The organism is Amycolatopsis sp. NPDC114504, assembly GCF_055633595.1.
This window is the reverse complement of the sequence record NZ_JBVKDU010000001.1, coordinates 222,114-277,231: the sequence shown is the minus strand read 5'-3', so window position 1 is coordinate 277,231 and position 55,118 is coordinate 222,114. Positions and strand designations below refer to the sequence as shown.

Genomic DNA, 55,118 nt, shown 5'->3' with positions numbered 1-55,118 from the left:
GCGCGTGCCGATCGGCAACGCCTCCAGCGTGGACTGCGCGATGCCCGAGATCCGGAAGTGGCCGCGCTTGAGGTGGTCGGACGGGCCGAGCACGGTCGCCGAGTGCGAGCCCCAGCCCGCGAACTGCAGCTCCTCGCCAACCGAGGGGCGCTTCGAGGCCAGCTCCACCGGGGTGATGTCGTCCACCGGCGCGCTGAGCTTCGCGACGGCCAGGTCGTTGACGGGCGACTGGCGGACGTCGACGACCACCGCCGTGTGCCCGCCGGGGTCGCTGTCCTCGAGCCGCCCGATCGTCACGGTCATCGTGTACGGCGGCCGGCCGCCGATCCGCGCGTCCTTGAGGTCGTGGAAGCAGTGCCCGGCGGTGACGACCCACTGCGGCGCCACGAGCGAGCCGCTGCAGGCGCCGTCGCGCACGCCGCCGCCGGGGACCGGAATGTCGTCCGAGGTCAGTTTCGCGTTGAACGGGAGGATCGGGCTGGGCTTGGGCGTCGCCGTCGTCGCCGGAGGAGGCGGTGCGGGTGCCGGGTCGCGGCCCAGTGCGCTGGTGTCGGGCAGGCTGTGCCCGCCCAGTGCCGCGGCCAGCACGGGGCCCGCCGGGGTGCCGATGGCGGCGTTGGCGAACGCGATACCGGCCCCCACCAGCACCGCGACCGTCACGGCACGCGCGCGGAAGCGCCGCCGTCGATCCGAAGTCGTCCTCACACTCTTAATGCACGGATGAGAGGCCGAAATGGTTGTGCGAAAGCCCTATTTGCGCTTGCGCGACGCCGTCGCGATCGTCGGCCACAGCACCGAAACGACCGATTCGGGAATGTCGTCCCCGCGTTCACCGCGGTAGAAGGCGGCGAAGTAGCTGCCGAAGCACAGCGTCGCGATGGTGTGCTTGTCGATGTCGTCCCGGACCGCGCCGGCCTCCTGCAGCCGGGTCAGCACGTTCTCGACCAGCGTGACCCGCGGTTCGACGGCGTGCTCGCGCAGGATCCCGAGCAGCTCCGGCGTCCGGATCGCCTCGCCGGCGAAGTTGCCCATGAGGACCATGGCGTCCGGGTTGAAGTACGCGGGGTCCAGCCGGCGGACGGCTTCGACGAAGGCTTCCCGCGGCGCCAGGCCGGCCAGGTCGACGGCGTAGCTGTCCCGCTGCTTGCGGAAGCCGTAGTCGAGCGCGTCGACGACCAGATCGAACTTCGTGCTCCACCGCCGGTAGAGCGTCGGGCGGCTGACCTTCGCGTCCGAGGCGATGTCGCCGATGGTCATGAGCGAATAGCCGTCGCGCACGAGGCGTTCCCGGGTGGCCAGGATGATCGCCTCGTCGAGCGCGGCGTCGCGGGGACGGCCGCCGGGCCGCGGGGCGGCTTCGTCGGGTGTGGACACCATGGGGTCGAGCCTAGCGGATACGTTACGGCCAATCGCTGTTAAGTTACGTTGCTTGACTGTAACGAAATGTCGGCTTACCTTCGGAGCACCACCCCGGAAGGAGCCCCACGATGACCACCGCCCAGCAGCTGATCAACCGCAGCATCCCCTTCCTCGACGACGTCAAGAACCGGACCGCGGGCGGCGAACTGGAGGACTGGCTCAACGAGCACCACGGCCCCGGCAGCCCGCTGTACGACGACCTCGCGCGCATGATCACCGACGGCGTCCGGGCCGGCTGGGCGGCGAACATCGAGGTCGACGGCCCGAAGTACCGGCGCAGCCGGATCGCCGACCCCCAGGACGTGCTCAACTACTTCAGCGTCACCGCCGTGTACATGGACAGCGCCGAGCCCTACCGCGGGCAGTACCACCAGCACCCGTACGGCGAGCTCAACCTGGTGGTGCCGCTCGACGCGGGCGCGAAGCTGATGGGTCCGCGCGGCTGGAGCGGCCCAGGCTGGACCGCGCCGGGCCCGGGCAGCCACCACTACCCGGAGGTCAAGGGCGGTGCCCTGATCGCCCTCTTCTACCTGCCGGCGGGCCGGATCTCCTACGACATCACGCCGCCGGCCGAGTGAGCACCGTCGAGGAGGCGCTGCTGACGCGGCGCAGCTGCCGGGCGTTCCGGCCGGACCCGGTGCCCCGCGCGGAGCTCGAGCGGCTGCTGGATCTGGCGGCACGCTCGGCCAGCAACTCCAACTGCCAGCCGTGGCGGGTGCACGTGCTGACCGGCGCGGCGAAGCGGGCGCTGAGCGCGGACCTGCTGTGCGCGCACGACGAGGGCCGCCGCTCGACGGGGGAGTTCGCCTACCAGCCCGGCGCGGACCAGTGGCGGGAGCCGTTCCGCTCACGCCGGCGCCGCTTCGGCGAAGGTCTCTACCGGGACGCGCTCGGCATCGAGCCCGGCGACACGGCCGGCCGTCTCGGCCACCACCGGCGCAACTACGACTTCTTCGGCGCACCGGTCGGCATGGTCCTGACGGTCAGCCGGCTGCCGCTGGAGGGAGCGCTGGTCGACGCGGGCCTGTTCCTGCAGGCACTGATGCTGGCGGCGCGCGGAGCCGGGCTGCACACGTGCGCACAGGCGTCACTGATCGACTACCACCCGGTCCTGCGCCGGCACGTCGACATTCCGGACGACCACGTGATCGTCTGCGGAGTGGCGCTGGGGTACGCCGACGAAGGGCATCGGCTGAGCGAGCACCACACGACGCGCGAGCCGGTGTCGACGTTCGCGACCTTCCACGATGGCCTCCGGGACCCGGGCTGAGCTCAGGGGCGTTGCCCCACCTCGTCGACGTAGGTCTTCACCATCACGGCGCTGTCCTCGGTACCGAGGAACTGGTACGTCGTGGCGTCGAAAACCAGCACGATCGGCTGCGCCTTCGGCGAGGAGCCCGGGGGCACCGGAAACCTGATCCCGACGCCCGGGCGGCCGGCGCCGTCGGTGACGTGGTCCAGGGCCGTCAGGCCCGGTACCTTCGCCGCCGCCTCGAACAGCGCCGCGTAGGACGCCGGCTGGAGGACCTGCTCGTAGGCGAGGGTGTAGACGGCCTTGCCGATGTAGGTGGCCCGGCCGTCGCGATCGGCCTCCTTTCCGTAGAGGTAGGCCAGCATCGCGTCGGCCGTCGTCGGCAGGTCCGTCCGGTAGACCGACTCGGGTACGCAGTCTTCGAGCGTCCCTTCCGCGCGCGGGTCGTTCGTGCCGTACATCGGCGCCTTGCCGTTGCGGCAGCCACCTTCCTTGGCGCTGCCGATCAGGCTGTCCCGGGTGCCGTCGACCGAGAGCCAGACCTCGCGGTCGGGGGGAATGGCGTATCCGGTCTTCACGTACAGGAACTGATCCGGGCGCGGCGGCTTGGCCGGCTCCTTCAGGGCGCTGCTCGCCGCTTCGGCCAGCACCTTGACCGGGTCGGCGTGCGCGACGCCGGCGCCGATGCCCACCCGATCGGCCGGCGCGAGCGCGACGACCGCGGTGATCGCCGCGGCCAGGCCGATCGAGGCGCCGGCGGCCCAGAACAGGCGCCGGGACCGGTGCGGCCGTTCGCCGCGGGCCGTGGCCAGCAGCCGCTCCCGGGCCGGGGTGAGGTGCTCCGCCGGCGCGAAGCCGATGGTGTCCGCGCGGTCGCGGATCAGGTCGAGCTCATCCATGGCTGAAGGTCTCCTTCACGAGGTCGAGGGCGCCGAGCTCGGCGCGGACGCGGGTGCGGGCGCGGTTGAGCCGCGATTTCACGGTGCCGACGGGGATGCCCAGCGCTTCGGCGACCTCCTGGTAGCCCAGCCCTTCCGCGGCGACGAGCAGCAGGACGTCCCGCTCGCGCGGGCGCAAGGCGGCCAGCGCCCGGTCGAGGTCCGCGCCCAGCGCCTGGGCACTGACCCGGTCGGCGACCCGGTCGGCGTGGCCGTCGTCCACGGCGGGCGGCCCGACGGCCAGGCGGAGCTTCAGCTCCCGCACTTCGGCCCGCCACCGGCGCGAGACGAGGTTGGTGGCGATGCCGTAGAGCCAGGGCCGGGCGTCCGGCCGCGTGAGGTCGAACTTCGCGCGCTTGCCGAACGCGATGAGGAAGGTGTCCGCGAGGACGTCGTCCGCCGCGGTCGGGCCCAGCCGCCGGACCAGGTAGCGGTGGATGTGCCGGGCGTGGCGGTCGAAGATGACCGCGAACAGGCTCGGCTCCTGCCGCGACCGCGCGATCACGCTCGCGTCGTCGTCGGCTTCGGTGTCTTCCGGGGTCATCGCCCGCCTCTCGCTGCGCAGAGTGTCATCTGCTGTTCTCACCGGTGCGGGAACGGGTTCCGGGATCACGCCCGGTAAGTGACGCAGGTCACGTGCGGTTCCCTGAATGCGAGACGCTCGGTATTCGGAAGGTTACTTTACTAACTGGCGGCCGACTTGTATGGTCGGGTCACCGCCGCCTTCAAGCAGTCCTGGTGAAAACCAGTCAGCTACGGAGGATCCTTTGATAAGACAGGCGATCGCCTCGCGCGCCGAGTCCTTCCCCGCACAGCGCATCCCCGCATCGACGGCCGCCGCTCGGCCGTAACACCGCCGGACGGGTCACGCCGGCGGCCGGCCGCATCCGCGGGTCACCCTTCCCGGACGAGTCACGCACGCCCGATCCCGGCGTGCTCCCACGCGAGCCCGCGGGCTCGACATGTTCGGAGGTTCCCTTGTCACGCAAGAAAACCGTCGCGATCGTGGCCGTCGCCGCGTGCGCCGCGGCCGGTTTCGGCGGCCTGAGCCCGTCGGCCGCGGCACCCGGTCCCGGCGCCCTCACCGCGCTCGACACCTCGGCCGGCAACCGCGCCGCCCCGGTGCCCGGCCTCTACGACTGGAGCAAGGCCGGCTTCCGCGGCGGGCAGAACCTGCCCGGCCCCGACGCGGTCAACCCGAGCGCGAGCTGCACGATCACCGCTGCTCAGCTCGCCACCACCTACAAGGTCAAGCCGGACGACGGCGTCGACGACACCGCCGGCATCCAGACGGCCATCGACAAGATCCACTCGTCGTGCTCGCCCTCGGGCAGCTACACCAAGCTGAGCCTGATCACCTTCCCGGCCGGCACCCTGAACGTCACCCACGAGATCCACGTCGACGCGAACTACCTGATCCTGCGGGGCGCCGGCATGGACAGGACGAAGTTCCTCTTCAAGCCGGACAAGAACACCGAGTACGACGTCGTGACCCCGGACGGCGACCAGTGGGACCAGCACGAGATGACCTACGAGGACGGTTCCGGCGGCTGGCTGTGGCCGGGCCGCGGCCTGTTCCGCGTGCAGTCGCGCGGCGTCGATCCCGGCTACGCCAGTCAGTACAAGAGCGCCCCGGCCAACCGCAAGGACATCTTCGAGGGCACGATCAACGTGCACTGGAAGGCGGGCGCGAAGCTGCGGGAGAAGCCCGGTGACCAGGGCTTCGCGGCGCGGACCGGCGACAGGACCGTCTACCTGGCCACCAGCGCCAAGACCACGAACATGAAGGTCGGCGGCTACATCAACATCCGGGCCGCCAACACGATGAAGTTCTACCAGTCGATGAACGCGGTCCCCACGACCTGGCCGTTGCAGAACCTCCACATGCGCCAGCAGTGGTTCACCATCACCGCCCTCGACACCAAGAACCACACGGTGTCCATCGACAAGCCGCTCGAGTACGACGTGCCGGTCGACTCCACTTCGGACGGTTCGGCCCCGATCGACGGCGCGACCTACGCGTCCAAGGCGTCGCCGATCGTGGATCCGGTCGTCGGGGTCGGCTTCGAGGACTTCTCCTTCACCCAGGACGCCCCGCCCGGGGTCACCCAGGAGCAGGCGAAGGACAACTACGGCAACCTCGCGCCGTCGCTGGCCATGCAGGGCATCGTGTTCAAGTGGGCCGCGAACTCCTGGGTCCGCAACACGCACGCGATCATGACCGGCTCGCACCCGATCGTCACCGAGGAAGCAAAGAACCTCCAGATCGTGAACAACGAGATGGACGGCTCGTGGAACAAGGGCAAGGGCGGCAACGGCTACTTCCGCGGCTCCCGCGTCTGGGACTCGCTCTACGCCGGCAACACCACCCGCGACCTGCGGCACTTCACGTTCCAGTGGTCGGCGTCGGGCAACGTCGTGATCGGCAACGACATCGACTCGGACTTCAACATCCACGGCGGCTACGAACGCAACAACCTGTTCGAGCTGAACACCAACCGGGTGTCCTTCGCCCACCGTTCGGGCAACTGCACCGCCCACTGCGGTGACGAAGGCGGCGACGCCCCGGACGACTCGTCGTGGTTCCCGATCTACTGGTCCACGGGCCAGAAGGCGGTCAAGTGGTCCGGCTCTTCGGGCCCGCGCAACGTCTTCTTCGACAACACCATGACCAAGCAGCTCACCGCCGGCGCGGCGTACACGCCGTACTACCCGGACCACAACCGGATCTACCAGTTCGGCTGGGACGGCACCGCGTTCCACCACCTGGACGTCGGCGGTCGGCCGATCACGGACTGGGCGCACAACGAGCAGCGGGACTACACCGGCGGGCACGGCGTGGACGCGTCGAAGACCAGCACGGCGAAGTCGCTGTTCCTGAAGATCGTGAGCTGACCCGGCGCCTCGCCGTCCCGCACCGGGACGGCGAGGCGTTCAGCATGTGGAACGCGCGCGCGTCCGGGAATAGCTTCGCGAAGATCGGGCTTGACCAGGAACGGACAAGCGCGAGCACGGAGCCACCCCATGAGATTCCAGGTTCTGGACATCCTGCCCCACCTGACCAACCCGGTGACCGGCCGGCTGGTCCGCCCCGACGAGCGTTTCTCCCAGGCGTTGACGTCGGCGCGGTACGCGGAGGAGTTCGGCTTCGACGCCGTCGCGCTCGGTGAACGGCACGCGGGTCACTTCCTGAGCAGCGGCGTCACCGTGCTGCTGGGCGCGATCGCCGCGACGACGAGCCGGGTCCGGATCCAGACCGGCGTCTCTGTCCTGTCGGTGCACGACCCGCTGCGGGTGGCCGAGGACTACGCCACCGTCGACCAGCTCTCGCGCGGCCGGCTCGAGCTGGTGATCGGCAAGGGCAACGAGCTGCGCCAGCTGCCGATGTTCGGCATCACGAACGGCGACCAGTGGGACGCGCTCGCCGAGAAGTACGAGCTGCTGCGCCGGCTCTGGCGCGAAGAGGACGTCACCTGGGAGGGCCGGTTCCGCGGCCCGCTGGCCGAGGTGACCAGCCTGCCCCGCCCGTTCGCCGGCGCGCCGCGGATCTGGCACGGCTCGGCGACCACCGCGACCTCGGCCGAGCTCGCCGCGAAGTGGGGCGACCCGCTCTTCTCGGCCAACGCGATCCAGCCGCGCGACAACTACACCGTCCTGATCGAGCACTACCGCAAGCAGTACGCCGAGCACGGCCACGACCCGCGGTTCGCCTTCGTCGGCGCCGGGGCGGGCTTCCTCTACCTGGCCGACACGACGCAGGAGGCGCGGGAGGCGTCCGGCCCGACCTACGAGAAGATCGTCGCCTTCTTCAACCAGCCCGGGAACCACACGCCGGGCAACGCGATGGAGTTCCCGACCATCGACGACGCGATCGCGCGCGGGCCGGTGCTGGTCGGCAGCCCGCAGCAGATCGCCGAGAAGATCCTGTGGTGGCACGAGGCGTTCGGGCACGACCTGCAGTCCTTCAGCCTGCCGACCATGCTGCCGCACGAGCAGCAGCTCGCCATGCTCGAGCGCTTCGCCGCCGAAGTCGTCCCCGTGGTGCGCGCGGCCGCGCCCACGGCACTCTGGACGGACCAGGACCCGTACGGCGGCCGCCCCGCCGTCCACGGGCGCACCGCCGCCGACGCGGCCGCCACCATCGAAGGAGCCGCGCTGTGACCGGAGATTCCCTGCACTTCAACGCGTTCATCTGGCCGAACGGCTACCACGAGTCCGCGTGGCGGGTCGTCGAGGACGACGTCCGCGGGGTGCTCGGGCTGCCGTACTACGCGAACATCGCGAAGACGGCCGAGCGCGGCCTGATGGACTCGATCTTCCTGGCCGACAACATCGCCATCGCCGAGTACCGCGCCACCCACCTGCCGCAGACGCAGTTCGACCCGATCTCGGTGCTGTCGGCGCTGGCCGCGGTCACCGAGAAGATCGGCCTGATCGGGACGGGCTCGACGACCTACAACAAGCCGTGGGAGCTGGCCCGCCGGTTCGCCACGCTCGATCACCTCAGCGGCGGGCGCGCCGGCTGGAACATCGTCACCACCATCACCTCGCTCGCCGCCGCGAACTTCGGCGAGAAGGCCCACCCCGACCACGCCGACCGGTACGAGCGCGCGCACGAGTTCGTCGACGTCGTCACCCGGTCGTGGGACAGCTGGGACGACGACGCGATCGTCGGCGACCGCGAGAACGGCGTCTGGGCCGACCGCGCCAAGCTGCACGCGCCGCGCTTCCACGGCAAGTTCTACGACGTCGAAGGCGTCTTGCCGTTCCCGCGGTCGCCGCAGGGCCACCCGGTGCTCGTCCAGGCGGGACAGTCGGCCGCCGGGATCGGGCTCGCCGCCCGGTACGCGGAGCTGGTGTTCTCCGGGCCGCCGTCGCTGGAGGCGGCGGTGAAGTTCCGCGCCGAGCTGGATGCCCAGGTCGTCGCGGCGGGCCGGGACCCTCGGCGGGTGCGCGTCCTGCCCGCGCTGATGGTGACCCTCGGTGGCACCGAGGCCGAAGCGAAGGCCGGGGCGGAGCGGCTCGAGGAGCTGGCCAGCCCGGAGTTCCGCTGGCAGAACGCGCTGTACACCGCCGGTCTCGACCCGGACGCGTTCGACCCGGACGCCCCGCTGCCCGCCGAGCTGCGGGCCGAAGGCGGGTCTTCGCGCCTGCAGCAGCTCGCGGCGGCGGCCCGGGAGCGTCCGGACGCCCCGCTGCGCGAGATCGCGGCGGCGATCACCGGGGGAGCCGGGCAGGTCCACTTCGTCGGGACGCCCGAGCAGCTCGCCGACCACGTGCTCACCTGGCAGGACGCCGGCGCGGTCGACGGGTTCACCATCATGGGATCGACGCTGCCCTACGAGCTGACCGCGTTCGTCGACCACGTGGTGCCGATCCTGCAGCGCAAGGGCCGGTACCGCACCGAATACGCGGGCTCGACACTGCGTGAGCACCTCGCTTCGTGAATCCCAGTATGTGGTTTCTGTCGGTGGGTCTGGCTAGGGTCGGAGACCGTCCGATCTTGACTGAGGAGTGTGGGACGTGGGCTGGACCCGGAACATCCGAGTGGCCGCGCTGGTGGCGGTGGCCGCTCTGGGCCTGACGGCGTGCGGCGGTGGGGACGACAAGCCCGCCGCGGCGGGCAAGGGCGGGGCGCCGATCGTCGTCGCGTCCTTCAACTTCACCGACAGCCAGATCCTGGCCGAGATCTACGCGCAGGCCCTGGAAGCCAAGGGCTATCCGGTGACGCGCAAGCTGAACCTGGGCTCGAGGGAACTGATCTACCCGTCGCTGAAGTCAGGTGAGCTGCAGTTCATCCCGGAGTACCAGGGCTCGGCGATCGCCGCCGGGTTCGGCGCGGACCCGGTGAAGGACGCCAAGGGCGAGCACGAGCAGCTGGCGAAGCTGCTCGAGCCGAGCGGCGTCTCGCTGCTGGACTACGCCGCGGCCGAAGACAAGAACACCTACATCGTGAAGGCCGACCTCGCGCAGTCGAAGGGCCTCGCGACCATCGGCGACCTGAAGAAGCTCGACAAGGTCGTCCTGGCCGGTGGCCCGGAGTGCGAGAAGCGGCTGACGTGCTTCAAGGGCTTCACGGACGTCTACAAGCTGACGAACGCGACGTTCCAGACGGTCCAGGAGCTCGGCCCGCGGGCGCAGCAGCTCGACTCCGGCGCGGTCACGGTCATCCCGGTCGACTCGGTGAGCCCGCTGGCCGGCGACCCGAAGTACGTCGCGCTGAAGGACGACCTGGCGATGGTGCCGACCGAGAACGTGGTCCCGGCGGTGACCAAGAAGGTCCTCGACGAGCGCGGCGCGGACTTCACGGCCGCGGTCAACGCGGTGAGCGCGAAGCTCACGACGGAGGGGATGCGCGAGCTGAACAAGCGCGTCGACTCCGAAGGCGAGAAGGCCGCGGACGTGGCGAAGGACTGGCTGGCACAGCAGGGTCTGGCCTGATCCCGGCCTCGGCTCGTGCGGGTTCCGGCCCGCACGAGCCGGGGTGCTTCACCCGGGCGTCTGGCGGGGGTCGTGGCCGTCCGCGGCCGGCCGCCGCTGACCGGAAGTTACGCGGACGCCCTGCTCAAGGCGTTCCGCCCGAGCTGAAGCTGACCCGGCCCAGCAGCTCCTCCACCAGATCCGGCAGTGACCGCTCCGCCGAATCCTCCAGCCACAGCACACTCGCCGTCCGCACGGCCGCGAGGAACGTCGCCGTCATCAGACGCGCCAATGCCTCGTCGAGGTCGTGCCCCCGGGCGACCAGCACCGCGGCCAGGTCCCGTTCCAACGTGATCTGGTCGCCGGCCTGCTGCGCGAGCAGCGACGGGTGCCGCCGCAGCAACCGCAGCTGCGCCACCCACTCCCGATCCGGGACCTCCCGCCCGTGGTACAGCTCGCGGCTGGCCTTCCGCAGCGCCTGCCACGGCTGCTCCTCCGCCGGCCGGCCGGACACCAGGGACACCAGCATGCCCGTCCGCTCGCGGTCGGCGTGCAGGATCGCGTCTTCCTTGTTCGTGAAGTAGTTCGAGAACGTCCGGCGGGACACGCCGACCGCGTCGGCGATGTCCTCGACCGTCACGCCGTCCAGCCCGCGCTCCATCGCCAGGTGCAGCGCGGCCTCGTGCAACGACTGCCGCGTCGCCGCCTTCTTGCGGGTGCGGAGCGTGTCGAGGGTGTCCATGCGACCCAGCGTAGCGACCGGGGAATAGATTGCCCATTGTGCAAGTTTGCCCAGTGGGCAATGATGGTCCGGAACGTGCGAAGGGATCCCATGAAGTCCGAAACAACCGGCTCGTCCGGGTCGATGCGGCACCGCGAGGTGCTCGAGTCCCTGTCCGGGCTGCTGCTCGCGCTGTTCGTGGCCATGATCAGCTCGACCGTCGTGTCGACGTCGCTGCCGCTGATCATCGGCTCGCTGAACGGCAGCCAGACGCAGTACACCTGGGTCGTCACGGCCACCCTGCTGGCCGCCACGGCCACCACCCCGATCTGGGGCAAGCTCGCCGACCTGTTCAACAAGAAGACGCTGGTCCAGGTCGCGATCGTGATCTTCGTGGCCGGGTCGATGATCAGCGGGTTCAGCCAGGACACCGGGCAGCTGATCGCCGCGCGGGCGTTCCAGGGCATCGGCGTCGGCGGCCTGCAGGCGCTGGTCCAGGTCGTGATCGCCGCGATCATCCCGCCGCGGGAACGCGGCCGCTACAACGGCTACCTCGGCGCCGTCATGGCCGTCGCGACGGTCGGTGGCCCGCTGCTCGGCGGCCTCATCGTCGACGTGCCGTGGCTCGGCTGGCGCTGGTGCTTCTTCGTCGGCGTGCCGATCGCGGTGCTCGCGTTCGTCGTGCTGCAGCGCACGCTGAAGCTGGAGACCGTCCGCCGCGAGAACGTCCGCGTCGACTACGTCGGCGCCGGTCTCATCGCCGCCGGTGTGAGCGTCCTGCTCATCTGGGTGTCCTTCGTGGGCAACACCTTCGACTGGCTGTCGTGGCCGACCGCCGTCATGGTCGCGGCCGGGATCGTGCTGCTCGCGGTCGCCGTGGTGGTGGAGAAGAAGGTCCGCGAACCCGTGGTGCCGCTGCACATCGTCGTCCAGCGGACACCCGCGCTGGCGATCGTCGCGAGCCTCGCGGTGGGCATGGCGATGTTCGGCGGCGCGGTGTTCCTCGGCCAGTACTTCCAGATCGGCCGCGGGTACACGCCCACCGAAGCCGGCCTGCTGACCATGCCGCTGATGGCTGGCGTGCTCGTGTCCTCGACGGTGTCCGGACGCCTGATCAGCCGCACCGGGAAGATCAAGCCGTACATCGTCTCCGGCGCGGTGATCCTCGTGCTCGGCTTCCTCGGGCTGGGCACGGTCCACCACGCGACGCCACTGTGGATCGTCGGCATCGCGATGGCGGTCGTCGGCATCGGTGTCGGCATGACGATGCAGAACCTCGTGCTGGCCGTGCAGAACGACGTCCCGCTGCGCGACCTCGGCGCGGCGAGCGCGTCGGTGACGTTCTTCCGGTCGCTCGGCGGCACGATCGGCGTCTCGGTGCTCGGCGCGGTGCTGGCGAACCGCGTCTCCGCCGACCTCGCCGCGGCGCTGCACGTGCCGGCCGGGCAGGCGTCGACCGGCGGGGTCAGCGCGCTGAACCTCAAGGCGCTGCCGCCGCAGGTGCAGGCGGTGGTGCACACCGTCTACGGCGACGCGACCGCGCACATCTTCCTGATCTCCGCGGCGGTGGCCGTCGTCGGGGTGATCGCGGCCCTGTTCCTGAAGCCGATCACGTTGCGCACCACCATCGACGTGGCGGAGAAGACCGATGAGCCGGTTTCCGGCGCAGTAGCGCGCTAGGGGAGACGACGATGGGCGGCCCCGGAGCCTTCGAGTCCACTGTGGAGCGGTTCGGCCCGCGCCGCGAAGTCCCGGCGCGGGCCATCCTGGCCGGCATCGACGGCACGGACACGGCCATGCGGGCGGCGGCGTTCGCCTTCGGCATGGCACGCCGCCAGGGCAGCCGGCTCATCGTCGTCTTCGTGGCGTGCCCGGCACCGCTGGCCCCGCTCCGCCCGGCGGTGGCCACGGTGCTGGAACACGACACGGCGACGCACCTCTACGCCGAACTGCGTGACCAGATGCGTGACGCGGCCGAGGAACTCCGCGTGGCGGTGACGCTGGTCAAGACGTTCGGAGACCCGTACACGGCCTTGCGCGACACGGCCGACCGCTGCCAGGCCGACACCGTCGTGGTCGGCGCGTCCCAGAAGGCGGGCCACCGCTTCGCGGGTTCGGTCGCGACGAAACTCATCCGGGCGGGTCACTGGCCGGTGCTGGTGGTTCCCTAACCGTTCGAGTGACAGGGAAAAGCGCGCGACGGCGCTAGCCTCGAACGATGAAACGATCTTGGGGAGTTCTGGTCGTCGCCCTGCTCACCCTGGTGTCGCTGTCGGTCCCGGCCGCCGCGTCGACCCGCTCGGACGTCTTCTGCCGCGGCAACGCGGTGGGGTTCCCCGGGAAGTGGGGCGCGGTGTCCAAACCGTGCAGCTTCACCAGCCCGCCGCAGTGGCGCGGGTACATCGAGGTCACGTGGTTCGTGGAGGCGGGCACGCAGCAGCGCGGCTGCGTGGACGGCCGGATGGGCAGCGTCCGCCAGCCCCGCCCGTGGGAGTCCCTCGGCTGCGGCAAGGGAGCCACGGGACGGGTGAGCTGGCCCGCGAACACGTTGTCGCTGCTGGAGATCCGGGTCAAGAGCGTCAACGTCGGGCTCGCGATGGTCACCTACGAGATCTGAGCGTCCCGGTAGCGGCCGGCGAGTTCCGTGCGCTGGCCCGCGAAAGCGGCGAGGTCGGCCCGGAACACGGCGTCGAGGAGGCCCGTGTCCTCGACACCGGGGGCGCAGACGACCTCGCCGAGCTCCAGGCCGCGCAGCGAGGCGGACACGACGTCGGCCGCACTCATCCGCGGGATCGCGCTCAGGTCCAGGCCTTGGCGCTCGTGGAACTCCGTCGCGACGACGCCGGGGCACACCACCTGGACCTGGACACCGGTGCCTTCGAGCTCGGCGCTCAGCGTCTGCGACAGCGTGACCAGGTGGGCCAGGGAGCCGGCGTAGACGGCGCGCCGCGGCATCTGCGAGTGGGGCGCCGGACCGCTGAAGGCGATCATGCCCGCGACGTTGACGATGGCACCCCGGCCGCGTTCCTGCATGCCGGCGACGGCGGCGCGCGCGAGCATCGTGGGGGCGAGCACCTTGACCTTGACCAGTTCGCGGGCCTTGTCGGCGGGCAGGTCGGCCAGCGGCATGTAGTGCGCGACGCCGGCGTTGTTGACGAGCAGGTCGAGCGGCTCGGTGGCGGCGATCTCCGCGACGGCGTCGATGCCGTCATCGGTGGAGAGATCGGCGGCGACGGCACGGACCTTGACCTCGGGGTGGGCGGCGGCGAACTCGTCGAGGCGTTCCTGCCGCCGTCCGACGAGCACGAGGTCGTGACCATCGGCGGCCAGACGGTCGGCGAACGCCCGGCCGATCCCGGAGGTGGCGCCGGTGACGAGTGCGAGCTTGCTCATGCGTGGTTGTCCTGTTCGGTGGTCGTACGGGTGGTGGCGGCGGGCAGGCTCGCGGAGCCGAGGAGGGCCAGCTTGTCGGCGGCGTCGGTGCCGGGATCGGGGTGGTAGACGGCGAGCACGAGTCCCGGGGCCTCGCTGACGAGCAGCTTTTCCCGGTTCAGCACCAGTTCGCCGACGACGGGGTGGTCGAACCGCACGGTCGCACCCCGCCGGTTCGCGACGTCATGACGCGCCCAGAGTTCACGGAACCGGGGGCTGGCCAGGGAAAGCTCGCCGACGAGCTCGATGAACCGTGGGTCACTGGTTTCGGTGCCGACTGACTGCCGGAAGCCGGCGACGAGTCCTCGTGTGGCGAGCTCCCATTCGGGGAAGAGCGCTTGCTCGGCGGGATCGAGGAAGACATCCCGCAGCCGGTTGGCGCCGACGACAAGCCGGGGCGAGACGGCCGCGGCGAGCGGGTTGGCGGCCAGCACGTCGAGGTACCGGCCTTCGACGAACGCGGGAAGTGGGAGTGCCGCGAGGAACTTGACGATGCTCGGCGGGACGGTCTCCTTCCGCCGCCGCGGGCGCCGGGGTTTCGCCTCGGCGAGGCTGATGAGGTAGGCCGTGGTGTCGTCGTCGAGCTGCAGTACGCGGGCCAGGGATTCGAGGACCGACCTGGACGGGTTGCGGTCGCGGCCTTGTTCGAGACGGAGGTAGTAGTCGGCACTGATGCCGGCCAGCATGGCGACTTCTTCCCGCCGCAGCCCGGGAACCCGCCGCACACCGGCGACGGTGAGGCCGGCCTGCGCGGGGGTGAGCAGCTCCCGGCGGGCGCGGAGGTGGTCGCCCAGGAGGTTCGGCTCGGTGGTCATGCTTTCGACTGTAGGTCGGGTCGGGGGGTTGTGCCTGGTCCTGTCACTCCCAGGAGTGCGGGGGCTCTGTTTCCGGAGATGCGAGTTGTTCGGATACCCCGGAATCCCGCATCCGGCGGTTCGCCTCACCCAGCCCATCGGCCAGCACCCGCAGCTGCTCCGGAGTCAATACATCCACCAGCAGCTCACGAACCAACCCGACATACCCCGCCTCCGCCGCCGTGACCCGGGAGACGCCCTCCTCCGTCAGCACCGCGTAAACCGCCCGCACATCACCAGGGCAAGTCCGCCGCTGAACCAGCCCCGCCCGCTCCAGCTGCCCGACCTGATACGTCAACCCACTCTTGGACCCACCCACCGCGCACGCCAGCGAAGCCATCCGCAGCTCCCGCTCCGGGGCCGACGCCAACCGGGCCAGGATCTCGTACTGCAGGTGCGACAACCCCGACTCGCGCTTGAGGTGGTGGTCCATGCGCTGGTGCAGCAGGGCGTACGTCGTGCGCAACGCGGTCCATGCTCGCTGCTGCTCCGCACTCAACCCGCCCATGTTTCCCACCATAGTTCAAATTCGAACCTCCAAGGACCCGGGCTGTTAGTGTCGACACGTCGGTATTCGGCCGGAGCCCCACCGTGGAGTCGTGTGTCCGAGGCGTTGACCTTCGATCCCGGGGCCGCTGCCCGGGTGCGGCTGTGCAGCCGCCGGGACAACGGCTGGTCCGGTGTGCTCGTGCGGCTGCTGGACAACGCCGAGGAAGCCGAGCTCGACCTGCCGCCCGTCGGTGATCAGACGATCGTGCTGGTCACTCAGGGGACCACCACCATCGAGTCGTCGCACGGCTCGCGCTGGCGGCGGGCGGGCTACCGGCCCGGCTCGATCGGGATGACCGCGCCCGGGCATCCGACGCGGATCCGCTGGTGCGGAACGGATCGGCTGCAAACGACGCATGTGCACCTTCCCGGAGCGCTGATCGACCGCACCGCCCTCGAGCTCTGGGGCCGGGACGCCACCCGGCTCGGCCGGCCGGACACGCTCGCCGTCGAGGACCCCGTTCTCGCGTCCGTCATGGAAGGGCTCAAAGCCGCCGCCCTCGCCGGGGCCGACGAGCTCTACGCCGAGTCGGCCGCCACCTTCCTCGCCGTCCACCTGCTGACCCGCCACGGTGAAGCGCCCACACCGCGTGAACTCGGACGCGACGAGCTGCGGACGCGGCGAGCGGTGCAGTTCATCCGGGAGAACCACCACCTTCCGCTGAGCCTGGGGGACATGGCGGCCGCGGCGGAGCTGAGCCCGTTTCACTTCCTGCGCGTCTTCAAGACGGCGACCGGCCAGACGCCGTACCGGTTCCTGACCCGCGTGCGGGTCGAACGGGCCTGCCGGCACCTGGAACGCGGCGAGCTCTCCGTCACGGAAATCGCGCAGACGTGCGGATTCGCGACGCCGTCGCGGTTCGCTTCGGCGTTCCGGGCCCAAATCGGACTCTCGCCTTCCGGATACCGGGCGACCGTGCGGCACCAGCAATAAACGACCGCCCGGCAGCAACCACGGGAAAGCGCTCCCGCCCCGCGCGGGGCTAGCGTCGCCGGGTGTCCACTCCAGAAACCACCGTCGAAGCGACCGTGAACGGCGAGGCCGTCCGGCTCGAGCTCGACCCGCGGGAGTCGCTGCTCGACGTGCTGCGGGAACGGCTCGGCCTGACCGGCACCAAGAAGGGCTGCGACCAGGGCCACTGCGGCGCGTGCACCGTCCACCTCGACGGGCGGCGCGTGGTCTCCTGCCTGACCCCCGCCGTGCAGGCCGCCGGGCAGAACGTCACCACCATCGAAGGCGTAGCCGGCCCCGGCGGCGCGCTGCACCCCCTCCAGCAGGCCTTCGTCGACCACGACGCGCTGCAGTGCGGCTACTGCACGCCCGGCCAGATCATGTCCGGCCTCGCCTGCATCGCCGAAGGCCACACGGCCGACGACGACCAGATCCGTGAGTACCTGAGCGGCAACCTCTGCCGCTGCGGGGCCTACGTCGGCATCGTCGCCGCGGTCCGCCAAGCCGCCGAAGCAACCAGGGAGGGCTGATGCGTCCCTTCGCCTACGTCGCGCCCGGCAGCGTCGCCGACGCCGTCGACGCCCTCCGTGACGCCGCGCCCGGCACCAAGGTGCTCGCCGGCGGCACGACGCTCTACGACCTCATGAAGCTCGGCATCGAGACCCCGCCCGTCGTCGTCGACGTGCACCGGCTGCCCGAGCTGACCACCATCGAGACCGGCGCGGACGAGCTGGTCTTCGGCGCCGGGGCCCGGATGGCCGACGTCGCCGACCACCCGGTCGTCCGCGACGAGTACCCGGCCCTGTCCGAATCGCTCTGGCGGGCCGCGTCGCAGCAGCTGCGGAACATGGCCAGCGTCGGCGGGAACCTGTTGCAGCGCACCCGGTGCGGCTACTTCCGCGGCGGCCCGGAGTTCCCGTGCAACAAGCGCGAGCCCGGCTCCGGCTGCGCCGCGCTCGAGGGTCACGACCGCACCCACGCGCTGCTCGGCGCGAGCGACGCGTGCATCGCGACCTACCCCGGTGACTGGGCCATCGCGCTGCTCGCCTTCGACGCGGTCGTCGACGTCGTCGGCCCTCGCGGCGAGCGCACGGTTCCCCTGGCGGAACTGCACGTCGAGCCGGGCGACGACCCGACGCGCGAGCACACGCTCGACCCCGACGAGCTGATCCTGCGGATCCGCGTCCCGGCGACGCCCGCCGGCCGCGGCTCCACCTACCTGAAGATCCGCGACCGCGAGTCCTACGCCTTCGCGCTCGCCTCGGCCGCGGTCGCGCTGACCGTCGAGGACGGCGTCATCGGGGACTGCCGGATCGCGCTCGGTGGCGTCGCCACCCGCCCGTGGCGCGCCGAAGACGCCGAACGGACCCTGCGGGGAGCGCCGCTGACGCCCGAGGCCGCCCGCCACGCCGGGGAGGTCGCGTTCGCCGGCGCGCGGCCCGGCACCTCCAACGGATTCCGGGTCGAGCTGGGCATCCGCACCGTCGCCGACGCGGTGCGCATCGCCGCGGAAAGGGCCTCCCGATGACCGACACACGCCGGGTGGACGCCCACGAAAAGGTCACCGGCCAGGCCGTCTACGGGACCGACCGCGTTCCCGATGGCGTCGTCTACGCGACGCTCGCGGTGGCCCGGATCGGCCGCGGCCGGGTGTCCCGTGTGGACACCGCCGCGGCGGAAGCCGTGCCGGGCGTCCTGCTCACCGTCACCCGCTTCGACGCCGACGAGCTGCGCGGCGCCGGGTTCATCATGGGCGGCGGGTTCTCCTTCCAGAGCCTGCAGCCGCTGCTGGACGACCACATCGCCTACCGCGGCCAGCCGATCGCCCTGGTCGTCGCGGAGACCTTGGTCGCCGCGACCGAGGCGGCCGAGCTCGTCACCGCCGAGTACGACACCGAGCCCTTCGCCGTCCACCTCGGCGCCGAGGGCGCGACCACCCTCGTCCAGGAAGAAGCGATCCCGCTGCCGTTCCTGGCCGACATCAAGGTCGGCGACGCCGACGCGGCCGTCGACGCGAGCCCGGTCCGGATCGACAGCACCTACGAGTACGCGGCGCAGCACGCCGTGCCGATGGAGCTGAACGGCGCCGTCGTCGAGTGGCGGGGCGACACGCTCGTCGTGCACGAAGGCACCCAGAACGCGGCCGCCCTCCGGCACGGGCTCGCCGAGCAGCTCGGCATCGACGCGGCCGACATCGAGGTGCGCTCGCCGTACGTCGGCGGCGGCTTCGGCCAGAAGAACTCGCTCCAGCCGCACCTCGGCCCGCTGGCCCTGGTGGCGCGACGCCTCGGGCGGCCGGTCAAGCTCGTGCTGGCGCGCACCCAGACGTTCCACAACGGGAGCTTCCGCCCGGCCACCCGCCACCGCGTCCGCCTCGGCGCGGACGCGTCCGGCAAGATCCTCGCCGCCGTCCACGAGGTCGACCAGCAGACGTCCCGGCACGACCTGTTCCCGGCGATGCACACCGAGGTGACGTCGCGGCTCTACGGCTTCCCGGCGTTCCGCGGCCGGCACCGCCTCGTCCAGACCGACGTGCAGACGCCGGGCTACATGCGGGCGCCGTTCGAGAGCTCGGCGATGTTCGCCTTCGAGTCGGCCGTCGACGAGCTGGCGTACGCCACCGGGCAGGACCCGGTCGCGCTGCGGCTGGCCAACGACACGATGACCGACCCGGTGACCGGACGGCCGTTCTCCACCCGGTTCCTCGCCGAGTGCCTCCGCCGCGGCGCCGGAGAGTTCGGCTGGGCGGACCGGAACCCGGAGCCCGGCTCGATGCGGGCCGACGACGGCTCGCTGGTCGGCTGGGGCGTCGCCGCGGGCACCTACCCGGGCAGCATCGTGCCCGCGGTCGCGTATCTGACCGCCGGGGCCGACGGCCGCGTCACGGTCGGCGTCGACGGCCACGAAATGGGCCAGGGCATCCGGTCGGCGATCGCGCTGCTCGTGGCCCGCGATCTCGGCATCCCGCCGCACGACGTCGAAGTGCGGGTCGGCGACACCCGGTTCGCGGCGCAGCACCTCACCGCGGGTTCGTGGGGGACGGCGAGCGCGTTGCCGGCTGTCCACTCCGGACTGCGGGAGCTGCGCAAGCACCTCAACGCCGCCGACACGGGCGAGGTCGACGTCGCCGCGGCCGTCGAACGTGCCGGGCACCCGGTCGAGGTCGAGGCGAGCGCGCTCGGCCCCGGCCAGCCGCCCGAAGCGCTCGACCAGGCGAAGGCCGGGCACCTGGCCATCTCCGGACCGGTGTTCCCCGAGTTCAGCACGTTCAGCTGGGTCGCCCACTTCGTCGAGGTCCGCGTCGAGCCGACGACGTGCCGGATCCGCGTGCCGCGCGTGGTCAGCGTCGTCGACTGCGGCCGGGTGGCCAGCCCGGTGACCGCGGCGAGCCAGGTGCGCGGCGCCGTGGTGTGGGGCATCGGCGGGGCGCTGCGCGAGGAGAGCCTGGCCGACGACCGGTTCGGCGGCTTCCTCAACTCGACGCTCGAGGAGTACCCGATCATGGTCAACGCCGACGTCCACCGCATCGACGTCGCGTTCGTGGACGAGCCGGACCTGCTGTTCAACCCGGTCGGGGTGAAGGGGCTCGGCGAGGTCGCGATGGTCGGGGTCGCGGCGGCCGTGGCGAACGCCGTCCACCACGCGACCGGGAAGCGCCACCACCGGCTGCCGATCCGCCTCGATGACGTCCTCTGACCAGCTCGCGGACGATCGCCCGGCGGTCTGCAAGCCGGACGCGCTCACGCCCGAGGCCTTGGCCGATGCCCGGCGGAACCAGCCGCGCCGGGCGCTCATCGGGCTGGCGTTCGTTTTGCCGGTGGCCGCGCTGCTCGCGGTCGGCGCGGGCGGCCCGGCTCGCTCGCTGGAGGTGCTCGGGCCGCCGGTGACGTTCGCGCTGCCGATCGTCGCGATGATCGCGTTCTGGTGGGAGGACTGGCCGGGCAGCCTGCTGCGCGCCGGCTGGTCCGGCCTGTCCGACACGGCGCTCGTCGTGGCCGGGGGAGCGGCGCTGACGCTGCTCGGGCTGGCCGTCACCGGGACGGCGGCGGTGCCGCTGGCCGCGGGCATCTTCACGCTGATGCTGCAGCTGACCCTGGTCGGGGAAGGGTGGCCGCTGCGCGGGCGCGGCTCACGCTGGCCGGGTGTCGCGGCCCTGGCGGTGTGCTGGGTCGCGGGACTGGCCGCGTACCTGGGTCTCGTCCGCACCGGCCTGGTGCCGGGCGAGGACTACGGTGCCTTCTTCGCGGTGCTGGGCGCCTGGCAGATGGTCTGGTACGTGGCGCTGCGCGGCTGGCCGTTCGCCCGCATCAGGCGGCGCGCGGTCCGCCTGGCGACGGCACACGCGGTGGTCGTCGCCTGCGCCGGGATCACGTACGCGGTGGCGCCGCCGGATCGGCTCGCGCCGGTCTCGGGTGCGGCCATCGCGTCGGTGCTCGTGGTCGCGATGCTGTTCGAGGCGTGGCCCGCGATCCGGCTGACCCCGCTGCCAGGCCGCAGTCTGGTCTTGGTGCTGGTGGTGCTGCTGACCGCGGCGCTGGCGGCCGGACTACCGCTGGTCGCGCGCCGGGCCGGGGTACCGGAACCGATGGTCGCGGGGTGGACCACCCACACGACGTTGAACGCGCTCAGCCTCGCGGTGATCCTGCACGTGGCGGTCTGGCGGCGGTGGCCCGCTTCAGCGTCGTGACCCCACGGTGGCCAGCTGCTCGGTGATCTCCGCGAGCAGCTGGGAAGCCGCGTCGCCGAGCGCCTCCAGGTCGGCCAGGGTCGTCTCTTCGGTCTTCACGGTCGGTCCTCGAAGGCTTCGTGCCGGGCGATGAGGGCTTCGGCGAAGGCGGTGTGGACGCGGAGGTACTCGTCGAGGCCCACCGCGGTCTCCGCCCACGCGTGCCACCGGACGTGCGCCTCGGCGATGTCGATGTCGGCGGCGGCGGCCACCGTCGCGGCGCCGGTGCCGGCGAGGATCGCGTGGTGCATAAGAGACGGCGACGAGGTCCGGGCGAGCTCCGCCAGCGCGGCGAGCCGGGTCAGCTCGGCGAGCGCGTCCGGCACGACCGGTCGGCGGCGCGGAACGGGGACGGGGTGGGCGTTCTCGAGAACGCTGGTCATCAAACGACTCCTGCATCGAAGAAGCTGAAGATCCTGGACGGCGGTCGGTTACCCCGCCTCACCCTTGGTAAACGCGCGCGCTCGTGATCTCCATCTCGCCGATCGGGTGGCAGGATTGTGAGCCTGATGACAGACGACGCCCTCGCGGCCCACGCCGCCGCCCTGATCTCGGCGAACGCCTACCTCACCCTCGGCACGACCGACGAGGACGGCGCTCCCTGGACGTCCCCGGTGTACTTCGCCCCGGCCGATGATCACACGTTCGTGTGGGTCTCGGAGACCGGCGCCCGGCACTCGCGCAATCTCGCCGAGCGCCCGCGGGTCAGCCTGGTCGTCTTCGACTCCACGGTCGCGCCGTACCACGGGCGAGCCGTCTACGCGGTGGGCGAGGCGCGGGAGCTGTCGGGGGAGGCGCTCGACCGCGCCTTGGTGAGCTATCCCCGCGGCGACGGCGACGGTGCTTCGGAACTGACGCTCGAAGACGTGTCCGGGGCGTCGCCCTACCGGCTGTACTCGGTGACCGCGTCGCGGATGTGGGTCCTGTGCCCGCGAGATCCCGGGCAGCCGTGCGACCTCCACGGCGAAGCCCGGGACCACCGGGTTCAGCTGTAGCGAACCTTCCCACGGCACTGTGGAATGCGCTCCGGCCGCACGCTCTCCAGCGTCGGCGTGACCGGGACGATCGTGCCGTCGCGGCGGAAGGTCAGCTTGTCGATCGTCGTCTCGCGGTGGGTGCCGTCGCCGCCCGGGATGCCGAAGCGGTGGTAGGCCAGGTACCAGTCGTCGGTGCCCGGGACCTGGAGCATCGAGCTGTGGCCGGTGCCGAGGATGCCCAGGTGGGTGGCCTTGCCCAGGATCAGCCCGTGGTTGGTGAACGGCCCGGCCGGCGACGGCGCCGTCGCGTAGCCGACGCGGTAGTCCTCGCTGCGGGTGTCGTCGATCGACCAGCTCAGGTAGTACGTGCCTTTCCGCTCGGCCATGAACAGGCCTTCGCGGAAGCCGTCCAGCCCGGTCAGGCGGGTGATCTTCGCCGGGTCGAACGACACCATGTCCTCGTTCAGCGGCACCACGTACGCGTTGCCGTTGCCCCAGTACAGGTACGGCTGCCCGGAGGCGTCGACGAACACCGCCGGGTCGATGGCCTGGCCGCCGTCGGGGTTCGTCGCGATCAGCGGCTTGCCCGAGTCGACGAACGGGCCGGTCGGCGAGTCGCTCACCGCGACCCCGATCTTGGCCTCGGCGCAGAAGTAGAAGTAATATTTGCCGTTCCGCTGGGCGATCGTCGGCGCCCAGGCGTTCTTGTCGGCCCAGCTCACGTCCGGGCCGAGGTCGAGGATGACGCCGTCGTCCGTCCAGTTCACCAGGTCCTTCGACGACCACGCCGAGAACTTCGTGCCGCTCCAGCCGTCGAAGCCGTCCGTCGTCGGGTACAGGTAGTACGTGTCCCCGAAGGCGACGATGTTCGGGTCGGCGTTGTAGCCCGGTAGCACCGGACTGCGCGTCTCGTGCGCCTCGATCGTCCACACGCGACGGTCACCGCCGGCACCGGTCACCGTGAACTGCCGAGGCCGGCTCAGGTCCACCGTCCGGGCGTCGGGCTTGATCGTGGCTCCCGGCGCCAGCCCGAACCGCGGGGACAGCCGGCGCAGATCCGTCCCCGGCTGCACCGGCAGGACGACAGTCGACGCGCCGGAGTCGATGACGGCCGGTGTCTTGAGCGAGGCCAGCTCCACCGACCGGATCGTCGTGCTGTTCGACGGCAGCGTCGCGACCTGGAGCCCGGTGAGGGCCCGGTCGTAGAGCCGCACGTCCTTCATCTTGCCGCGGAAGTACTTGTCGCCCGCGTACATCGAGCGGCCGAGGTAGTTCGCCGCCGTGACGCCGCCGCCGAGGTCCGACGGCTTGATCGTCGCGTTCGCGTTGCGGGCCACCTCGACGCCGTCGAGGTACAGCACCGCCACCCCGTCGCCGACGGTCAGCGTCAGGTTCTTCCAGACCCCGCGCGGCAGCCCGCCGCTCGAAGCCACCTGCTGCTCGGTCGTCCAGTTGCCGGTCGCGATCGCGCCGCGCAGGCCGCCGCTCGCGGTGCCGCCGGTGGTGAACAGGTAGCCGTCGCCGGCCCCGTCCTTCGCGGTGTTGCCCAGGCCCCACAGGAAGTACGGCGTCTGCTGGGCCGGGTCGACCAGGACGTCGGCGGACACGGTGGCCGCGGCGGCGCCGGTCAGCAGGTTGTTCGGCAGCTGGACGTGCCCGTTCGTGCCGCCGAAGGCCAGCGAACCGTCGGCCCAGGACACGTCGCCGGCGAGGGCGCCGTCGTAACCGTGGCCGGTGGTGTCGGCCGCGACCGGGCCCGACTTCGCGTCCAGCGGCCAGTGCGCGACGAGGCCGTTCGCGTCGGCCCGCACCGGCGCCGGGGGCGCGCTCAGCCGGCTCATCTCCGCCTGCGTGACCGGCAGGACGGTGCCGTGCCGCGGGGACGCGGGCAGGTGCGCGCCCGCCGACATCGTCCACCGGCCGGAGTTCAGGTCGGTGGACTCGAACGGGACGTAGCCCCGGCCGCCGAACTCGTCGATGAACACGTACCACTTGTTCTCGGTGTTGGACTTGAACCCGGTCGGTCCTTCGCCGGCCGAGAGCCCGGGGCTGGTGGCCGTCGCCTTGCCGATGCAGTCGGCGACGAAGCCGTAGTGCGGGTCGAGCAGGTCGGTGGACTTCTCCTCGGTGATGAACTTGCTGCACGGCGTCGACGACGTGTTGTTGCGTTCGTCCTTGGTGAAGCGGTAGTAGGTGTCCTGGTCCTTGATGACCGTCGAGTCGATCACCGAGTAGCCCGGGTCGTTCCACACCTGCGGCGCGCTGAAGCTGACGAAGTCGCGCGTGGTCGCGTACATCATCCGGTTGTAGCTGTCACCGGTGTGGTTCGGATCGTTCTCCGCGTACAGCTTCGAGGCCCAGTACACGACGTAGGTCCCGCGCCGGGCATCCCAGGAGGCTTCCGGTGCCCACGTGTTGCCCGCGGTGGGCGGCGACACCTGGACGCTGCGCTGGCGCGACCAGTGCGCCAGGTCGGTGGACTCCCAGACCATGATCGACCGGCTGCCGGAGCGCTGGGCGGCGTCCCAGCCGCGGCCGGCGTAGATCCGCAGGTCGGTGGCGAGCAGGTAGAACTTGTCGCCCTCGGGCGAACGCAGGATGAACGGGTCGCGCACACCCAGCTCGCCGAGGCTCGACTTGAGCACCGGCCGCCCGTTGTTCAGCTCGGTCCAGTTCAGCGGGTCGTTGCCCTTGCTCAGCGCCGAGTAGATCTGCTCTCCGTCGGACGTGCCTTCGCCGGTGAAGTAGAAGAAGCTGTAGCCCGCCAAGGGTTCCTGGGCCGGCTTCGGGACGACGGTGGCGGTGAACCGCCGCGTGGTGCTCTCGCGGCCGAGGCTGACCTTCGCGGTCAGGACGACTTTCGCGGGCTGAGCGCCGGTCGGTGGCCGGGTGACCTCGCCGGTCGGGGTGATGACGGCGGGAGCGGACGACGTCCAGGCGACGCTCGTGCCGCCCGCGCCGCCGGTCGGCAGGGTGAGGTTGCCGCGGACGTCGTCGATGCCGGGCACGGACAGCGTGCTCGCGGCATCTCGTACGGACGGCGAGGTACTGGCCGGGGGAGCGGCACCGGCACCGGCGGTGCCCAGAGGGACGAGGGCGGCCACGACGGCCAGCACGACGCCGAAACGGCGCGGGGAGAACAACTTCATCGTTGTCGATCCTTCGGGGCGCATCGGGGACCAAGGTGATGTTAGCGTTAACATCAAGCGGGGCACGCTGACTGTAAAGTCCGCGTGCCCGCCGGTCAAGACTCCGGTCGGCGGCCGGCGCCGGTCAGCCGAGGCCGTCGAACGCCGGTGCGAGCCGTTCCAGCACCTCGACGTCGGCGGTGAAGTCGTCCGTCGTCGGCGGCATGAGCAGGACGTGGTCCGCGCCCGCGGCGAGGTGTTCGCGCACCTTGGCCGCGATGGCGTCGTGCCCGCCGTGGGCCACGACGGCGTCGGCGATGCTCGAGAGATCGTCCGGCGCGAAACCCAAGCGGCGCAACGCGTTCGCGAACGTCGGGAGGTTCAGCGTACCCGAGATCTTCTCGATCGCCGCCGCCTTCGCGCGATCGGCGTCGGCGTCGGGGACCACCGCCAGGCCGACGACGAGCAGCTTGTCCGGGCCGAGCACCGAGCGGGCCTCGGCGGTGAACGCCGGGGGAAGGTTGGCCGGCAGCGCGCCGTCCGCGATCTCCCCCGCGAGGGCGAGCATCTTCGGGCCGTTCGCGCCGAGGAGCCGCGGGTACTTCGCCCCGGGCGCCGGCGGCCAGGTCTCCGCGTCCATCCGCCCGACGTAGTCGCGCATCGTGGCCAGGGGGCTGCCGAAGTCGCGGCCGGTGCTCTCGGCCTGCTGCGGGTAGCCGACGCCCACGCCGAGCACCAGCCGGTCGGGGTACGCGTCGGCCAGGAACGCCGCGCCGGCGTGCAGGGTCTGCGGTTCGCGGGCCCAGATGTTCGCGATGCCGGTGCCGAGCGTCAGCCGTTCGGTCGCGGCCAGCAGCACGGCCAGCTGGACGAGGGCGTCCTTGCCGCCGACGACTTCGTTGGTCCAGGCGGTCCGGTACCCGGCGTGCTCCAGCCGTCGCACGGCCTCGCGCTGGCTCTCGGCGGGCGGGGTGCGGGTGAACGAAATCGGCAGGTAGACGCCGACGGGCCCCAAAGTCGTCATGGAACTCCTTCTCAGACGGTGTGGTCCTTCCACCGTGGCGCCGCCGGGGGCGCGGGGTCCAATGACTGTTTCGCGCAGCGTGACGCAGTTTGCGCATCACAGCAGTTCAGAGGGTTAGACTGACGGCGTGTCCGACCTCGATCTGCACCTGGTGCGCGGCTTCGTCGTCGTCGCGGAGCACCGCCACTTCGGCCGCGCCGCCGCCGAGCTGCACCTCACGCAGTCGTCGCTGAGCCGCCAGATCGTGCGGCTGGAACAGCAGGTCGGCGCGCGTCTGCTCGATCGCACCCCGCAGGGCACGCGGCTCACCGAAGCCGGCGAGGCGTTCCTCCCGCTCGCCGCGGACCTGCTGCGGGCCGCGGCGCACGCGGTGGCCCACGCGCGGGCGGTCGCGCGGCCCAGCCGGATCACCGTCGGCTACACCGGGAACCTGATCGTCACGCCGGCCGTGCGCGACCTGCGTCGCCGTCACCCCGACGCCGAGGTGCGCACCCAGCACCTCGCCTGGGACGACGCCCGCGCGGCGCTGCTGGAGCACCGCGTCGACGTGGCGGTCGTCCGGCTGCCGCTGCGCGCGGCGGGGCTGCACGTGACGGTCCTCTACGACGAGCCCCGCGTGCTCCTGCTGCCGAGCGACCATCGCCTGGCGGGCAAGGAGTCCGTGACGCTCGACGACATCGCCGACGAGCCGCTGCCGCGCGCCCTCGACCCGGAGTGGGACGCGTTCTGGCGCGTCGACCCGCGTCCCGACGGCCGCCCGGCCCCCGGCGGCCCGCTCATCGACGCGATCGAGGACAAGATCGAGCTCGTGGCGAGCGGGCAGGCGGTGGCGATCATCCCGGCGGCGCCGGGGAACACCACCGGCTTCCGCCCGGACCTGACGATCGTGCCGCTGACGGGCGTCGAGCCGAGCCAGGTGGCGGTGGCGACGCGCGCGGGCGAGCGCAACCGGCTCGTGGCGGCGTTCCGCAAGGGCGCGGAGGCGTTGCTCGTGCGGCCGGAATGACGAATGCCGCGGAGCCATGAGGTGGCCCCGCGGCATCCTTTGTGGACGGTCGGGTCAGCGGGGCGCGGCGGACGTCCCGGCCGGCGTTCGCGAGGCCTGCCGCGCCCGCTTCCGCTCGATGGCTTCCTGTTCGCGCTGCAGTTTGGCGTGCCAAGCTCCTGAGTCGTTGGTCATGGCGTTCTCCGGTGAACGGGCGAGGTGCGGACGGTGCCGTGGCCGCGAGCGGGCACGGGCGGAGGGTGCGGTGCGGCGCAGGAGGACCTGGGATCCGGGGTGCCGGTACCGTGTCGCAGAAGTACCCAGGCTTTCCGGCGGTCAATCGGATTTCTGTCGTCCGACCTGCGGATCTTCGTGCCGGGGAAGCGTATTCACACGTTCGGAGCAAGCGAGGCCGTCGAGGAACACCCGCACCATGCGCTCCGCCGGTTCCCGTGGTGCCAGTCCCGACCGCAGTGCCGCCTCGTGCATTTCGAACAGCAGCGCCAGATCCGCCGGCTCCAGGTCCGCGCGCACGCTGCCTTCCCGTTGCGCCCGCTCGAAAGCCGGGCGCAGCAGCGAAACCAGGGCGTGGGCGTACTGGCGCTGGCTGCGCTCCGGCAGCTCGCGGAACAGCCGGACGAGCGGGCGCCGCCGGGCCTGCATCGCCAGCACCGCCCGCAGCAGCTCGCGAAAGGACTCCCGGCCCCGCACCTGAAGCTTCAACGCGGCCAGGTGGTGGGCCGCGACGGCGAGCGCCAGCGCCGTGCGGTCGGGGAAGTGCCGGTAGACCGTCGCCCGGCCGAGGCCGGCGCGGCGGGCCACCTCGTCCAGCGCCACGTCGGCGTCTTCGCTGAAGGCTTCGTCGGCCGCGCGCAGGATCGCCTCGCGGTTGCGGCGGGCGTCGACGCGCCGGGGCCCGGCCGCGGACGGTCGCACAGCGCGCATGGCCGAGGACATTACTCGCGAGTAGTGAGACCGGCAATCCGTTCCATCTCTCGGTTCGGGTTCGTACTGTCACCGAACGTCACCAACGCCGTCGAAGGAGCTCTCCATGCCCTCCCTGAACCGCCGAACCGTCCTGCGGGGCGCGGCCGCCGTCGCCGGTGCCGCCGCGCTCGGTGCGGGCCGGGTCCCGAGCACGCGGGAGGAGCACCGGGTCGTGATCATCGGCTCCGGGTTCGGCGGCGGGGTCACGGCGCTGCGGCTCGCCCAGGCCGGCGTCCCGGTGCTGGTGCTCGAGCGCGGCCGCCGCTGGCCGACCGGGCCCGACGCCGAGACGTTCCCGCACCCGACGTCGGCGCCCGACAAGCGGATCTTCTGGCTCGGCTCCGCGCCGGCCCTGCCCGGCCTGCCGTCGCTGCCGCCGTTCGAGCGCTACACCGGGCTGCTCGAACAGGTCACCGGCGAGGGCATGAGCATGATGTGCGCGGCGGGCGTCGGCGGCGGTTCGCTGGTCTACCAGGGCATGACGCTGCAGCCGACGGCCGAGCTGTTCCACGCCTGCTTCCCCGAGCAGCTCGACTACGCGCGGCTGGACGCCGAGTACTACCCGCGCGTCGCCGCCATGCTCGGCATCGCCACCGCGCCGGACGCCATCGTCGAGAGCAAGACGTACCAGGCGTCCCGGGTCTTCGCCCGCAACGCGCGGAACGCGGGCTATGCCGTCGAGAAGATCCCGATGCCGATCGACTGGGACTTCGCCCGGCGCGAGCTGGCCGGCGAGATGAAACCGTCCTACACCAACGGAGACTGCGCGCTCGGCGTGAACAACGGCGGCAAGCACTCGGTCGACGTCACCTACCTCGCCGCCGCCGAGGCCACCGGCCGCTGCACCGTCGCCACCCTGCACCACGTCACCGACGTCGCGCTCGCGCCCGACGGCCGCTGGGAGATCCGCGTCGACCGCATCGACACGTCCGGGACGGTGCTGGAGAAGAAGGTCCTCACGGCGAAGGCCCTCGTCATGGCCGCCGGCACGGCGAACACGACGCGGCTGCTGATGCGCGCGGGCGCGAAGGGCGACATCCCCGACCTGCCCGACGCCCTCGGCGCCGGCTGGGGCAGCAACGGCGACCGCATCTACACCTGGACGAACCTCGCCGACGACTTCGGCGCACCGCAGGGCGGCCCGGTCGTCTACGGCAGCAAGGAGTGGGACGACTCGGCGACGGCCAACACCGTCATCCAGGCGTCCCTGCCGCCGCTGCCGGACCTGCGGACCACGATGCTCGTCGGGTACGGCATCAGTGCGGGCCGCGGCCGGTTCGTCTACGACGCCACGAAGGACGACGCCGTCCTGCACTGGCCCTCGAACGCCGACGCGAAGCTCAGTGCCCGCATCCACGAACGCATCTCCCGCATCGCCGGCCCGCTCGGCGTGCTGCTCGACACGACCGCTCTCGCGCCCAGCACCTGGCACCCGCTCGGCGGCGCCGCGATGGGCGCGGTCTGTGACCTCGAGGGCCGCGTCCTCGGCCACCGCGGCCTCTACGTGCTCGACGGCGCCCTGATGCCCGGGACGACCGCCGCCTGCAACCCGTCGATGACCATCGCCGCCGTCGCCGAGCGGGCGCTGGACCACCTGATCGCCGAAGACGTCGACCGCGTCTTCTGACCGAAGCCGGACTCAACGAGGAGTTCTCATGCGTCGCTTGTGGACGGTCCTGCTGGCCGTTCTCCTGGTATCCACCATGGCCGGCCCGGCGAACGCCGCGGAGCCACCGCGCGGCCCGGACGGCGACGCCTTCTACACGCCGCCGAGCCCGCTGCCGCCGGGCGCCGACGGTGACGTCGTCTGGTGGCGGCCACTGCCGGACTCCGCCGGCACGCAGGGGTATCTGGTGCTGTACCGGTCGAGGTCCGCGACGGACACGCCGATCGCGGTGTCGGGCCGCGTCCTGGTGCCGTCGAAACCGTGGACCGGCGCGGGTCCGCGCCCGATCGTGTCGGTGGCCAGCGGCACCCGCGGCATCGGCGACCGCTGCGCGCCGTCGAAGTTCCAGCCCGACTACGAGAAGCCGCTGTTCGTCGACGCGATGCTGAGCCGCGGCTGGGCGGTGGCGATCACCGACTACGAAGGTCTCGGGACCCCCGGCCTGCACACCTACATCGTCGGCCGGTCCGAGGGCCACACGGTGATCGACGCGGCCCGCGCGGCGACCCGGCTCCCGGCCGCGGGCCTGGCCGCCGGGGGACCGGTCGCGTTCTCCGGCTACTCGCAAGGCGGCGGGGGAGCGGCGTGGGCGGGCGAGCTGGCGCCGTCGTACGCGCCGGAGCTGAAGGTCGCCGGCATCACGGCCGGCGGGACGCCCGCGGACCTGAACGTCGTGGCCCAGGGCCTCGAGGGCAGCGTCGGCTTCGGGTTCCTCCTGCTGTCGGCGCTGGGCCTGGACGCGGCGTACCCCGAGCTGGACCTGCCCGCGTACCTCAACGAGCGCGGGCGCACGCTGTACGCGACGCAGCAGGACGCGTGCGTCGACGCCGTGTTCGGCTACGCCTTCGGGCACATCGCCGACTACACGACCTCGAACCCGCTGACGACCCCGAAGTGGCAGGCCCGGCTGGCCGAGAACGAGCTGGGCACCCGCCCGCCGGAGGCGCCGGTCTTCCTGTTCCACGGCAGCCTCGACGAGATCATCCCGCTGTCCCAGGCCCGGACACTGCGCCGCGAGTACTGCGCGGCCGGGGTGGACGTCACGTGGGGCACGTACCTCGGCGAGCACGTGACGACGCTGGCGGTGTCCGCCGGCGACGTCGTGAACTACCTGGGCGACCGGTTCGCGGGCAAGCCGGCGCGCTCCAACTGCTGAGCGATTTCGTCCTTGGGGTACGGCGTCCGCCGGTCTGCGGTGTGGAGAGCGAAGTAGAAGTCGTTGACGACCTCGGCCAGCGGGGCGTAGCCGCGCAGATCGGTGTCGTCGAGCTGGTGCCGCACGGCCCAGTTCAGCAGGCGGGTCAGCACGTAGGCCCGGTCGTGCGCGGAGTGCTCGGCGAGGAACTCCGCTTCGGCCTCGGAAAGCGTGAACTCCGGCATCACCGTGAGCCCGAAGTCCGTCAGGTAGAGCCGTTCCCCGTCGGTGAGGATGTTCGCGAAGTGCGCGTCGAAGTGCTGAACACCCTTCCCGGCCAGGAACTCGGTGATGCCGCGCAGGTCGCGGTGGGCCAGGGCCAGGCCGCCCGGGTTGCCGTCGAGCCACTGCGCGAGGTCCTGCGGCAGGTACTCGAGGAACAGCACGAGGTCGGTGGTGGCGCCGGCGAGCGCTTCGAGCCGTCGCCGCACCCCCGCGTCGCCGTGCCAGAACGCGACGTCCCGCTCGATGTCCGTGCCGGGGCGCGACACCCCGGGCAGGACGCGCCAGTGGTGCAGGAGCGGGAAGTTTTCGCACTGCCCGGTGCTTACCCAGCCGGTCGTCGCGAGGTGCGCTTCCAGTTCACGCCAGGCCCCGCCGCCCGCGGACCCGACCCCGTAGTGCGACCACGGCGGCAGCCCGTAGAGGTCGGCCGTCGACCCTTCGTGCCGCACCTCCACGTCGGTGAGGGCGACCCGCTTCACGAAGACGGGCTCGCCCGCCACGGTCAGCAGCCACGTCGAGCCGCCGATCCCGGTGCCGAGCGGGCGCGCGCCGGCCAGGAGGCTGTCCGGCGCCGAGGCCAGCGCGGCGGCGATCTTGTCGTGGCGGGCGAGTCGGGTCATCCTTCGAAGCTACTCAAGGACGGACCACCGTGAGGGCGAACCGCGTCCGGCCGCTCGCCGCGTGGTCGAGGGCGGCACCGATCTCGTCGAGACCGAACTCGGTGACGACGAACTGGCCGAGGTCCAGCAACCCGGCGCGGGCCAGGGCGATCAGGCTCGCGTTCGCCGTCCGCGGGGCCAGCCACTGCCCGCGCAGCGTGACGCCGTTGCGCATCAGCCACGGGTAGGGCAGCGCGAGGTCGTCGCCGCCGAGCATGCCGACGCCGCCCATCAGCACGACCCGGCCCCGCTCGCGGACCGCCATCGCCGCGGCTCGCACGGGCGCGGTGCTCGCCGACGGCGGCAGCAGGTCCAGGACGACGTCGATCGGGCCCGCTTCGCGCAGGCGGGCCGTGTCGTCGTCGCCGGTGAGCCGCACAGTCCGGACGCGGGCGCCGAACCGGCGTTCGAGGTCCGCCAGCGCCGTCTCGTTCCGGCCCGGAGCCACGACACGGGCCGCGCCCATGGCGAGCGCGACCGCCACTCCCGCGCTCCCGAAGTTCCCGGTGGCGCCGCTGACCAGCACGGTCTCGCCCGGCCGCAGGTCCGCGGCGAGCAGGCCGCCGTACGGGACGAGGCAGAGGCTGAGCGCGGTCCAGCGGCCGGCTTCGGCGGGGTCGATCGGGCCGAGCGGGATCGCGTTCTCGGTCGGGACCAGCACCTGCTGGGCGTACGAGCCGTGGCCGTAGTGGCGCTGCAGGAACAGGCCGCCGTCGCCGCGGGCACTCAGGCCCTGGAGCGTGATGTCGGGGGTGAGTGCGTCGTCGCGGGAGCGGATCGCCGGGTCGCACAGCACCCAGTCGCCGGGGGCGAGCCGGGTCGCGTCCGGGCCGGTCGCGCGGACCCGGCCGACCGCGCCCGCGCCGGGCACCACCGGCAGCGTCAGCAGGTAGTTCCGCTCCCCGCGGAACACCTCCGCGGCGTAAGGCAGCACTCCGGCCGCGACGACGTCGACCAGCACTTCGCCGGTTCCGAGCACCGGCGCGGGGATCTCGCGCACCGACAGGGGTTTGCCGAACTCTTCAAGGATCGCGGCTCTCATGTCCCGATCTTCGAAGAACCGGGCACGCTCAACCAGGCCTGGTATCATCCTAGGATTGTCGAGTCTTACGGAGGTTTTCGTGCCGGAGGCGAACCGGGCCGGGCTGGGGGAGTTCCTGCGGTCCCGGCGGGAGCGGCTGAGCCCGGCGGCGCTCGGGCTGCCCGACCGGCGCCGCCGCCGGACACCCGGGCTGCGCCGCGAAGAGGTCGCCGAGCTGGCCGGCATCGGGGTCGACTGGTACGTCCGGCTCGAGCAGGGCCGCACGGTCAGCCCGTCGTCCTCGACGATCGAGGCGCTCGCGGGCGCCCTGCGGCTCGACGACGCCGAACGCGCCCACCTGCGGGCGCTGGCCCGGAACCCGGCCCGGACCGCGTTCGCCCGCGAGAAGGTGCCCGAAGCCACGCGCCGGCTCGTCGAGGGCCTGACCGAGCCGGCGTACGTCACCGGCCGCCGCTGGGACGTGCTCGCGTGGAACCGCGCCGCGGCCGAGCTCGTCACCGACTTCGGCGCGGTGCCCGAAGCCGATCGGAACATCCTGGTCTTCCTGCTGCTCGACGAGCGGGCGCGGCGCCTGTTCGGCGCCGGCTGGGCCGCGCAGGGCGAGCACGTGGTGGCGCAGTTCCGCGCCGCGCACGACCTGTGGGCCGGCGATCCCGCCTTCACCGAGCTGGCCGAGCGGCTGCGTGCCGGCTGCCCGGAGTTCGCGGCGTGGTGGAACCGCCACGACGTCGTCCACAGTGGACCCGGCCGGAAGCGGGTGTTCCTACCGGGGCCGCAGGAGTTCGACTACGCGACCTTCCAGGCGGTCGAGGACCCGGAGCTGCGTCTGACGATCTACGCGCCCACCAGCGGCAGGTAGACCTCGTCGACGATCTCGACGAGCACGTCGTCGTCCACTGTGGTCAGTCCGCGGGTGAGGAACTCGTTGCGCAGCAGCACGAGTGCCACGGTGGCGACGCGCGGGTGCCGGGCTCCGGGACGGGCTTCGCCGCGCGCGACGGCCCTCTCGACGATCTCGAGCCACGCCTTCGCGCCGCCCTCGGCAGCCTGTTCGTACAGCTGTTCCCGGAGTTCCGGTTCGTCGCCGACGCCGGTCAGGAGACCGCGCAGGATCCGGGCGGCGGGGGAGGTCTGGCCGCAGTTGATCGCACGCAGCAGGGTCAGCGCGTCCTCGCGGAGGTCGCCAATGTCGGGCGGCTTGAGGGTGTCCTCGGCGACGTGGCGATAGGCGGCGACGCCGAGCGCGGCACGGTTCGGCCAGCGGCGGTAGATCGCGTTCTTGTTGGTGCCGGCCCGCAGCGCGACCCGTTCCATGGTCAGGCCGGGGTAGCCGGCCTCGGCGAGCTCGTCCGCGGCGGCGCGCAGGATCGCCTCTTCCAGCTCGGCACCGCGACGGCGGGTCTTCTCGGCCATGGACCGCAGTGTACAACTTTAGGGTACGGTACGGACCGTACCCTAAATTCTGGAGGGCAAGTGCGAGCCAAGGGCATCGGCTACGACACCGGCTTGGAGCGCGACGGCCGGTTCAACCGCCCGTTCGACCCGGACCTGGTCCGCCGCGAGCTGACGATCATCCGCGACGACCTGCACTGCACGGCGGTCCGGCTGATCGGCACCGACCTGGACCGGCTCGAGCACGCCGCTCGCGAAGCGGCCGCGCTGGGGCTGGAGGTGTGGTTCTCGCCGTTCCCCTGGGACCGCACCCAGGACGAGATCCTCGCGCTGCTGACCGACGGCGCCGCGCGGGCGGAACGGCTCCGGGCGGCGGGAGCCGAGATCGTGTTCGTCACCGGCGCCGAGCTGAGCCTGTTCAACCACGGCTTCCTGCCGGGCGGCGGCATCGAAGAACGCGTGGCCGGCCTGCTGGCGTCGCGGGAGCTCGTCGCCGGGCTTCCACCGCGCGTCAACGACTTCCTGGACCGCGCGGTGTCGGCGGTCCGGGCTCGCTTCGGCGGCCGCGTCACGTACGCGGCGGTACCGCTGGAAGGCGTCGACTGGGCGCCGTTCGACATCGTGTCGGTGGACGCGCACCGCTCGAAGGAGGTCGCGCACGTGTACCGGGACGGCATCCGCACGCTGGTGGCGGCGGGCAAGCCGGTGGCGATCACGGAGTTCGGCGTGACCCCGTACCGCGGTGCGGCCGACCTCGGCGCCCGCTGCGGCGAGATCCTGGAGTACGAGGACACGGTCCCGGTCCGGTTGAAGGGGGAGTACGTCCGCGACGAGGAGGAGCAGGCCCGGTACTTCCGCGAGCTGCTGGAGATCTTCACGACGGAGGGCGTCGACGCGGCTTTCGCCTGCACGTTCGTGTGTTACGGGCTGGTCCACCGGGCCGATCCCCGGGTGGACCTGGACATGGCGAGCTGGGGCGTGGTGAAGGTGCTGGAGGACGGGACGGGGGAGACGTACGACGGCGTCCCGTGGGAGCCGAAGGCGGCGTTCGGTGCCTTGGCGGCCTGCTACGCCTGAGCCAGGAACGCCACCATCGGTCCGGGAGGCTTAGCCATCGGATGAATCGTCGACCAAGTGTGGAGACACCTTGCCAATCGGTGCCGGAAAGCGCTAACTTCGGAGTGCTAGACATCGGATGTCCAGCCCGGTTTGCCGGGTCCGTCCGCCGACCGATGTGCACCCCTGCCGAACGCTCGTCAGGAAGGACACACCGACGATGCCGGAATTCCCCCGCAGGATGGCCCTCGCCCTGGTCGTCCCGATCATGCTGTGCACGGCGCTGCCCGCCCAGGCGGCCCCGCTGTGGCACCCCGACCCCGCCACCGACGGCCTCAAGGCCTACGAGGGCATCGAGGCCGACCGCGGCAACCACCACCCCGACCGCAAGTACGTCGTGGTCGAGGGCGACCACTACCGCTTCAACATCTGGAAGGACGACCGCGACACCACCGGCGGCGGCGACCGCCAGCGCACCGAGTCCAAGGGCATGGTCCAGAGCGGCACCACGCTGAAGATGCACGACGGCGAGACCTGGACGCTCTCCTACGAGATGTACATCCCGGGCACCCTGCACGGGACCAGCAAGTTCACCCACATCTTCCAGACCAAGACCCCGTCCACCAACGGCGGCCCGTGGGTGACGCTCGACCTGACTCGCAGCGGCAGCAAGGAGATGCTCAACGCTCGCGCGTACGCCAACTCGGGGTCGCCCAGCATCGCGGCCACCGATCTTTCGCCGCTGCGGAACAAGTGGATCACCATCGAATGGACGTTCACGCCGGGCTCGAAGGGCAAGGCGTCGTGCGTCATCCGCAACGGCACCGGGACCGGTGCGCCGGTCGCCGCGCAGGGCAGCATGTCGAGCGTGAACATCCCCGACCAGGGTGACTACGTGCGCCCGAAGTGGGGGATCTACCGCTCGGTCGAGAGCGCGTCGTCCGACATCCTGGACACCTACCTGCTGTTCCGGAACTACACGGCCTCGCGCAAGTAGGGTGCGCTCGCGCGCGACCAGGGTGACACTGGCGCCATGGAGGTCGTCGACGGGTACTACGGCACACGCCACCCGTCGACGACCGCGCGCTACCCCGCGCCACCCCCGCTGCGACGCGGTCCGGTGCTGGTCACGGCCGCTTTCGCCGCACTCGGCGGTGCCCTGATCCCGGCTGCCTCGCTCGCCGCGCTCTGGCGGGTCTGGCAGTTCTACGCGATGCTGTTCGGCCTGTTCGCCGCCGTCGAGCTCGTCGCTTTCTTCGCGGTCCTCGGGTGGCCGACCCGCAAGACCACCCGGGCCGGCGCGCTCGTCGCGGCCGCGAGTCTCGCGTTGTGGGTGGCGAGCCGGCCGCTCGGGCTGCTGACGCGGTTGGACCCCTGGCAGCCGGCGGACACCGTCGTCGGGTTCACCGACTACGCCGCGGCAGCGCTGCAGGTCATCGCGGTCTTCGGCTTCCTGATCGCGAGGCGGCGGCGGGCGCACCCGCGGCCGTCGACGGCGCGGCGCGTGTCGGCGTGGATCGTGCTGTTCCCGGTGCTGCTGCTGGTGCTCGCGACCGGCGCGGCGGGAACGGTCGCGGCGGGCGACAACGTCACCGGCAGGACGACGTCGACGCTGCTCGACGGCAGCACGGTCGAGTACTGCCGTCCGGACGGGATTCCGCTGGTCATGGACATCGCCCGCCCGCGCCCGGACGCCAGGGCCGCCCCGGTGGCGCTGGTCCTGCACGGCGGCGGGCTCGTCGTCGGCAACCGCAAGCCGTCCGGCCCGGGCGCGCTGCTCGCCGGGTCCCGGCTCGTCCCCCTGCGCGACGCCCTGACGGCGCGGGGGTTCGCGGTCGCGTCGATCGACTACCGCCTGGCACCCGCGGCGCGCTGGCCGGCGCCGCTGACGGACGCGAGGTGCGCGGTCCGGTTCCTCAAGACCAACGCGACGGCGCTGAACGTCGACCCGGCACGGATCACGGCGGTGGGCACGGGAACGGGCGGCACGCTGGCGTCGCTGCTGGGCGTGGCCAGGGATCCGGACAGCGCGGTCCGGGCGGTGGCGGCGCTGGACGCGCCGGCCGAGTTCGCCTTCACGGGACAGGACCCGCTCACCCGTGCCTCGATCCTGCTGGCCCTGGGCCGCAACCCGGCAACGCTGCGCGAGGCGAGCCCACTGGCGTACGCCGGCGCGGGCGCACCACCGTTCTTGATCGCGGGCGGCCGCAAGTCGGCGGAGTTCGCGGACCACCTGCGCGCGTCAGCGGTCCCGGTGACGACCGGCGCGGGCGAGCCGGCCGAGGTGGCCGACTTCCTGGCCGCCACACTGGGGTCATGACCACGAACGGCCCGGCCCGCGCCGAGATCCACTGGCTGCTGACCCCGGACATCGAGCCGGAGTCGTACGTCCCGGAAGACCCGGAGCGGTTCGTGTTCCTGGTCCAGATGCTCGCCGGGCCCGCGGGCGAGCAGGGCGAGGAGTCGTTCGAGTTCTTGGTCTGCAGCCCGGGCTGGCTGGGCGAGCGGGCGCGGAGCAAGCCGATCTCGGGCCGTCACCACGTGATCGTCGACCGCTTCGACTGGCCGGCGCTCCTGACCTACTTCGACGATCTCGTCGCGAGGTGCACCGGCAAGGACTGGTCCGAGGTCGCCGAGAAGCTGAGCCGCTCTCGGAGTTCGAGGACTACCGCGCCTGACGTGCGGTAGCTTGGAGGCATGAGCGGTCGGGAACTCGTGGCGCCGATCTTCGGCGACCACTCCTACCGCTGCGACTTCTACGGTTGACGGGCCCCGCTCCGGGTCCCTTTCTCTTCAACCGTAAGGACAGTCATGTCTTCATCCCCGCACGCCGGTACGAACTGGGCGCTCAAGCACATGCCGCTGACCGCGGCCGCCGTCGAGGAGAGTGCCGCGGTGCTCGCCGGGCGGCGCCTCGCGATGTGCCTGCACGTCGAGCCCAAGACGGCGGCCCTGGTCACCCTGCTCGCCGGGGCCGGCGTCGAAGTCACGCTGACCGGCTCGCCCGGCACCACCCACGACGACGTCGCCGACGCGCTGCGGCCGCTCGGCGTGCGGGTGCACACCCGCCGCGCCGACGATGACGCCGACCATGCCCGGAACGTCGCGAGGGTCCTCGAGTGCGAGCCGGACCTCACGCTCGACAACGGCGCCGACCTCACGCTCTCGCTACTGGCATCCGGTGCGCCCGCCGGGTACCTCGGCGGCACCGAGGAGACGACCACCGGCGGCCTGCGGCTGCGGGAGGCACGCGTCGGCCACCCGGTCGTCGTGATCAACGACTCGCGGCTGAAGCTGCTGGTGGAGAACGAGTTCGGCGTCGGCCAGAGCGTCGTGCAGGGATTCCTCAACGCCACCAACCTGATGCTGCCGGGAATGCGCGCGGCGGTGCTCGGCTACGGGCCGTGCGGCAAGGGCGTCGCGGACACCCTGGCGCGGCTCGGCGCACGGGTCGCGGTGTGCGACACCGACCCGATGCGCGCGCTCCAGGCCATTTTGGACGGTCACCGGGTCGGCTCATCGGTCGAGGTCGTGTCGGACGCGCAGGCGGTCTTCACCGCGACCGGCGCGCCCGGCGTCGTCGGCGAGGCGGAGCTGGCGGCCCTGCCCGACGGCGCGCTCCTCGCCGGCGTCGGGCACTTCGCCTGGGAGATCGACGCGGCCGCGCTGCGGGCGGCGACGGTCCGCACGGCCGAGTACGGCGCGCCGGGCCGCCGGGTCGGGCACATCCTGGCCGACGGCCGCGAGATCGTCGTCCTCGACCAGGGCCGGATGCTCAACCTGACCGCCGCGAACGGCAACTCGATCCAGGCGATGGATCTGGGCCTCACGCTGCAGGTCCGCAGCCTGGCGGCGGTGGCCGCGGGCGGGCTCGCCGCCGAGGTCCAGCCGGTCCCGGCACCGGTGGAGCACCGCATCGCCACGGACCTGGTGGCGCGGCTGAGCTGAAGCCGGGGCCTGAAATCAGGTGAGACGTCCGAGTACGTAGGTCCGGGTCTTGGTATCGGTCGCCCGGTCGGCTATCCGGCGGAAGTCGCGGCTCTGCTCGCCGCGGTCGAGCCGGGCAGCCTTGGCGACGGCCCGCTGAGTCCGCCCGGGGAGGTCGGGCAGGTCTTCGAGCAACTCGTCCAGCACGGCCGGGGAGACTCCTCGCAGCACCTGTCCGGATCGTTTCACCACCCGCTCCACGAGCTCGACGGCCTCGTCGAGGTGAGCGAGGGCCGGAGCGCGCACAGCGCGATGGATGAGCGGCCGCAGCGTGGTGTCGTCACAGCCGGGAACGAGTTGCACGAGGAGGAGGACGAGGGCGGCGCGGATCAGCTCACGCGCCGAAGACGTCGGAGAGGCCGGAGTTTCACCACGGGTGACGAGTCGGGCGATGAGGGCGGTCCCCCGCGCGGACAGCGGCCCGCCACGCCGGATGTCATTGGCGATGGCCGCGGTCAGTGCCCGGATCACCGGGCTCGCCGTCGCACCCTCGAGCGCGCTGGTCAAAGCGACCGCGAGGTCTTCGGTGAGGGGACCACGGGGGACCTCCGTGATCCAACGGCCGACGTTCTGAACTGCGCCGGGATGACCCGCGGCGAGGAGCCGACCGGCAACCCCCGCATCGAACCAGCCGAGCTCGATCGCAGTGGTCACCAGTCGGTGGACGGCGGCCTTCGCCGGAGTGCTCGCCCCGCCGAGGGCCAGGTCCTCGCACCGATCTCGCAAGCGTTCGTCGATCGGGGCGAACGTACCGGCGACGCGCCCGGCCAGTCCGTCGACTCCTTCGGCGACCGCGCGGAGGCCTGGCAACAGCGCGGCCAATTCCGCGGCCGGGCAGACGTCGAGGACCGCGCTGACGATCCGGGAGAAGTCCCCGTAGGGCAGGTGATCCGTTCGCGCGATGACGTCCGCCAGGAGATCCGAGTGCGCCGAAGCGGCGTGGACCATGGCCTGCCCGATCATGCGGGCGTCCACCGCGAGGACAGGTTCGAGCCAGGCGATGAGTCGGCCGGCCAGCTCCCGGTCGGTCGGCGGGGCCTTGACCAGCATCGTCCGTACGAGCGAGAGGGCTCGCCGCTCGGTTGGCGGAGGCTCTGCCAGCAGGAAGCCGAAGGTCGAGCGAGGCTCCCGGGCGGCGACCTTCTCGGCCACGTACACCGACCGCTGCGCGACGACCGCATCCGAGCTCAGGGCGCCGTCGAGGAGGTCCTGCAGGGAAACCGAGCGAGCACCGAGGATCAAGTCCGCGACGAGCTCGCACTGGAGATCGTCCCACCCGGTCGGGTAGCCGATCGCCAGCATCGACCGCCACTGGTCCCAATTCAGAGTTCTCCGCGCGGCCGCGTTGCTGAACACGGTCCTAGCCAGCGCGAGGACTTCTGATGTCGTGGCCGTGGGTTGTCGCATTTCCAGTGCCACTTCGAGCAGGTTCGCGGCTTCAGCCGCGGCGACGCCGGCGTGCATGCGGATGATCGCCACGCGGGCCAGCGGCCCGAGCCTGCCGTAGTTCCGCCGGAGTACTTCGCGATCGGTCGTGGTGAGCGCGGCTTCGCCGAACGCCTCCAGCATCCGCTCCGGCAGTTGGTCGCGTTGGTAGGGATCGCGCACGGTCGGACGTCGGCACGCGATCGCGTCCAGGGCCGTCGGCAGGAGCCGCCTTCGTTCCGTCGAGCGGGCGATCAAATCGCCCAGCACCCGGGTGGCGACGGGCAGGGCGATCCCGGCGATCCGGTCGAACCCGGCGAGAAGGAGGTCCGCCACGGTGGCCGCATCGCGCTCGGCTGTGGCGGAAAGCGCCTCGACCACGTGCCATTCGTGCTCGGGGGAGAGTCCGCGAGCGTGCTGAAACAGGTCGGCGACCAGGTCGAGATCGCCGCGAGTGACCGCCGAAAGCGCGACGGCCCGCAGGGAGAGCAAGTCGTCGAGGTCCAGCCGGGTGACAGCCTGCCGGTAATCGGCAGGCTCCTCGATCGTGTAGAGGAGCTGAACCAGGATGGGCCCGAGATGGCCACGCTGCACCGGGTCGGTGAGCCGGGCCAGGAAATCCGCCTGGCCGGCGTCGTCTTCCGCCAGGTATCGGGCGATCACCCACTCGGCGAACGTCTGATGGAAGAAGTGGAACCGTGTCGGTTCGGTTCCGGGAACGAGGATTCCCGCCGAGCACAGTTCGTCGAGCGCCTTCTCGTCCGGTGCCGGTTCGATCTTGGCGGCGCGGAAGTTCTCCGCGAACACCGTGGTCGAGCGGTTCAGGATCGCTTGGCCACCGGCGAGACAGATCCTGGCGCGTTCTTCCGCCTCGGCGTAGGTGAGGGTCCGTCGCGGGCTGCCGACCACCTGCCGCGTCCAGTGGGCCTGGAACAGCCGTGCGACGGTGAGGTCCTCGGGAATCTCACCGGTGGGCGCGTACAGGCTGCAGGCCAGCGCCAGCAACAGGGGGTTACCGCACACTTCGACTACGGCGCGCCGCCGTCCGCGCAGGTGCAGGAGGCGCTCCAGGAACGCGTCCCGTCGGTCGGCCGTCACCTCGGTGAGCGTCTCCACGTAGGACAAAGCGAAGTGTGCGGTCTCGGATTCGCTGAGCCGGTACACCTCTTTGCGGTCGATCCGGGACGCGAGCAGAAGCATCCGTTCGCTGAGTGGCTCGAGCTGGGTCCGGAACTCGAAGCTGCGGCAGGTGAAGACCGCGGGAACACCTTGCTCGAGCAGCCGGTGGAGCCATTGCGTCAGCACCGGGCGGAGTTCGTGGTCGAGGACGAGGTCGAGGGTGTCCAGGAGCACCACGGGACGTAGGCCCCACGATTGCTGGAGGGTGATCACGTCGCTCAGCGTCCCCGAACGGCCGATCGCCGCGCCGAGCTGGGTGTCGAGTTCGGCAGGCGTTCGAGGCCGGTCTGTCACCTTCTCGCTCAGGGACACGAGGACGACGCCCACATCCGGTCGCTTCGCGAGTTCGTCGTGGAGTTGTGCCAGCAGCACGCTTTTGCCCATACCGGCCTCGGCGTGGATCGCGACCACCGCCGGAACTGCCAGTGCCTGCTCCACCGCGGGGAGAAACACCGACTCCAGGTTGGCTCGGCGAAGCAGCGGCAAGATCAGCCGGGCGGGGTCGGTCAACGCCTCCCGGGTCGGGGACACGACGCGGTCGCGTAAGGGGAGCGCGTCGTCGCCCTTCGGCGGTGGTGGCTTCCACAGCTCGCCCAGGGGTGGCGGGGTCTCCGCGGCATGCCCGGTGAGGGAACGCAGGAGGTCGTCGGCTCCGCCAGGTGCGAACGAAAAGGGATAGTGCGTGGCCGCGTGCGGCTGGAGGAAATGCGGAATTTCTTGGATCTCGTGGCCGGGAAGGAGGACGGGGAGGATTCGGGCGCGCCACCGGGACCGCTCGGCAGTGAGCAGCTCGCGCAGCATCGCTGCTTCGTACCGCGAGCCCCATCCTTCGTCGTCCGGAACCTGCTCCAGCGCCCTGCGGTGGTATTCGGGTGACGCGATCACGAGCACGAAGTCCGCGGTCGGCATGGTCTGGTCGACCCACAACGCCCAGTCGATCCGCTCCTGGTCCGCCCATCGGTCGAGGAGGACCTCGATTCCGGATCGGCGTAGCAGCTTCGCGAGGCGCAAGACGGCTTGCACGTGGTCATCGTCATCGTGAGCGTAAGACACGAAGACGACGGGCGCGGTCGCTCGTGCCTCGGTCATGGCGGATTACTTTAACCGCCTCGCTGCTGAAGCCGGGGCTTGCCCTGGAGCGCGCTCCAGGTCCTAACGTGAGGGCCACGCCGACCGCACGTCAGGAGAACATTTCATGGAGCTCGGTTTCCACCTTCCCATCTTCGACATCGACGGCGGGCCCACCGCCATCGCCGGTGAGCTCGCCCGGGTGGGCAGCGCGGCGGAGGAGGCCGGGGCGACCTGGCTCTCCTTCATGGACCACTACTTCCAGATCGAGCCGACGGGCCTGCCCGCCGAGTCGAACATGCTGGAGGGCTACACCACCCTCGGCTTCCTCGCCGCGCACACCTCCCGGATCGACCTCGGCCTGCTCGTGACCGGCGTGACCTACCGGCACCCCGGCCTGCTCGCGAAGATCGTCACCACCCTCGACGTCCTCTCGGGCGGCCGGGCCGTGCTGGGCGCCGGTGCCGCCTGGTTCGAGCGCGAGCACCGGGGGATGGGCGTGCCGTTCCCGCCGATCGCCGAGCGGTTCGAACGGCTGGAGGAGACGCTGCGCATCTGCGGGCAGATGTGGGACCCGGAGAACAACGGCCCGTTCGAAGGCAAGCACTACCAGCTCGCCGAGACGCTCTGCTCGCCCCAGCCGATCAACCGCCCGCGGGTGCTCATCGGCGGCGGTGGAGAGCGCAAGACGTTGCGGCTGGTCGCGCAGTACGGCGACGCGTGCAACCTCTTCGCCTCCTCGCCCGAGGACGTCGCCCACAAGCTCGACGTGCTGCGCGGCCACTGCGACGACGTCGGCCGCGACTACGACGAGATCCGCAAGACGGTCCTGGCCAACAACCCGCGCCCGTCGCCGGCGAACCGCGACGACTTCGTCCGGTCCATGGCGGACTACGCGAAGCTCGGCGTGCACACGGCCATCATCACGCCGACGACGGGGTCGCCCGCCGCGTGGATCGAGGGCATGGCGCCGGCCGTGCCGCAGCTGGCCGACCTCGGCTGAGATATTCGGCTCGAGGAGCTGGTCGACGCCCGATCGTGTGTCCATAGTAGACGTTCCGGTAAATCCGTTTCGGTGATCGGTGAACCATTCACGACGGCGCCCCGTGTGCCTGGGTGAGGTGGCGACCCGAGAGGAGGGGCTGATGCCCCACGGACGCAGTACCGGACGACACCGCAAGCAGGCCACGATCGGGCTGGCGGCGCTGCTGGGAGTGGCGGGGGCGACGGCGACGGCGATCGCCCTCAGCAGCCCGGCGAGCAACGCGGCGACCGAGAGCTGCGGCGGACTGGACACCGCGCTGCAGAACAACCTCACGTTCATCGCGGGCCAGCAGGCGGCCCCGGACGCCCAGTCGGCGGCCCGGATCGCCAACCGCCAGGCGGTGGTCGACCAGATCCAGCAGCGCCGCGCGGCGGCCGGCTGCGGGGGAGCGGTGGCGGCGAACGCGGTCGCGACCCAGTGCGCGGCGATCGCCGGGGCGGCCGAGAAGGAAGGCGCCCAGGCCGACGAGAACGGCATGGCGAAGGGTGCTGGCAAGGCCAAGAACGGCAAGGCCGCCCAGCAGGGCGCGGCCGACGAGAACGGCATGGCAGCGCAGAACGGCATGGCTGCCGAGAACGGCATGGCCGACAGCAACGGCATGGCTGCCGAGAACGGCATGGCCGCCCAGCAGGAAGCCGCCGACCAGGGCGCGGCCGGCAACGGCAAGGCCAAGCAGAAGAGCGCCGACCAGGAGGGCAAGGCCGCGAAGAACGGCGCGGCCGACGAGAACGCGATGGCCGGAGACGCGGCCGCGCAGGCCGACGCGGCCGCTCAGGCCTGCGACGTGGTCGAGCAGTGCGTGGCCCAGGCCGCCGGAGCCGCCGACGCCAACGGCATGGCCGCCGAGAACGGCGCGGCCGCCGAGAACGGCATGGCCGACCAGAACGGTATGGCCAACGGCAACGGTATGGCCAAGCAGAACAGCGCGGCCAGGCAGAACGGTATGGCCAACGAGAACGGTATGGCCGCCCAGCAGGGCGCGGCTGCCGAGAACGGCATGGCCAACGAGAACGGTATGGCCAAGCAGAACGGCATGGCCAACGAGAACGGCATGGCCGCCCAGCAGGGCATGGCGGCCCAGAACGAAGCCGCAGCCCAGGACGAAGCCGCTGCGCAGAACGCGGTCTCCGAACAGGACTGTGCGGCCATCCTCGACTGCGTCACCCAGGCCACCGCCGCCTCCGGTGCGGCCGCGGATCAGCAAGGCATGGCCGCCGACCAGAAGGGCAACGGCCAGCAGAAAGCCAAGGGCAAGAACAAGAACGCCGACAAGGAGGCGGAGCAGGCAGCCGCCGCGGTAGCGGAGAAGTGCGTCGCCGACGCGGCAGCGGCGAGCGCGGGCACCGAAACCGGCACCGCAACCGCTACCGCCACCGAATCCGCCACTGAAGGCAAGTGAGACCAGGAGGGTGTGCACCGGCGGCGGGCCGGTGCACACCCTCCGCCGGCGGTGCCACACTGACCCGGTGGAACCCGCCGACTGCCCCGGCCCGGACCCGCGGCCTCGCGCCCCCGTCCGGGTCGACGTGCCGCCCGGGTCCGTCGACACGCACGCGCACGTCGTCGGCGACCGCGGCTTCGTCGAAAACCGCAGCTTCACCCCACCGCCCGCCACGGTCGCCGCCTACACGGCCATGCTCGACGCCACGCGCATGACCTACGGCGTCCTCGTGCAGGTCAGCGTGCACGGCACCGACAACACCCTGCTCCTCGACGCCCTCCGCGCCCACCCCGGCCGGCTCAAGGGCGTCGCGGTCGTCGACCCGCACATCACAGACCGCGAACTCGCCGAACTCCACGACGCCGGTGTCACCGGGCTGCGGATCAACACCCTGACCGGCGGCGGCGTCGGCTTCGGCGCGCTGGACCGGCTCGAAGCGATCTGCGTGGAACACAGCTGGCACCTGCAGCTGTTCACCAGGACCCTGGATCCGGCGAGACTGGCCAAGCTCCGCGTCCCGTACGTGCTCGACCACCTGGGCATGCCCGAGACCGACAACCGGCTGGTCCGCGACCTCGTCGCCGACGGCGCCTGGGTCAAGCTGTCGGGTGCCAACCGGCTCGCCGACCCGCCGTACGCCGAGATCGCCCCGTTCGCCCGGGAGCTCGTCGCCGCGGCGCCCGACCGGTGCGTCTACGGCTCCGACTGGCCGCACGTCGGCTGCCACGGCCCGATGCCGAACGACGGCGACCTCGTCGACCTGCTCGCCGACTGGGTCCCCGATCCCGCGACGCGCGAGGCCGTCCTGGGCGCCAACGCGCGGCGGCTCTACGGCTTCCCGTGACCCGATCCGGTGACCGGCGGGAACTCCGGCCCGCCGGTGCTCGTTGATCGGGTGGAGCGCAGTAACCTGGTGCGCGCAAACCGACCGACGACAGCACGAGGCTTCAGTGACCACCGATCCGGCGGCCGAGGACCTGCGAGAGGCGGCCGACGAGCTCGCCGTCGCCGGGCAGCTCCCGCGATTCCTGCTGATGTACAAGTTCGCCATCGAAGAGCTGATGACGAAACTGCGGATCCTCAGCGAGGAGTTCGACTTCGTCCACCGCCACGACCCGATCGAGCACATCACGAGCCGGGTGAAGCGGCCGGAGGCCATCAAGGAGAAGGTCCACCGCCGCGGCCTCGGCGACGACTGGATCGCCGCCGCGCACGTCCTCGACGACATCGCCGGCATCCGCGTGGTGTGCCCGTTCGTCTCCGACGTCCACCAGGTCGCCCGGATGCTCACCGCGCAGGACGACGTCGAACTGTTGCGCACCAAGGACTACATCGCCCGGCCGAAGGCCAACGGCTACCGCAGCCTGCACCTGATCGTCCGGATCCCGGTGTTCCTGTCCGACCGCGTCGAGAAGGTCAAGGTCGAGGTCCAGCTGCGCACCATCGCGATGGACTTCTGGGCCGCGGTCGAGCACAAGCTGTCCTACAAGTACGCCGACAGCGTCCCGGACGACTTCGCGGGCGAGCTCGCCGCCGCGGCCCGGACGGCGGCGGACCTCGACGCCCGCATGGCCGCCCTGCACGAACGCATCCGCTGAGTCACGGCGCCAGCGCGTCGAGCAGGATCCCCAGCCCGAACTCGAACTCCGCTTCGTGGTCGCACACCGCGAGGTACGGCGCCGCCGCGACGACCGCGGGCAGCCCGGACCCGGTCAGGTCCGCGAGCCGCTCCGGGTCGCCGGTACCGCTGAACGTCGGCGCCGCGTCGACCTCGCGCATCAGCGTGCCGATGAGGAACGCCAGTACCGCCCGCAGCCCGTGCACCGCGCGCTCCGGCGGGTAGCCCGCCGCGAGCAGCGGGCCGAGCACGGCCTCCACCGGGGCGAGCGCCGTCATCGACGCGAGCTGGCGGGTGAGCACGAGCGGCGCCGCGCGTGGGTGGCCGAGCATCGCGGCCCGGAACCCGTGCGCCAGCGCGGACATCGTCTCCCGCAGGCCCAAACCCGTCGCGGGCGCGGGAATCGCGGCCAGCAGCACCTCGGCGACCCCGTCCAGCAGGGCGTCCTTGCCGTCGACGTGGTTGTACAGGCTCATCGGGTCGACGCCGAGCCGACGCCCGAGCTTGCGCATGCTCACCGCATCCAGGCCTTCCTCGTCGACCAGCGCGAGGGCCTCCTTCAGGATCCGCGCGCGCGACAGGACGTCCGCGTCCCTGGGGGGACGGCCCCGCCGCGTCGTCACGGGGCCAGCACCGCGGGCAGGGTTTCGTAGCCGCGCAGGATCCGCGTCCGCCGGCGACGGCCGCCGGGCAGCACGCGCAGGCCGGGGAACCGGTCGAAGATCGTGCGCAGCCCGATTTCGCCCTCCATGCGCGCCAGCGACGCACCCAGGCAGTGGTGGCGCCCGGCGCCGAACGCCACGTGGTCGCGCGCGCCGTCCCGCGTGACGTCGAACGTGCCCGGCTCGGCGAACACCGAGGGGTCGCGGTTCGCGCCGGCCAGCACGGTGGTCACCAGCGCCCCGCGCGGCAGGGGAACCCCGGCGATCTCGGTCGCACGCGTCGCGAGCCGGCCGGTCAGCAGGACCGGCGGGTCGTACCGCAGGACCTCCTCGACGGCGTTGCCCCACAGCTCGGGCCGCTCGCGCAGCACGGCGAGCTGCCCGGGGTCGTTCGCGAGCAGGGCGATCCCGCTGCCGAGCAGGTTGACGGTCGTCTCGAAACCGGCCGCCAGCACCAGGCCCGCCGTCGACTTCAGCTCCGTCTCGGTGAGGCCGACGCCGTCGTCGCGGGCCGCGACGAGCTTGCTGAACAGGTCCTTGCCGGGGTGCCGGCGCAGGTGGTCGAGGTGCTCGCCGAGCCAGGCGTCGAACTCGCCCAGCGCGGTCTCGACGTCGCGGAACGTGCGCCAGCCCAGGCCGAGGTCGAGGCTGGGCGCGGCGGCCGCGCCCAGCGACAGCACCTTGTCCAGGTCGGCGGGCGGCACACCGAGGATCTCGCTGATGACCGTCACCGGCAGCAGGCCGCAGTAGGCCTCGACGAGGTCGAGCGGATGGCCGGGGTCGAGCGCGTCGAGCAGGCCGTCGGCGATCTCCTGGACGCGCCCACGCAGCTGCTCGACGGCGCGCACGGTGAACACGCCGGTGACCAGCTTGCGGTAGCGGGTGTGCTCGGGCGGGTTGACGGCGAGCAGCGACGGCGGCCGCACCGGGTGCAGGTGCCCGGCGGCCGACCACTCGACCAGCCGGCCGAGCGGCGAGCCGTCGGAGCCGATGACGCCGACGCGGAAGTCCTCGCTGGACAGCACTTCCCGGACCGCGGCGTGCGTGGTGGTCATCCAGCCGAACCGCGTGCGGGCGAGCGGGCCGGCGGCGCGGATCTCCTCGAACAGCCCGGTCAGGTCGTGCCCGTCGGCCGCGGCGACGACCATCCGTCCCTGGAGGTCGCCGCGCCGGGCTTCGCGGCGCAGGACGGTCCGGGGGAGCGCGTGGCCGAGCCCCCACCTGATCACCGGCTTGGCGTGGGCGAGGGTTCCTTCGAGCACGACGTCCCCTTCCTTCAGCGTGCCTACAGTGTAGGTTATCGTGAATTACCTACGTCGTAGATTTAAGGAGCGCCGATGACCGAGTTCGACATCCCCGCACCCGACGTCCTCGCGGCCCGGCAGAAGCTGGTGCTCGATCACTTCCACGACGAGGTGGCCCAGGACTGGGACGCCACGGCGACGGCGCCGTCCGCGGCTACTACCAGGACACCCGCACCGCGTTCCCCGACCAGCACCACGAGCTGATCGCGCTGCGGCACAGCGCCGACGCGGTCGTCGTCGAGTTCTGGCTGCTGGGCACGCACCTCGGCCCGTTCGGCGCCATCCCGGCGACCGGGTCCCGCTTCCGCGTCCGCATGACCGCCTACTTCGTGTTCGACGCCGACGAAAAGCTCGTGTGCGAGCGCATCTACTTCGACACGCTGTCGATGCTCAAGCAGCTGATCGGCGGGGTGGACAAGAAGAAGCCGAAGAACTGGCCGCTGCTGCTGCGGGTGGCTCGGGGCTTCCTGGCGATGTCGGGGGAGAAGCCGGACCCTCGGCTGACGGAGACGACGGAACCGGTGCTGCAGGTCTGACCACCGCGAAGACGTTCACCGCGACGATCACGCCGATCGCCGCCCACGCGAGGGCGTCGAGGCGTTGGCCGAGAACCACCCAGCCGACCAGCGCCGCCAGGACCGGGTTCACGCTCATCACCGTGCCGAACACCGGCGCCGGGACGCTGCGCAGCGTCAGCAGGTCCGCCAGCATCGGCACGGCCGACGACAGGACGCCGGCGGTCACCGCGGCCAGGACCGCCCCGAGCCCGGGCCGGTGCGCGATCATCGCCCAGACGCCGACCGGCACGTACGCCAGCCCGGACACGCCCGCGGCCGCCGCCGAGCCCGCGATGCCGGGGATGCGCGCGCCGACCTCGCGGTTGAGCAGGATGTAGGCCGCCCAGCACGCGGCGGCGAGCAGCGCCAGGCCGATGCCGAGGTAGTCGGTACTGGGCCGCGGCCGGACCAGGACCACGACCGCCCCCGCCGCGACCAGCGCGCACAGCAAGTCGCCTCGCCGCCGTGACCCGGCGAGGGCGACGGCCAGCGGGCCCAGGAACTCGAGGGTGACGGCCAGGCCGAGGCCGACGCGGTCGACCGCGCTGTACAGCGAGAGGTTCATCGTCCCGAACACCAGCGCGAGGGCCAGGACGAGCCGCCACTGGGCGGCGGTGAACCCGCGCAGCCGTGGCCGCGCGGTCGCCAGCAGCACCGCGGCCGCGACCCACTGGCGGACGGCCACGACACCGGCCGGCCCGAGTTGCGGGAAAGCCAGGGCCGCGACCGACGCCCCGACCTGGTTGGACAGCCCGCTGCCCGTCATCAGTGCCGCCCCGCGCAGGCGTCCTTCGCTCGTCATGCCCCGACTATCGAGGCCGGCGGGGCATACGCAAAATGCATCCGACACGCCGGCTATACGCTGAGCGCATGGATGCCTCGCTGGAGCTGCGCCACCTGCGGCACTTCGTCGCGGTGGTGGACGCCGGGAGCTTCACCGACGCCGCGCTCGAGCTCGGCGTCTCCCAGGCGACGGTGTCGCGGACGCTGCTCGCGCTCGAGCGGGTCCTGGGCGTGCGGCTGCTGCACCGCACGAGCCGGACCGTCGAACCCACCACGGCCGGGGTCACGGTCCTCGCCCGGGCGCGGGTCCTGCTGGCCGACGCCGAAACGCTGGTCCACGAGGTCACGACCGGCCACACCCGGCTGCGGCTGGGGCACGCGTGGTCGGCGGTGGGCCGGCACACCGCGGAGTTCCAGCGGCGCTGGCAGGACCGGTATCCCGACGTCGAGCTGCAGCTGGTGCGGACCAACACGGCGACCGGCGGCCTGGCCGAGGGGCGCTGCGACCTGGCCGTCGTCCGCACCGCCGTCGACACCCGCCGCTACGCCCACACGGTCGTCGGCCACGAAGGCCGGTGCGTCGCGCTCGCGTCGGACGACCCGTGGGCCCGGCGCCGCGTGATCCCGTTCGCCGAGCTGAGCGGCCGCACGCTCGTCGTCGACCGGCGCACCGGCACGACGACACCGGACCTGTGGCCCGAGGACGGCCAGCCGGCGGTGGAGTACACCCACGACATCGACGACTGGCTGGCGGCGATCGCGACCGGGCGCTGCGTCGGCGTCACCCCCGAAGCGACCGCGGCGCAGTACCGGCGCGACGGCATCCGCTACCGGCCGCTGCGCGACGCCGGCCGCATCCCGGTCCGGCTGATCTGGCGCCTCCGCGACGCGCACCCGGCGACGCACCTGGCCGCCGCCCTGCTGACCGAGCTCTACCGCTCCTGAGGACGCGCCGGAGCGAGCAGGACGCCCAGCGCGATCAGCTCGGTCAGCGCCATCCCGCGTTCGACGAGGCCGAGCGGGATGATCGTCCACCAGCGGCCGCCGTCGATCGCGGCCACCACCACGGCCCACAGGATCACCGCGAACCAGCCCAGCGACGCGATTGCCAGCACGCGGGCGAGCCACCGGCGGCCGGGGGAGCCCGGGAACGCCGTGCGCGCCGCGACCAGCACCGCCAGCGGGAGCGCCACGAAGGCCACGACGCTCGCGACCCGGTGCAGCGTGCCGCCGAAGTCCGAGCGCGCGACCGTGGCCCAGTCCGGCTTCGGGAAAGCCACGATGACCAGCAGTCCGACCGTCCACAATGTACCCAGGACGGCCGCGGGCACGGGCAGCCGCCGCTGGCTGTGCAGGACCGCGAGCCCGGCCGCCGAACCGAGCGCCACCAGGATCACCGCGAGGTCGAACACCCACTTGTGGTCCGAGAGGCCGTATTCGCTGATCGTGCGGCGGGTCGCGCTGATCCGGTCGGTCGGCGGGATGACCTGGAGCAGCAGGACCAGCGCGGCACCGATCACGAGGGCGGCGACCCCGCCGAGCGAGACCGCGAGCGATGTCCGTCGCGCAGGGACCGTGACCATGAACCGACAGTAGCCGACCGGTGGTTGAACTCCCGGTGAAGGTTCTTTCGGGCGAACCTTGGTGTGAAAACGGGGTCAAGGCTGTACGACTTACGGCGGTTACCGTAGCCGGTTTTCGTCCATTACGGTCACTCGCTACCGGTACGTCCGTGCTGTGCCGGCCTCGCTCAAGGAGGTCTTTGCCTGTGGGGAATTCACCAAGAAGACTGGTGCTGGCGGCTTCGGTCGTGGCGCTGGCGGCGGCGTTCGTCACGTTACCGGCCGGTACCGCCGGCGCGGCCCAGAACATCCTGCGTGCCGACAAGTCGGTACCACGCTCGTGCTTCGCGAAAGTGCTGCCCAAGGGCACCTCGGGCACCGATCGCCGCGAGCTGACGTCCACTGTGGACGGACTCGTCCAGGCCCGGCTGAAGCCGACCTCGGGCGCCGAAGGCGACTGGGACGTCGCCGTGTTCGACAAGGCGACGGGTGCGGTGGTCGCCGCCTCCACGGCGTTGCGCACCCACGAGCTCGCCGAAAGCTTCGTGAAGAAGGGCCAGGAGCTCGTCGTCCAGGGCTGCCGCTACGGCGGTTCGGCCGACCGGGCCCAGCTCGGCGTCGACTTCCTCGCGCTGACCCCGCAGGGCACGCCGACCACCGCGCAGAAGGCGGAGCTGGTCCGGGTCGAGACGCCGACGCGCGCCGACAAGAACAAGCTGACCGGTCTCGGCCTCGACGTCACCGAGAAGGGTGACGCGACCGGGATCGAGGTCGTCCTCGCCGACGACGCCGACCGCCAGCTGCTGAAGAACAGCGGCTTCAAGTCCAAGGTGATCGAAGCCGACCTCTCGGCCAAGTCGGTCCAGGACGCGAAGACCGACCGCCAGTACGCCGCGAAGACCGCCGCTTCGGCGCTGCCGTCCGGGCGCACCAGCTACCGGCACCTCTACGACTACAACTACGAGCTGAAGGAGCTGGCCCGCAAGAACCCCGGTCTCGTCTCGGCGTTCACCATGCCCGAGTCGACCTGGGAAGGCCGCGACGTCGTCGGCGTCGAGATCGCCACCGACGTCAAGAACATCACCGACGGCAAGCCGGTGAACTTCACCATGGGCGTGCACCACGCCCGGGAGTGGCCGGCCGCCGAGCACGTCATGGAGTGGGCGTACGAGCTGATCAACGGCTACGCGCACGACGCGTCGATCCGCAGCCTCGTCGGCAAGACCCGCAACATCGTCGTGCCGGTCATCAACCCGGACGGCTTCGAGATCTCCCGCGAGGCCGAGCCGAAGGGCGACTTCACCCGGTTCGACTACGAGATGAAGCGCAAGAACTGCAACGTCAACGACTCGCCGCCGCAGTACGCCACCGGCGTCTGCAAGGCCAACCCCGGCGGCCGCCTGCGCGGCACCGACCCGAACCGCAACTACGCGGGCTTCTGGGGCGGCGCCGGTGCCGAGATCGCCTGGAGCGGCGACACGTTCCGCGGGTCCGCGCCGTTCAGCGAGCCCGAGGTGCGCAACGTCCGCTCGATCGTGTCCTCGCGCCAGGTGACCAACCTGATGACGATGCACACCGTCGCCGCGCTGGTGCTGCGCCCGCCGGGCGTGGCCGACGTCCGCCCGCCGCTGGAGGAGCCGGCCTACAAGGCCCTCGGCGACAAGATGGCGTCGCGCAACGGCTACATCAGCCAGCCGAGCTGGGCGTTGTACGACACCACCGGCAGCACCGAAGACTGGTCGTACTGGGCCACCGGTGGCTGGGGCTTCACCATCGAGGTCGGCGGCAACGGCTTCCACGGGCCGTACGCCGACAGCGTCGTCGCGGAGTACGAGGGCCTCGCGCCGTCGTCCGGGGCGGGCAAGGGCGGCAACCGGCAGGCCCTGCTCGACCAGCTGGGCAGTGCGGCCGACCCGGCGCAGCACTCGACGCTGATCGGTTCGGCGCCGAAGGGCTACCAGCTCAAGCTGCACAAGACGTTCCAGACGCCGACGTCGCCGGTGATCCAGCCCGACGGCTCCACCAAGCCGCCGATCTACGTCACCGACAACCTCGACTCGAAGTTCACGACCACCGGCGGGCGGTTCGCCTGGTCGGTCAACCCGTCGACCAGGCCGTACGTGGCGGGCCGCTACGGGCGCGACCCGCAGGGCCCGGCGCAGCAGGGTCAAGCGGTGACCAACCCGGCCGGCGTGCCGCCGATCAACCAGAACTACCCGGTCGACCCGGCGGGTGACTCGTTCACCTTCCACGTCAACGGCCTGCCCCAGGTCGACAACGGGAAGTTCAGCGTGAACATCAACTGGGCCAGCACGGCCACCGACTGGGACCTGTTCATCTACGACGCGGCGGGCAACCAGGTCAGCTCGTCGGCGAACGGCGGCACGACGTCCGAGCACGCCGTGCTGTTCGACCCGCCGGCCGGCGACTACCGCGCCGTGGTGGTCAACTACGACCAGGCCGACCCGGCCACGGTCGACGACTGGACGGGAGACGTGTCGTTCGCGTCGCCGATCCCGCCGACGTACGGGCCGAAGGAGGCCTACCAGCTGACCTGCACGTCGCCGAAGGGCCAGCTCGTGGGCGTGGCGGACGTGTACGCCGACCGCGGCCAGACGGTCGACGTCGGCGAGGTCTGCACCCGTTCCGCGCACGCGCAGAAGCAGCGCGCTTCGGGCGGGACCCGGTAGTTGGGTTTTAGTTAGTGAGGGCCTTCTCGCTTCGGCGGGGAGGCCCTCACGGCGTTGCGGCGAGGGTGACGCCGAGGGCCACGAGGATGGTGCCGACGACGCGGTCGAGGGTGGGTTTGGCGTACGCGTACCAGCGCCGGGTGGCGGGGGCGGAGAACAGCAGGGCGACGCTGAGGTGCCAGGCCGTCGAGACGAGGA

General features: G+C 71.6%; 52 protein-coding genes and 1 pseudogene (2 of these 53 cut by a window edge). 32 read left to right on the top strand and 21 right to left on the bottom strand.

Annotation, left to right across the window (positions count from 1 at the left end):
• Window positions 1-705, bottom strand: the 5' portion of a protein-coding gene (locus tag ACZ7PG_RS01355) for a S1 family peptidase (protein ID WP_470237097.1). The gene continues 183 nt to the left of window position 1, outside the view; the window shows 705 of its 888 coding nt (coding positions 1-705); it begins with the start codon at window positions 703-705; its stop codon lies beyond the left edge, outside the window.
• 45 nt (window positions 706-750) lie between these two features.
• Window positions 751-1,377, bottom strand: coding sequence for a TetR/AcrR family transcriptional regulator (locus ACZ7PG_RS01350; protein ID WP_470237096.1), 627 nt, complete (start codon window positions 1,375-1,377; stop codon window positions 751-753).
• 110 nt (window positions 1,378-1,487) lie between these two features.
• Here ACZ7PG_RS01350 and ACZ7PG_RS01345 point away from each other — a divergent pair, with 110 nt between their 5' ends.
• Together ACZ7PG_RS01345 and ACZ7PG_RS01340 are read left to right on the top strand one after the other, a co-directional pair.
• Window positions 1,488-1,997 (top strand): DUF4863 family protein, encoded by a 510-nt coding sequence (locus ACZ7PG_RS01345; RefSeq protein WP_470237095.1) that lies wholly within the window; start codon window positions 1,488-1,490, stop codon window positions 1,995-1,997.
• Entirely contained in the window at window positions 1,994-2,689 is a 696-nt protein-coding gene (locus tag ACZ7PG_RS01340; protein WP_470237094.1) for a nitroreductase, read from the top strand. The genes ACZ7PG_RS01345 and ACZ7PG_RS01340 overlap by 4 nt, the downstream gene beginning before the upstream one ends.
• A gap of 2 nt (window positions 2,690-2,691) precedes the next feature.
• Here the strand turns inward: ACZ7PG_RS01340 and ACZ7PG_RS01335 are convergent, their stop codons facing one another.
• Together ACZ7PG_RS01335 and ACZ7PG_RS01330 are read right to left on the bottom strand one after the other, a co-directional pair.
• Window positions 2,692-3,570 carry a CU044_5270 family protein gene (locus ACZ7PG_RS01335; protein WP_470237093.1) on the bottom strand — a complete coding sequence of 293 codons (879 nt, stop codon included), beginning with the start codon at window positions 3,568-3,570 and terminating at the stop codon, window positions 2,692-2,694.
• A complete protein-coding gene (locus ACZ7PG_RS01330) occupies window positions 3,563-4,153 on the bottom strand; it encodes an RNA polymerase sigma factor (RefSeq protein ID WP_470237092.1) in 591 nt (196 codons plus the stop codon). Before ACZ7PG_RS01330 ends, ACZ7PG_RS01335 begins: the two co-directional genes overlap by 8 nt.
• Window positions 4,154-4,587: 434 nt before the next feature.
• On the opposite strand from ACZ7PG_RS01330, the gene ACZ7PG_RS01325 reads away from it, so the two are divergent.
• The 4 genes from ACZ7PG_RS01325 (at window position 4,588) to ACZ7PG_RS01310 (ending at window position 10,050) form a co-directional block, all read left to right on the top strand.
• Window positions 4,588-6,504 (top strand): hypothetical protein, encoded by a 1,917-nt coding sequence (locus tag ACZ7PG_RS01325; protein ID WP_470237091.1) that lies wholly within the window; start codon window positions 4,588-4,590, stop codon window positions 6,502-6,504.
• Between the two features lie 129 nt (window positions 6,505-6,633).
• Window positions 6,634-7,770 (top strand): LLM class flavin-dependent oxidoreductase, encoded by a 1,137-nt coding sequence (locus tag ACZ7PG_RS01320; protein WP_470237090.1) that lies wholly within the window; start codon window positions 6,634-6,636, stop codon window positions 7,768-7,770.
• Entirely contained in the window at window positions 7,767-9,056 is a 1,290-nt protein-coding gene (locus ACZ7PG_RS01315; protein ID WP_470237089.1) for an LLM class flavin-dependent oxidoreductase, read from the top strand. The genes ACZ7PG_RS01320 and ACZ7PG_RS01315 overlap by 4 nt, the downstream gene beginning before the upstream one ends.
• Window positions 9,057-9,132: 76 nt before the next feature.
• Window positions 9,133-10,050, top strand: a complete 918-nt coding sequence (locus ACZ7PG_RS01310; protein ID WP_470237088.1) for an ABC transporter substrate-binding protein — start codon at window positions 9,133-9,135, stop codon at window positions 10,048-10,050.
• Between the two features lie 124 nt (window positions 10,051-10,174).
• Here ACZ7PG_RS01310 and ACZ7PG_RS01305 read toward each other — a convergent pair whose 3' ends face one another.
• Window positions 10,175-10,771: a TetR/AcrR family transcriptional regulator gene (locus ACZ7PG_RS01305; RefSeq protein WP_470237087.1), complete on the bottom strand. Its 597-nt coding sequence runs from the start codon at window positions 10,769-10,771 to the stop codon at window positions 10,175-10,177.
• Window positions 10,772-10,861: 90 nt separating this feature from the next.
• On the opposite strand from ACZ7PG_RS01305, the gene ACZ7PG_RS01300 reads away from it, so the two are divergent.
• From ACZ7PG_RS01300 to ACZ7PG_RS01290, 3 genes are read left to right on the top strand one after another with little or no spacing between them, the layout of a single operon-like run.
• Window positions 10,862-12,430, top strand: a complete 1,569-nt coding sequence (locus tag ACZ7PG_RS01300; protein WP_470237086.1) for an MDR family MFS transporter — start codon at window positions 10,862-10,864, stop codon at window positions 12,428-12,430.
• An 11-nt stretch (window positions 12,431-12,441) separates the two neighbouring features.
• Window positions 12,442-12,921, top strand: coding sequence for a universal stress protein (locus ACZ7PG_RS01295; protein ID WP_470237085.1), 480 nt, complete (start codon window positions 12,442-12,444; stop codon window positions 12,919-12,921).
• 47 nt (window positions 12,922-12,968) lie between these two features.
• On the top strand, window positions 12,969-13,367 hold the full coding sequence (locus ACZ7PG_RS01290) for a hypothetical protein (protein WP_470237084.1): 399 nt from the start codon (window positions 12,969-12,971) through the stop codon (window positions 13,365-13,367).
• On the opposite strand, the gene ACZ7PG_RS01285 is transcribed toward ACZ7PG_RS01290, so the two are convergent.
• Genes ACZ7PG_RS01285 through ACZ7PG_RS01275 form a run of 3 tightly spaced genes read right to left on the bottom strand, consistent with a single transcriptional unit; the run spans window position 13,355 to window position 15,544 of the window.
• Entirely contained in the window at window positions 13,355-14,143 is a 789-nt protein-coding gene (locus tag ACZ7PG_RS01285; RefSeq protein WP_470237083.1) for an SDR family NAD(P)-dependent oxidoreductase, read from the bottom strand. The genes ACZ7PG_RS01290 and ACZ7PG_RS01285 overlap by 13 nt on opposite strands.
• Window positions 14,140-14,997, bottom strand: coding sequence for a helix-turn-helix domain-containing protein (locus ACZ7PG_RS01280; RefSeq protein WP_470237082.1), 858 nt, complete (start codon window positions 14,995-14,997; stop codon window positions 14,140-14,142). The genes ACZ7PG_RS01285 and ACZ7PG_RS01280 overlap by 4 nt, the downstream gene beginning before the upstream one ends.
• Before the next feature lie 43 nt (window positions 14,998-15,040).
• A complete protein-coding gene (locus ACZ7PG_RS01275; protein WP_470237081.1) occupies window positions 15,041-15,544 on the bottom strand; it encodes a MarR family winged helix-turn-helix transcriptional regulator in 504 nt (167 codons plus the stop codon).
• 93 nt (window positions 15,545-15,637) lie between these two features.
• Between ACZ7PG_RS01275 and ACZ7PG_RS01270 the strand changes: the two genes are divergently transcribed.
• The 5 genes from ACZ7PG_RS01270 (at window position 15,638) to ACZ7PG_RS01250 (ending at window position 21,224) form a co-directional block, all read left to right on the top strand.
• On the top strand, window positions 15,638-16,519 hold the full coding sequence (locus ACZ7PG_RS01270) for a helix-turn-helix domain-containing protein (RefSeq protein ID WP_470237080.1): 882 nt from the start codon (window positions 15,638-15,640) through the stop codon (window positions 16,517-16,519).
• A 62-nt stretch (window positions 16,520-16,581) separates the two neighbouring features.
• Window positions 16,582-17,067, top strand: a complete 486-nt coding sequence (locus tag ACZ7PG_RS01265; protein ID WP_470237079.1) for a (2Fe-2S)-binding protein — start codon at window positions 16,582-16,584, stop codon at window positions 17,065-17,067.
• A complete protein-coding gene (locus tag ACZ7PG_RS01260) occupies window positions 17,067-18,065 on the top strand; it encodes an FAD binding domain-containing protein (protein ID WP_470237078.1) in 999 nt (332 codons plus the stop codon). Before ACZ7PG_RS01265 ends, ACZ7PG_RS01260 begins: the two co-directional genes overlap by 1 nt.
• Window positions 18,062-20,233, top strand: a complete 2,172-nt coding sequence (locus ACZ7PG_RS01255) for a xanthine dehydrogenase family protein molybdopterin-binding subunit (protein ID WP_470237077.1) — start codon at window positions 18,062-18,064, stop codon at window positions 20,231-20,233. Before ACZ7PG_RS01260 ends, ACZ7PG_RS01255 begins: the two co-directional genes overlap by 4 nt.
• Window positions 20,220-21,224, top strand: a complete 1,005-nt coding sequence (locus ACZ7PG_RS01250) for a hypothetical protein (RefSeq protein WP_470237076.1) — start codon at window positions 20,220-20,222, stop codon at window positions 21,222-21,224. The genes ACZ7PG_RS01255 and ACZ7PG_RS01250 overlap by 14 nt, the downstream gene beginning before the upstream one ends.
• A 95-nt stretch (window positions 21,225-21,319) precedes the next feature.
• Here the strand turns inward: ACZ7PG_RS01250 and ACZ7PG_RS01245 are convergent, their stop codons facing one another.
• Window positions 21,320-21,646, bottom strand: coding sequence for a hypothetical protein (locus tag ACZ7PG_RS01245; protein WP_470237075.1), 327 nt, complete (start codon window positions 21,644-21,646; stop codon window positions 21,320-21,322).
• A gap of 126 nt (window positions 21,647-21,772) precedes the next feature.
• Between ACZ7PG_RS01245 and ACZ7PG_RS01240 the strand changes: the two genes are divergently transcribed.
• On the top strand, window positions 21,773-22,258 hold the full coding sequence (locus ACZ7PG_RS01240) for a pyridoxamine 5'-phosphate oxidase family protein (RefSeq protein WP_470237074.1): 486 nt from the start codon (window positions 21,773-21,775) through the stop codon (window positions 22,256-22,258).
• Here the strand turns inward: ACZ7PG_RS01240 and ACZ7PG_RS01235 are convergent.
• A complete protein-coding gene (locus ACZ7PG_RS01235) occupies window positions 22,249-25,389 on the bottom strand; it encodes a family 43 glycosylhydrolase (protein WP_470237073.1) in 3,141 nt (1,046 codons plus the stop codon). The two genes, ACZ7PG_RS01240 and ACZ7PG_RS01235, sit on opposite strands and share 10 nt — an antisense overlap.
• Window positions 25,390-25,513: 124 nt before the next feature.
• Window positions 25,514-26,392, bottom strand: coding sequence for a TIGR03620 family F420-dependent LLM class oxidoreductase (locus tag ACZ7PG_RS01230; RefSeq protein WP_470237072.1), 879 nt, complete (start codon window positions 26,390-26,392; stop codon window positions 25,514-25,516).
• A 127-nt stretch (window positions 26,393-26,519) separates the two neighbouring features.
• Here ACZ7PG_RS01230 and ACZ7PG_RS01225 point away from each other — a divergent pair, with 127 nt between their 5' ends.
• Window positions 26,520-27,398 carry a LysR family transcriptional regulator gene (locus tag ACZ7PG_RS01225; protein ID WP_470237071.1) on the top strand — a complete coding sequence of 293 codons (879 nt, stop codon included), beginning with the start codon at window positions 26,520-26,522 and terminating at the stop codon, window positions 27,396-27,398.
• Window positions 27,399-27,713: 315 nt separating this feature from the next.
• On the opposite strand, the gene ACZ7PG_RS01220 is transcribed toward ACZ7PG_RS01225, so the two are convergent.
• Window positions 27,714-28,322 (bottom strand): TetR/AcrR family transcriptional regulator, encoded by a 609-nt coding sequence (locus tag ACZ7PG_RS01220; RefSeq protein ID WP_470237070.1) that lies wholly within the window; start codon window positions 28,320-28,322, stop codon window positions 27,714-27,716.
• Window positions 28,323-28,428: 106 nt separating this feature from the next.
• On the opposite strand from ACZ7PG_RS01220, the gene ACZ7PG_RS01215 reads away from it, so the two are divergent.
• Both ACZ7PG_RS01215 and ACZ7PG_RS01210 read left to right on the top strand, forming a co-directional pair.
• On the top strand, window positions 28,429-29,991 hold the full coding sequence (locus ACZ7PG_RS01215) for a GMC oxidoreductase (protein WP_470237069.1): 1,563 nt from the start codon (window positions 28,429-28,431) through the stop codon (window positions 29,989-29,991).
• A 28-nt stretch (window positions 29,992-30,019) separates the two neighbouring features.
• The gene (locus tag ACZ7PG_RS01210) at window positions 30,020-31,186 is read left to right on the top strand and encodes a lipase family protein (RefSeq protein WP_470237068.1); all 1,167 of its coding nucleotides are present in this window, start codon (window positions 30,020-30,022) and stop codon (window positions 31,184-31,186) included.
• On the opposite strand, the gene ACZ7PG_RS01205 is transcribed toward ACZ7PG_RS01210, so the two are convergent.
• The gene (locus tag ACZ7PG_RS01205; RefSeq protein WP_470237067.1) at window positions 31,138-32,070 is read right to left on the bottom strand and encodes a hypothetical protein; all 933 of its coding nucleotides are present in this window, start codon (window positions 32,068-32,070) and stop codon (window positions 31,138-31,140) included. The genes ACZ7PG_RS01210 and ACZ7PG_RS01205 overlap by 49 nt on opposite strands.
• A gap of 13 nt (window positions 32,071-32,083) precedes the next feature.
• On the bottom strand, window positions 32,084-33,151 hold the full coding sequence (locus tag ACZ7PG_RS01200) for an alcohol dehydrogenase catalytic domain-containing protein (RefSeq protein ID WP_470237066.1): 1,068 nt from the start codon (window positions 33,149-33,151) through the stop codon (window positions 32,084-32,086).
• A gap of 79 nt (window positions 33,152-33,230) precedes the next feature.
• Between ACZ7PG_RS01200 and ACZ7PG_RS01195 the strand changes: the two genes are divergently transcribed.
• A complete protein-coding gene (locus tag ACZ7PG_RS01195; protein WP_470237065.1) occupies window positions 33,231-34,010 on the top strand; it encodes a helix-turn-helix transcriptional regulator in 780 nt (259 codons plus the stop codon).
• On the opposite strand, the gene ACZ7PG_RS01190 is transcribed toward ACZ7PG_RS01195, so the two are convergent.
• Window positions 33,986-34,564 carry a TetR/AcrR family transcriptional regulator gene (locus ACZ7PG_RS01190; protein WP_470237064.1) on the bottom strand — a complete coding sequence of 193 codons (579 nt, stop codon included), beginning with the start codon at window positions 34,562-34,564 and terminating at the stop codon, window positions 33,986-33,988. The genes ACZ7PG_RS01195 and ACZ7PG_RS01190 overlap by 25 nt on opposite strands.
• A gap of 60 nt (window positions 34,565-34,624) precedes the next feature.
• On the opposite strand from ACZ7PG_RS01190, the gene ACZ7PG_RS01185 reads away from it, so the two are divergent.
• From ACZ7PG_RS01185 to ACZ7PG_RS01165, 5 genes are all read left to right on the top strand, one after another.
• Window positions 34,625-35,620, top strand: a complete 996-nt coding sequence (locus tag ACZ7PG_RS01185) for a hypothetical protein (RefSeq protein ID WP_470237063.1) — start codon at window positions 34,625-34,627, stop codon at window positions 35,618-35,620.
• A 199-nt stretch (window positions 35,621-35,819) separates the two neighbouring features.
• On the top strand, window positions 35,820-36,596 hold the full coding sequence (locus ACZ7PG_RS01180) for a hypothetical protein (RefSeq protein ID WP_470237062.1): 777 nt from the start codon (window positions 35,820-35,822) through the stop codon (window positions 36,594-36,596).
• 36 nt (window positions 36,597-36,632) lie between these two features.
• The gene (locus tag ACZ7PG_RS01175; protein WP_470237061.1) at window positions 36,633-37,919 is read left to right on the top strand and encodes an alpha/beta hydrolase fold domain-containing protein; all 1,287 of its coding nucleotides are present in this window, start codon (window positions 36,633-36,635) and stop codon (window positions 37,917-37,919) included.
• Complete coding sequence (locus tag ACZ7PG_RS01170) at window positions 37,916-38,287, top strand: Imm8 family immunity protein (RefSeq protein WP_470237060.1); 372 nt, start codon at window positions 37,916-37,918, stop codon at window positions 38,285-38,287. Before ACZ7PG_RS01175 ends, ACZ7PG_RS01170 begins: the two co-directional genes overlap by 4 nt.
• A gap of 123 nt (window positions 38,288-38,410) precedes the next feature.
• Complete coding sequence (locus ACZ7PG_RS01165) at window positions 38,411-39,547, top strand: adenosylhomocysteinase (RefSeq protein WP_470237059.1); 1,137 nt, start codon at window positions 38,411-38,413, stop codon at window positions 39,545-39,547.
• A gap of 15 nt (window positions 39,548-39,562) precedes the next feature.
• On the opposite strand, the gene ACZ7PG_RS01160 is transcribed toward ACZ7PG_RS01165, so the two are convergent.
• Window positions 39,563-43,279, bottom strand: a complete 3,717-nt coding sequence (locus tag ACZ7PG_RS01160) for a TIR domain-containing protein (protein WP_470237058.1) — start codon at window positions 43,277-43,279, stop codon at window positions 39,563-39,565.
• Between the two features lie 106 nt (window positions 43,280-43,385).
• On the opposite strand from ACZ7PG_RS01160, the gene ACZ7PG_RS01155 reads away from it, so the two are divergent.
• The 4 genes from ACZ7PG_RS01155 to ACZ7PG_RS01140 all read left to right on the top strand — a co-directional run bounded on the left by ACZ7PG_RS01155 (window position 43,386) and on the right by ACZ7PG_RS01140 (window position 47,342).
• Window positions 43,386-44,261 carry an LLM class F420-dependent oxidoreductase gene (locus ACZ7PG_RS01155; RefSeq protein WP_470237057.1) on the top strand — a complete coding sequence of 292 codons (876 nt, stop codon included), beginning with the start codon at window positions 43,386-43,388 and terminating at the stop codon, window positions 44,259-44,261.
• A gap of 142 nt (window positions 44,262-44,403) precedes the next feature.
• Window positions 44,404-45,702 (top strand): hypothetical protein, encoded by a 1,299-nt coding sequence (locus ACZ7PG_RS01150; RefSeq protein WP_470237056.1) that lies wholly within the window; start codon window positions 44,404-44,406, stop codon window positions 45,700-45,702.
• Window positions 45,703-45,769: 67 nt separating this feature from the next.
• Window positions 45,770-46,588: an amidohydrolase family protein gene (locus ACZ7PG_RS01145; protein ID WP_470237055.1), complete on the top strand. Its 819-nt coding sequence runs from the start codon at window positions 45,770-45,772 to the stop codon at window positions 46,586-46,588.
• Window positions 46,589-46,694: 106 nt separating this feature from the next.
• Window positions 46,695-47,342, top strand: coding sequence for a GTP pyrophosphokinase (locus ACZ7PG_RS01140; RefSeq protein ID WP_470237054.1), 648 nt, complete (start codon window positions 46,695-46,697; stop codon window positions 47,340-47,342).
• A 1-nt stretch (window position 47,343) separates the two neighbouring features.
• On the opposite strand, the gene ACZ7PG_RS01135 is transcribed toward ACZ7PG_RS01140, so the two are convergent.
• On the bottom strand, window positions 47,344-47,985 hold the full coding sequence (locus tag ACZ7PG_RS01135) for a TetR/AcrR family transcriptional regulator C-terminal domain-containing protein (protein WP_470237053.1): 642 nt from the start codon (window positions 47,983-47,985) through the stop codon (window positions 47,344-47,346).
• Complete coding sequence (locus ACZ7PG_RS01130) at window positions 47,982-49,286, bottom strand: cytochrome P450 (RefSeq protein ID WP_470237052.1); 1,305 nt, start codon at window positions 49,284-49,286, stop codon at window positions 47,982-47,984. The genes ACZ7PG_RS01135 and ACZ7PG_RS01130 overlap by 4 nt, the downstream gene beginning before the upstream one ends.
• 75 nt (window positions 49,287-49,361) lie before the next feature.
• Here ACZ7PG_RS01130 and ACZ7PG_RS01125 point away from each other — a divergent pair, with 75 nt between their 5' ends.
• Both ACZ7PG_RS01125 and ACZ7PG_RS01120 read left to right on the top strand, forming a co-directional pair.
• Window positions 49,362-49,532 (top strand): hypothetical protein, encoded by a 171-nt coding sequence (locus tag ACZ7PG_RS01125; RefSeq protein ID WP_470237051.1) that lies wholly within the window; start codon window positions 49,362-49,364, stop codon window positions 49,530-49,532.
• A pseudogene (locus tag ACZ7PG_RS01120) lies at window positions 49,451-49,669 on the top strand (ester cyclase); the annotation flags it as partial. The gene ACZ7PG_RS01125 and the pseudogene ACZ7PG_RS01120, both read left to right, overlap by 82 nt.
• Before the next feature lie 49 nt (window positions 49,670-49,718).
• Here the strand turns inward: ACZ7PG_RS01120 and ACZ7PG_RS01115 are convergent.
• Entirely contained in the window at window positions 49,719-50,687 is a 969-nt protein-coding gene (locus tag ACZ7PG_RS01115; RefSeq protein WP_470237050.1) for an EamA family transporter, read from the bottom strand.
• Between the two features lie 68 nt (window positions 50,688-50,755).
• Between ACZ7PG_RS01115 and ACZ7PG_RS01110 the strand changes: the two genes are divergently transcribed.
• A complete protein-coding gene (locus ACZ7PG_RS01110) occupies window positions 50,756-51,613 on the top strand; it encodes a LysR family transcriptional regulator (protein ID WP_470237049.1) in 858 nt (285 codons plus the stop codon).
• On the opposite strand, the gene ACZ7PG_RS01105 is transcribed toward ACZ7PG_RS01110, so the two are convergent.
• On the bottom strand, window positions 51,601-52,251 hold the full coding sequence (locus tag ACZ7PG_RS01105; RefSeq protein ID WP_470237048.1) for a DUF998 domain-containing protein: 651 nt from the start codon (window positions 52,249-52,251) through the stop codon (window positions 51,601-51,603). The two genes, ACZ7PG_RS01110 and ACZ7PG_RS01105, sit on opposite strands and share 13 nt — an antisense overlap.
• Before the next feature lie 209 nt (window positions 52,252-52,460).
• Here ACZ7PG_RS01105 and ACZ7PG_RS01100 point away from each other — a divergent pair, with 209 nt between their 5' ends.
• Window positions 52,461-54,920, top strand: coding sequence for a M14 family zinc carboxypeptidase (locus ACZ7PG_RS01100; RefSeq protein WP_470238976.1), 2,460 nt, complete (start codon window positions 52,461-52,463; stop codon window positions 54,918-54,920).
• Window positions 54,921-54,966: 46 nt separating this feature from the next.
• On the opposite strand, the gene ACZ7PG_RS01095 is transcribed toward ACZ7PG_RS01100, so the two are convergent.
• On the bottom strand, window positions 54,967-55,118 hold the end of the coding sequence (locus tag ACZ7PG_RS01095) for a LysE family transporter (RefSeq protein ID WP_470237047.1). 475 nt of this gene lie beyond the right edge of the window; 152 of the gene's 627 nt are visible here — the last part of the coding sequence; the start codon falls outside the window, past its right edge; its stop codon occupies window positions 54,967-54,969.

Bases quoted from the DNA above. Each gene is read 5' to 3' on its own strand.
- ACZ7PG_RS01320 (WP_470237090.1), top strand. From the start codon at position 6,634: ATGAGATTCCAGGTTCTGGACATCCTGCCCCACCTGACCAACCCGGTG.
- ACZ7PG_RS01115 (WP_470237050.1), bottom strand. From the start codon at position 50,687: ATGACGAGCGAAGGACGCCTGCGCGGGGCGGCACTGATGACGGGCAGC.
- ACZ7PG_RS01170 (WP_470237060.1), top strand. From the start codon at position 37,916: ATGACCACGAACGGCCCGGCCCGCGCCGAGATCCACTGGCTGCTGACC.
- ACZ7PG_RS01160 (WP_470237058.1), bottom strand. From the start codon at position 43,279: ATGACCGAGGCACGAGCGACCGCGCCCGTCGTCTTCGTGTCTTACGCT.
- ACZ7PG_RS01250 (WP_470237076.1), top strand. From the start codon at position 20,220: ATGACGTCCTCTGACCAGCTCGCGGACGATCGCCCGGCGGTCTGCAAG.
- ACZ7PG_RS01260 (WP_470237078.1), top strand. From the start codon at position 17,067: ATGCGTCCCTTCGCCTACGTCGCGCCCGGCAGCGTCGCCGACGCCGTC.
- ACZ7PG_RS01200 (WP_470237066.1), bottom strand. From the start codon at position 33,151: ATGAGAGCCGCGATCCTTGAAGAGTTCGGCAAACCCCTGTCGGTGCGC.
- ACZ7PG_RS01300 (WP_470237086.1), top strand. From the start codon at position 10,862: ATGAAGTCCGAAACAACCGGCTCGTCCGGGTCGATGCGGCACCGCGAG.
- ACZ7PG_RS01175 (WP_470237061.1), top strand. From the start codon at position 36,633: ATGGAGGTCGTCGACGGGTACTACGGCACACGCCACCCGTCGACGACC.
- ACZ7PG_RS01125 (WP_470237051.1), top strand. From the start codon at position 49,362: ATGACCGAGTTCGACATCCCCGCACCCGACGTCCTCGCGGCCCGGCAG.
- ACZ7PG_RS01155 (WP_470237057.1), top strand. From the start codon at position 43,386: ATGGAGCTCGGTTTCCACCTTCCCATCTTCGACATCGACGGCGGGCCC.
- ACZ7PG_RS01350 (WP_470237096.1), bottom strand. From the start codon at position 1,377: ATGGTGTCCACACCCGACGAAGCCGCCCCGCGGCCCGGCGGCCGTCCC.
- ACZ7PG_RS01230 (WP_470237072.1), bottom strand. From the start codon at position 26,392: ATGACGACTTTGGGGCCCGTCGGCGTCTACCTGCCGATTTCGTTCACC.
- ACZ7PG_RS01330 (WP_470237092.1), bottom strand. From the start codon at position 4,153: ATGACCCCGGAAGACACCGAAGCCGACGACGACGCGAGCGTGATCGCG.
- ACZ7PG_RS01255 (WP_470237077.1), top strand. From the start codon at position 18,062: ATGACCGACACACGCCGGGTGGACGCCCACGAAAAGGTCACCGGCCAG.
- ACZ7PG_RS01235 (WP_470237073.1), bottom strand. From the start codon at position 25,389: ATGAAGTTGTTCTCCCCGCGCCGTTTCGGCGTCGTGCTGGCCGTCGTG.
- ACZ7PG_RS01220 (WP_470237070.1), bottom strand. From the start codon at position 28,322: ATGCGCGCTGTGCGACCGTCCGCGGCCGGGCCCCGGCGCGTCGACGCC.
- ACZ7PG_RS01335 (WP_470237093.1), bottom strand. From the start codon at position 3,570: ATGGATGAGCTCGACCTGATCCGCGACCGCGCGGACACCATCGGCTTC.
- ACZ7PG_RS01240 (WP_470237074.1), top strand. From the start codon at position 21,773: ATGACAGACGACGCCCTCGCGGCCCACGCCGCCGCCCTGATCTCGGCG.
- ACZ7PG_RS01245 (WP_470237075.1), bottom strand. From the start codon at position 21,646: ATGACCAGCGTTCTCGAGAACGCCCACCCCGTCCCCGTTCCGCGCCGC.
- ACZ7PG_RS01210 (WP_470237068.1), top strand. From the start codon at position 30,020: ATGCGTCGCTTGTGGACGGTCCTGCTGGCCGTTCTCCTGGTATCCACC.
- ACZ7PG_RS01110 (WP_470237049.1), top strand. From the start codon at position 50,756: ATGGATGCCTCGCTGGAGCTGCGCCACCTGCGGCACTTCGTCGCGGTG.
- ACZ7PG_RS01150 (WP_470237056.1), top strand. From the start codon at position 44,404: ATGCCCCACGGACGCAGTACCGGACGACACCGCAAGCAGGCCACGATC.
- ACZ7PG_RS01305 (WP_470237087.1), bottom strand. From the start codon at position 10,771: ATGGACACCCTCGACACGCTCCGCACCCGCAAGAAGGCGGCGACGCGG.
- ACZ7PG_RS01215 (WP_470237069.1), top strand. From the start codon at position 28,429: ATGCCCTCCCTGAACCGCCGAACCGTCCTGCGGGGCGCGGCCGCCGTC.
- ACZ7PG_RS01295 (WP_470237085.1), top strand. From the start codon at position 12,442: ATGGGCGGCCCCGGAGCCTTCGAGTCCACTGTGGAGCGGTTCGGCCCG.
- ACZ7PG_RS01290 (WP_470237084.1), top strand. From the start codon at position 12,969: ATGAAACGATCTTGGGGAGTTCTGGTCGTCGCCCTGCTCACCCTGGTG.
- ACZ7PG_RS01275 (WP_470237081.1), bottom strand. From the start codon at position 15,544: ATGGGCGGGTTGAGTGCGGAGCAGCAGCGAGCATGGACCGCGTTGCGC.
- ACZ7PG_RS01190 (WP_470237064.1), bottom strand. From the start codon at position 34,564: ATGGCCGAGAAGACCCGCCGTCGCGGTGCCGAGCTGGAAGAGGCGATC.
- ACZ7PG_RS01205 (WP_470237067.1), bottom strand. From the start codon at position 32,070: ATGACCCGACTCGCCCGCCACGACAAGATCGCCGCCGCGCTGGCCTCG.
- ACZ7PG_RS01180 (WP_470237062.1), top strand. From the start codon at position 35,820: ATGCCGGAATTCCCCCGCAGGATGGCCCTCGCCCTGGTCGTCCCGATC.
- ACZ7PG_RS01285 (WP_470237083.1), bottom strand. From the start codon at position 14,143: ATGAGCAAGCTCGCACTCGTCACCGGCGCCACCTCCGGGATCGGCCGG.
- ACZ7PG_RS01345 (WP_470237095.1), top strand. From the start codon at position 1,488: ATGACCACCGCCCAGCAGCTGATCAACCGCAGCATCCCCTTCCTCGAC.
- ACZ7PG_RS01165 (WP_470237059.1), top strand. From the start codon at position 38,411: ATGTCTTCATCCCCGCACGCCGGTACGAACTGGGCGCTCAAGCACATG.
- ACZ7PG_RS01105 (WP_470237048.1), bottom strand. From the start codon at position 52,251: ATGGTCACGGTCCCTGCGCGACGGACATCGCTCGCGGTCTCGCTCGGC.
- ACZ7PG_RS01280 (WP_470237082.1), bottom strand. From the start codon at position 14,997: ATGACCACCGAGCCGAACCTCCTGGGCGACCACCTCCGCGCCCGCCGG.